51 protein-coding genes, 1 tRNA gene and 1 riboswitch (2 of these 53 cut by a window edge) are annotated in these 57,476 nt (G+C 67.9%); of the genes, 24 read left to right on the top strand and 28 right to left on the bottom strand.

Features of this window, described 5'->3' with window-relative positions:
* Positions 1-1,119: the 5' portion of a phosphoenolpyruvate--protein phosphotransferase gene (gene ptsP / locus ACYVDN_RS00505; RefSeq protein ID WP_460567370.1), read on the bottom strand. It extends 531 nt beyond the left edge of the window; only the first 1,119 of its 1,650 coding nucleotides appear in the window; the start codon lies at positions 1,117-1,119; the stop codon falls past the left edge of the window.
* A gap of 247 nt (positions 1,120-1,366) precedes the next feature.
* On the opposite strand from ptsP, the gene ACYVDN_RS00500 reads away from it, so the two are divergent.
* The 5 genes from ACYVDN_RS00500 to ACYVDN_RS00480 all read left to right on the top strand — a co-directional run bounded on the left by ACYVDN_RS00500 (position 1,367) and on the right by ACYVDN_RS00480 (position 6,056).
* Entirely contained in the window at positions 1,367-2,755 is a 1,389-nt protein-coding gene (locus ACYVDN_RS00500) for a YihY/virulence factor BrkB family protein (RefSeq protein ID WP_460567368.1), read from the top strand.
* Positions 2,756-2,829: 74 nt separating this feature from the next.
* Positions 2,830-3,669, top strand: a complete 840-nt coding sequence (locus ACYVDN_RS00495; RefSeq protein ID WP_460567366.1) for an exonuclease/endonuclease/phosphatase family protein — start codon at positions 2,830-2,832, stop codon at positions 3,667-3,669.
* A gap of 57 nt (positions 3,670-3,726) precedes the next feature.
* Positions 3,727-4,737: a tryptophan--tRNA ligase gene (trpS, locus tag ACYVDN_RS00490; RefSeq protein WP_460567364.1), complete on the top strand. Its 1,011-nt coding sequence runs from the start codon at positions 3,727-3,729 to the stop codon at positions 4,735-4,737.
* A 9-nt stretch (positions 4,738-4,746) separates the two neighbouring features.
* Positions 4,747-5,328: a GNAT family N-acetyltransferase gene (locus tag ACYVDN_RS00485; RefSeq protein WP_460567362.1), complete on the top strand. Its 582-nt coding sequence runs from the start codon at positions 4,747-4,749 to the stop codon at positions 5,326-5,328.
* Positions 5,325-6,056, top strand: a complete 732-nt coding sequence (locus ACYVDN_RS00480) for an HAD family hydrolase (protein WP_460567360.1) — start codon at positions 5,325-5,327, stop codon at positions 6,054-6,056. Before ACYVDN_RS00485 ends, ACYVDN_RS00480 begins: the two co-directional genes overlap by 4 nt.
* Positions 6,057-6,305: 249 nt before the next feature.
* Here the strand turns inward: ACYVDN_RS00480 and ACYVDN_RS00475 are convergent, their stop codons facing one another.
* Positions 6,306-7,178 (bottom strand): DUF559 domain-containing protein, encoded by an 873-nt coding sequence (locus ACYVDN_RS00475; RefSeq protein WP_460567358.1) that lies wholly within the window; start codon positions 7,176-7,178, stop codon positions 6,306-6,308.
* A gap of 299 nt (positions 7,179-7,477) precedes the next feature.
* Positions 7,478-7,647: riboswitch (FMN riboswitch) on the top strand.
* 102 nt (positions 7,648-7,749) lie between these two features.
* Between ACYVDN_RS00475 and ribD the strand changes: the two genes are divergently transcribed.
* The 13 genes from ribD (at position 7,750) to ACYVDN_RS00410 (ending at position 20,388) form a co-directional block, all read left to right on the top strand.
* Positions 7,750-8,844 (top strand): bifunctional diaminohydroxyphosphoribosylaminopyrimidine deaminase/5-amino-6-(5-phosphoribosylamino)uracil reductase RibD, encoded by a 1,095-nt coding sequence (gene ribD, locus ACYVDN_RS00470; protein WP_460567356.1) that lies wholly within the window; start codon positions 7,750-7,752, stop codon positions 8,842-8,844.
* A 2-nt stretch (positions 8,845-8,846) separates the two neighbouring features.
* Positions 8,847-9,518: a riboflavin synthase gene (locus ACYVDN_RS00465; RefSeq protein WP_460567354.1), complete on the top strand. Its 672-nt coding sequence runs from the start codon at positions 8,847-8,849 to the stop codon at positions 9,516-9,518.
* Complete coding sequence (gene ribA / locus ACYVDN_RS00460; protein WP_460567352.1) at positions 9,515-10,927, top strand: bifunctional 3,4-dihydroxy-2-butanone-4-phosphate synthase/GTP cyclohydrolase II; 1,413 nt, start codon at positions 9,515-9,517, stop codon at positions 10,925-10,927. Before ACYVDN_RS00465 ends, ribA begins: the two co-directional genes overlap by 4 nt.
* Positions 10,924-11,403 carry a 6,7-dimethyl-8-ribityllumazine synthase gene (gene ribH, locus ACYVDN_RS00455; RefSeq protein WP_460567350.1) on the top strand — a complete coding sequence of 160 codons (480 nt, stop codon included), beginning with the start codon at positions 10,924-10,926 and terminating at the stop codon, positions 11,401-11,403. Before ribA ends, ribH begins: the two co-directional genes overlap by 4 nt.
* Positions 11,404-11,483: 80 nt before the next feature.
* Entirely contained in the window at positions 11,484-12,389 is a 906-nt protein-coding gene (locus ACYVDN_RS00450; RefSeq protein ID WP_460567348.1) for a MurR/RpiR family transcriptional regulator, read from the top strand.
* Positions 12,390-12,627: 238 nt separating this feature from the next.
* A complete protein-coding gene (locus ACYVDN_RS00445; protein ID WP_460567346.1) occupies positions 12,628-13,758 on the top strand; it encodes an ABC transporter ATP-binding protein in 1,131 nt (376 codons plus the stop codon).
* A gap of 61 nt (positions 13,759-13,819) precedes the next feature.
* On the top strand, positions 13,820-15,190 hold the full coding sequence (locus ACYVDN_RS00440) for a type 2 periplasmic-binding domain-containing protein (protein WP_460567344.1): 1,371 nt from the start codon (positions 13,820-13,822) through the stop codon (positions 15,188-15,190).
* A gap of 73 nt (positions 15,191-15,263) precedes the next feature.
* Entirely contained in the window at positions 15,264-16,004 is a 741-nt protein-coding gene (locus tag ACYVDN_RS00435; RefSeq protein WP_460567342.1) for a tyrosine-protein phosphatase, read from the top strand.
* Between the two features lie 46 nt (positions 16,005-16,050).
* Positions 16,051-16,953: a phosphodiesterase gene (locus ACYVDN_RS00430; protein ID WP_460567340.1), complete on the top strand. Its 903-nt coding sequence runs from the start codon at positions 16,051-16,053 to the stop codon at positions 16,951-16,953.
* Between the two features lie 21 nt (positions 16,954-16,974).
* Positions 16,975-17,922, top strand: coding sequence for a carbohydrate ABC transporter permease (locus ACYVDN_RS00425; RefSeq protein WP_460567338.1), 948 nt, complete (start codon positions 16,975-16,977; stop codon positions 17,920-17,922).
* Between the two features lie 137 nt (positions 17,923-18,059).
* On the top strand, positions 18,060-18,857 hold the full coding sequence (locus tag ACYVDN_RS00420) for a carbohydrate ABC transporter permease (RefSeq protein WP_460567336.1): 798 nt from the start codon (positions 18,060-18,062) through the stop codon (positions 18,855-18,857).
* Between the two features lie 33 nt (positions 18,858-18,890).
* Positions 18,891-19,742 carry a metallophosphoesterase family protein gene (locus ACYVDN_RS00415; RefSeq protein WP_460567334.1) on the top strand — a complete coding sequence of 284 codons (852 nt, stop codon included), beginning with the start codon at positions 18,891-18,893 and terminating at the stop codon, positions 19,740-19,742.
* A 139-nt stretch (positions 19,743-19,881) separates the two neighbouring features.
* A complete protein-coding gene (locus tag ACYVDN_RS00410) occupies positions 19,882-20,388 on the top strand; it encodes a hypothetical protein (protein WP_460567332.1) in 507 nt (168 codons plus the stop codon).
* Here ACYVDN_RS00410 and ACYVDN_RS00405 read toward each other — a convergent pair.
* From ACYVDN_RS00405 to ACYVDN_RS00390, 4 genes are all read right to left on the bottom strand, one after another.
* Complete coding sequence (locus tag ACYVDN_RS00405; RefSeq protein ID WP_460567330.1) at positions 20,307-20,792, bottom strand: DUF2269 family protein; 486 nt, start codon at positions 20,790-20,792, stop codon at positions 20,307-20,309. The two genes, ACYVDN_RS00410 and ACYVDN_RS00405, sit on opposite strands and share 82 nt — an antisense overlap.
* Before the next feature lie 385 nt (positions 20,793-21,177).
* Entirely contained in the window at positions 21,178-22,011 is an 834-nt protein-coding gene (locus tag ACYVDN_RS00400) for an ABC transporter permease (protein ID WP_460567328.1), read from the bottom strand.
* On the bottom strand, positions 22,008-22,847 hold the full coding sequence (locus ACYVDN_RS00395; protein WP_460567326.1) for an ABC transporter permease: 840 nt from the start codon (positions 22,845-22,847) through the stop codon (positions 22,008-22,010). Before ACYVDN_RS00395 ends, ACYVDN_RS00400 begins: the two co-directional genes overlap by 4 nt.
* A complete protein-coding gene (locus tag ACYVDN_RS00390) occupies positions 22,844-23,770 on the bottom strand; it encodes an ABC transporter ATP-binding protein (RefSeq protein ID WP_460567324.1) in 927 nt (308 codons plus the stop codon). The genes ACYVDN_RS00395 and ACYVDN_RS00390 overlap by 4 nt, the downstream gene beginning before the upstream one ends.
* Positions 23,771-24,106: 336 nt before the next feature.
* On the opposite strand from ACYVDN_RS00390, the gene ACYVDN_RS00385 reads away from it, so the two are divergent.
* Positions 24,107-26,179, top strand: coding sequence for an ABC transporter ATP-binding protein (locus ACYVDN_RS00385; protein ID WP_460567322.1), 2,073 nt, complete (start codon positions 24,107-24,109; stop codon positions 26,177-26,179).
* 117 nt (positions 26,180-26,296) lie between these two features.
* Here ACYVDN_RS00385 and ACYVDN_RS00380 read toward each other — a convergent pair whose 3' ends face one another.
* Entirely contained in the window at positions 26,297-28,330 is a 2,034-nt protein-coding gene (locus tag ACYVDN_RS00380; protein WP_460567320.1) for a phosphoenolpyruvate carboxykinase (GTP), read from the bottom strand.
* 82 nt (positions 28,331-28,412) lie between these two features.
* On the opposite strand from ACYVDN_RS00380, the gene ACYVDN_RS00375 reads away from it, so the two are divergent.
* Positions 28,413-29,864 (top strand): helix-turn-helix domain-containing protein, encoded by a 1,452-nt coding sequence (locus tag ACYVDN_RS00375; protein ID WP_460567318.1) that lies wholly within the window; start codon positions 28,413-28,415, stop codon positions 29,862-29,864.
* Between the two features lie 465 nt (positions 29,865-30,329).
* On the opposite strand, the gene ACYVDN_RS00370 is transcribed toward ACYVDN_RS00375, so the two are convergent.
* Together ACYVDN_RS00370 and ACYVDN_RS00365 are read right to left on the bottom strand one after the other, a co-directional pair.
* Positions 30,330-31,115 carry a 3-hydroxyacyl-CoA dehydrogenase gene (locus tag ACYVDN_RS00370; RefSeq protein WP_460567316.1) on the bottom strand — a complete coding sequence of 262 codons (786 nt, stop codon included), beginning with the start codon at positions 31,113-31,115 and terminating at the stop codon, positions 30,330-30,332.
* A 42-nt stretch (positions 31,116-31,157) separates the two neighbouring features.
* Positions 31,158-32,354 carry a thiolase family protein gene (locus tag ACYVDN_RS00365; RefSeq protein ID WP_460567314.1) on the bottom strand — a complete coding sequence of 399 codons (1,197 nt, stop codon included), beginning with the start codon at positions 32,352-32,354 and terminating at the stop codon, positions 31,158-31,160.
* Between the two features lie 155 nt (positions 32,355-32,509).
* Here ACYVDN_RS00365 and ACYVDN_RS00360 point away from each other — a divergent pair, with 155 nt between their 5' ends.
* A complete protein-coding gene (locus ACYVDN_RS00360) occupies positions 32,510-33,586 on the top strand; it encodes an LPXTG cell wall anchor domain-containing protein (RefSeq protein WP_460567312.1) in 1,077 nt (358 codons plus the stop codon).
* 61 nt (positions 33,587-33,647) lie between these two features.
* Here the strand turns inward: ACYVDN_RS00360 and ACYVDN_RS00355 are convergent, their stop codons facing one another.
* The 12 genes from ACYVDN_RS00355 to topA form a co-directional block, all read right to left on the bottom strand.
* Complete coding sequence (locus ACYVDN_RS00355) at positions 33,648-34,514, bottom strand: CHAD domain-containing protein (protein ID WP_460567310.1); 867 nt, start codon at positions 34,512-34,514, stop codon at positions 33,648-33,650.
* A gap of 46 nt (positions 34,515-34,560) precedes the next feature.
* Complete coding sequence (locus ACYVDN_RS00350) at positions 34,561-35,814, bottom strand: RNA polymerase sigma factor (protein ID WP_460567308.1); 1,254 nt, start codon at positions 35,812-35,814, stop codon at positions 34,561-34,563.
* 10 nt (positions 35,815-35,824) lie between these two features.
* A complete protein-coding gene (locus ACYVDN_RS00345) occupies positions 35,825-36,202 on the bottom strand; it encodes a YciI family protein (protein ID WP_460567306.1) in 378 nt (125 codons plus the stop codon).
* A gap of 162 nt (positions 36,203-36,364) precedes the next feature.
* On the bottom strand, positions 36,365-38,560 hold the full coding sequence (locus tag ACYVDN_RS00340; protein ID WP_460567304.1) for an MMPL family transporter: 2,196 nt from the start codon (positions 38,558-38,560) through the stop codon (positions 36,365-36,367).
* Positions 38,561-38,738: 178 nt separating this feature from the next.
* The gene (locus ACYVDN_RS00335) at positions 38,739-41,015 is read right to left on the bottom strand and encodes a D-alanyl-D-alanine carboxypeptidase/D-alanyl-D-alanine-endopeptidase (protein ID WP_460567302.1); all 2,277 of its coding nucleotides are present in this window, start codon (positions 41,013-41,015) and stop codon (positions 38,739-38,741) included.
* Positions 41,016-41,075: 60 nt separating this feature from the next.
* On the bottom strand, positions 41,076-42,065 hold the full coding sequence (locus ACYVDN_RS00330; protein ID WP_460567300.1) for a Gfo/Idh/MocA family protein: 990 nt from the start codon (positions 42,063-42,065) through the stop codon (positions 41,076-41,078).
* 85 nt (positions 42,066-42,150) lie between these two features.
* A tRNA-Thr gene (locus ACYVDN_RS00325) sits at positions 42,151-42,226 on the bottom strand.
* A gap of 158 nt (positions 42,227-42,384) precedes the next feature.
* Complete coding sequence (locus tag ACYVDN_RS00320) at positions 42,385-43,038, bottom strand: TetR/AcrR family transcriptional regulator (protein WP_460567298.1); 654 nt, start codon at positions 43,036-43,038, stop codon at positions 42,385-42,387.
* Between the two features lie 54 nt (positions 43,039-43,092).
* On the bottom strand, positions 43,093-44,625 hold the full coding sequence (locus ACYVDN_RS00315) for an alpha/beta hydrolase (protein ID WP_460567296.1): 1,533 nt from the start codon (positions 44,623-44,625) through the stop codon (positions 43,093-43,095).
* A complete protein-coding gene (locus ACYVDN_RS00310; protein ID WP_460567294.1) occupies positions 44,622-45,812 on the bottom strand; it encodes a DNA polymerase III subunit delta' in 1,191 nt (396 codons plus the stop codon). The genes ACYVDN_RS00315 and ACYVDN_RS00310 overlap by 4 nt, the downstream gene beginning before the upstream one ends.
* 9 nt (positions 45,813-45,821) lie before the next feature.
* Entirely contained in the window at positions 45,822-46,520 is a 699-nt protein-coding gene (gene tmk / locus ACYVDN_RS00305; protein WP_460567292.1) for a dTMP kinase, read from the bottom strand.
* Positions 46,517-49,573, bottom strand: coding sequence for a type I DNA topoisomerase (gene topA / locus ACYVDN_RS00300; protein WP_460567290.1), 3,057 nt, complete (start codon positions 49,571-49,573; stop codon positions 46,517-46,519). Before topA ends, tmk begins: the two co-directional genes overlap by 4 nt.
* A 310-nt stretch (positions 49,574-49,883) precedes the next feature.
* Between topA and ACYVDN_RS00295 the strand changes: the two genes are divergently transcribed.
* Positions 49,884-50,129: a hypothetical protein gene (locus ACYVDN_RS00295; RefSeq protein ID WP_460567288.1), complete on the top strand. Its 246-nt coding sequence runs from the start codon at positions 49,884-49,886 to the stop codon at positions 50,127-50,129.
* On the opposite strand, the gene ACYVDN_RS00290 is transcribed toward ACYVDN_RS00295, so the two are convergent.
* From ACYVDN_RS00290 to ACYVDN_RS00270, 5 genes are all read right to left on the bottom strand, one after another.
* A complete protein-coding gene (locus tag ACYVDN_RS00290) occupies positions 50,099-50,476 on the bottom strand; it encodes an Rv3654c family TadE-like protein (RefSeq protein WP_460567286.1) in 378 nt (125 codons plus the stop codon). The genes ACYVDN_RS00295 and ACYVDN_RS00290 overlap by 31 nt on opposite strands.
* On the bottom strand, positions 50,473-50,814 hold the full coding sequence (locus tag ACYVDN_RS00285; RefSeq protein ID WP_460567284.1) for a TadE family type IV pilus minor pilin: 342 nt from the start codon (positions 50,812-50,814) through the stop codon (positions 50,473-50,475). The genes ACYVDN_RS00290 and ACYVDN_RS00285 overlap by 4 nt, the downstream gene beginning before the upstream one ends.
* 37 nt (positions 50,815-50,851) lie before the next feature.
* On the bottom strand, positions 50,852-51,064 hold the full coding sequence (locus tag ACYVDN_RS00280; protein WP_460567282.1) for a DUF4244 domain-containing protein: 213 nt from the start codon (positions 51,062-51,064) through the stop codon (positions 50,852-50,854).
* Positions 51,065-51,167: 103 nt separating this feature from the next.
* A complete protein-coding gene (locus ACYVDN_RS00275; protein ID WP_460567280.1) occupies positions 51,168-52,211 on the bottom strand; it encodes a type II secretion system F family protein in 1,044 nt (347 codons plus the stop codon).
* The gene (locus ACYVDN_RS00270; RefSeq protein ID WP_460567278.1) at positions 52,208-53,326 is read right to left on the bottom strand and encodes a P-loop NTPase family protein; all 1,119 of its coding nucleotides are present in this window, start codon (positions 53,324-53,326) and stop codon (positions 52,208-52,210) included. Before ACYVDN_RS00270 ends, ACYVDN_RS00275 begins: the two co-directional genes overlap by 4 nt.
* 673 nt (positions 53,327-53,999) lie before the next feature.
* Between ACYVDN_RS00270 and acs the strand changes: the two genes are divergently transcribed.
* A complete protein-coding gene (acs, locus tag ACYVDN_RS00265) occupies positions 54,000-55,973 on the top strand; it encodes an acetate--CoA ligase (RefSeq protein WP_460567276.1) in 1,974 nt (657 codons plus the stop codon).
* Between the two features lie 59 nt (positions 55,974-56,032).
* On the opposite strand, the gene ACYVDN_RS00260 is transcribed toward acs, so the two are convergent.
* Together ACYVDN_RS00260 and ACYVDN_RS00255 are read right to left on the bottom strand one after the other, a co-directional pair.
* On the bottom strand, positions 56,033-56,500 hold the full coding sequence (locus tag ACYVDN_RS00260) for a RidA family protein (protein ID WP_460567274.1): 468 nt from the start codon (positions 56,498-56,500) through the stop codon (positions 56,033-56,035).
* Entirely contained in the window at positions 56,500-56,658 is a 159-nt protein-coding gene (locus ACYVDN_RS00255; protein ID WP_460567272.1) for a DUF4177 domain-containing protein, read from the bottom strand. Before ACYVDN_RS00255 ends, ACYVDN_RS00260 begins: the two co-directional genes overlap by 1 nt.
* Positions 56,659-56,878: 220 nt before the next feature.
* Between ACYVDN_RS00255 and ACYVDN_RS00250 the strand changes: the two genes are divergently transcribed.
* Positions 56,879-57,476, top strand: partial view of a transglycosylase domain-containing protein gene (locus ACYVDN_RS00250; protein ID WP_460567270.1) — the beginning only. It continues 2,108 nt past the right edge of the window; only the first 598 of its 2,706 coding nucleotides appear in the window; it begins with the start codon at positions 56,879-56,881; the stop codon falls past the right edge of the window.

Below are 57,476 nucleotides of genomic sequence, written 5' to 3'. Positions count from 1 at the left end.
GGTGTCCTCCTGTGCGCCGACGAGTGCGCTGAGCTGATCGCGGAGCACGCCCTCGTGTTCGCGGAGTGCACGGATGCCGCGACGGCCGAGGGCCGGGTTCTCTTCGTGAGTGTGTCCGAGGAACGCGAGCTGTTTGTCTGCGCCCGCGTCCAGCGCGCGAACGACCACCTTGCGGCCGGAGAAAGCGGTCATCAGATCGCGATAGCGGGAGCGTTGGAACTCGACGGATGGTGCGGTGCGGGCATCCAGGTACAGGAACTCGGTGCGGAACAGGCCGACGCCCTCTGCGCCCTGAGCCACCGCCGGCACCGCGTCCTCAGGAGAGCCGACGTTGGCGAGGAGCGGCACGGGCGTTCCGTCCGCGAGCGCGCCAGGGGTGAGCGGACGCGCCGCGACGACCCGTCCGCCGCGCTCGGCGGTCGCGGCCAGCATCGCCGCATCCGGGTCGGTGATCACGTTGCCGGATTCTGCGTCCACGATGACGGTCTGGCCGTTCACGATCGCATCGCAGCCCGCGGCCCCGACGACCGCGACGAGGTCTTTGTTGCGAGCAAGGATGGCCGTGTGCGAGGAATTGCTCCCGTCGCGCGTGACGATCGCGAGCACCTTCGACAGGTCGAGCGTTGCGGTGTCCGCGGGAGCGAGGTCGTAGGCGACGAGCACGAACGGCGACTCAGCATCCGGCACCGTGGGCAGCTCGACGCCGAGCAGGCGCGCGATGACGCGACGTGCGACATCCCGCACATCGGCTCCGCGTGCGGCAGGGTTGTCGCCGAGCCCCTCGAGCACTCGTGCGTAGCCCTCGTAGGCCTCGTACACGGCGCGCTCGGCGGTCTTGCCGTCGCCGACCCGCTGGCGGATGTCGTCGACGACCGCCGGGTCCTGCACCATCAGCGACTGCGCCTCGAGGATGTCCTCGGCATCGCCGCCTGCGCGACGTCCGAGCTCGACGAGCTCGACGGTCACAGCGGCCAGCGCGTCATCGACACGCCGGTACTCGTCGAGCGCCTCCGCCTGCGATTCGACGTCGGGCGGCTCGCCGATCGGGTCGGGCATGCGCAGCGCAGGACCCACGGCAATGCCGTGGCCGACGCCGATGCCGGTGATCTGGGTCGACACGGGCACCAGCCTATGCCGCTGAACGCATGCCTTCGCACACGAAGAGGCGCAGCCTCCTCGATCGCGTCCATCGCCAATATCGCGGCGCCGCCACTCACAGGCTCAATCGGCTCGGCCATGCGAGCAAGCTCGCACGGCTCTCGCCTCAATCGCCTCTATCGCGGCGCCGCCACTCAGAGGCTCAATCGGCTCGGCCATGCGAGCAAGCTCGCACGGCTCTCGCCTCAATCGCCTCTAGGCTGATGCCGTGGCGCGGCGGAACGTGAAGTCGGCGGATGCCTCGTCGGAGGCGAGTGCGCCGGAGACCGCCGTCGGGACGACACCCGACGGCGGCGCACATCACGACCAGAGCGCGCGCGAAGCGCAGAGTCCGCACGACAACCATCGGATCGAGCAGCTCAAGACGGAGGCGGCGCGGGAACGCGGGCAGCTCGCCGAGCGGTTCGAGGAGATAGCGGACCCACTGCGCGATCGACTGCGCGGACCGGTCAGGCGGGTCAGCGGGTGGTGGCAGTGGGTGACCCGGCTCAAGCCCTACCGGGTCTGGATCCAGTTCTCCTACAACGACGGCAACCTGCGCACGGCCGGAATGTCGTATCAGTCGCTGTTCGCCGTCTTCGCCGCGCTGTGGGTGGGGTTCTCCGTTGCCGGGATCTGGCTCACCAGCAATCCGAACCTGATGAACGCCCTGGTCGGCATCATCAACGACGCCGTCCCCGGCCTGATCGGCACGGACAGCGAGCATCCAGGAGTGGTCAGCGAAGACGCGCTGCGCTCCCTCAGTACCACCTTCGGGTGGACGAGCCTCATCGCCATCGTCGGCCTGCTCTGGACCGCCATCGCCTGGCTGTACTACACGCGCCAGGCGGTGCGTGCCATGTTCGACCTCGCACGTGACTCCCGAAACTACGCGCTGCAGAAGGTCACCGACCTCGGGCTCTCCATCCTCTTCGGGGTGCTCCTCGTCGCGTCGGCGACGGTGACTGTGATCACGACGGAGGCGCTCAGCACCTTTCTGGACTTCATCGGCATCAGTTCCGACTCACCATGGACCAGCGTCTCGGGCTACATCATCGGTTTCGCGGTGTCGATCGGGCTGAACTTCATCACGCTCGCGGCCATGTACCGCGTGCTGTCGAGGGTGGTCATCCCGTGGCGATCGCTCGTCGTCGGCTCCCTGATCGGCGCTGTCGCACTGAGCGCGTTGAGCGCGATCAGCAGCCTCATCATCGGCGGCGCGAGCAAGAACCCACTGCTCGCGACCTTCGCCGTGTTCGTCGGATTGCTTCTCTGGTTCAACTTCATCTGCCGCATCATCCTTCTTGCCGCCGCCTGGATCGCGGTCGGGATGTTCGACCGGGGTCTCGAGCCGCGCAAGCTCAGCCCGGAGCAGGTCGCATACGAGCGGGCCGTGGCCCAGCGCGAAGCGCGCCTGCTGATCGCCAGGACGCGGTTGCAGGATGAGCGAGCGCACGCCGCGTCGGCGCGGTGGCTCTCCAAATGGTTCGCGAACCGTCGCGTGCGGGATGCCGCAGACGAGCTGCGCCGCATCGAGGCCGAGCCGCCGCCCGCACTGCCCGGCAAGCGCAAATGGTGGACCGACAGCGGTCCATATGACCCGGGGCAAGCCCGGTAGAACGCTTCGGCCGGGGTGGTCGCGTGCCCGAGCGACGCGGCGGAAGCGTCGGGGGTGCCGACTAAACTCGACCCATGCCATCTCGCCGTCCCCTGCGCATCGCGACCGTCAACGTCAACGGCATCCGTGCGGCTTACCGCCGCGGCATGGCGAGCTGGCTCGACGGGCGCGGGGTCGACATCCTGGCCCTTCAGGAGGTGCGAGCGTCGACGGACGACCTCACCGGGCTGCTCGGCGAGGAGTGGGACATCCTGCACGACGCCGCCACTGCGAAGGGACGCGCCGGCGTGGCCTTGGCGAGCCGCGGCAAGGCATCCATCCACCGCGTCGAGCTCGGCGAAGAAGACTTCGACACGGCCGGCCGCTGGCTCGAGGCCGACTACGAGGTGGACGGCACGATCGTCACCGTCGTGAGCGCATACGTTCCCTCCGGCGAGGCCGGCACAGAGAAGCAGGTCTACAAGTACCGGTTCCTCGATGCCATGGATGCCCGCATGAAGGCCCTCGCTAAACACGACGAGCTCGCCGTGGTGATGGGCGATCTGAACGTCGGGCACCGCACCCTCGACATCAAGAACTGGAAGGGCAACGTCAAGCGCGCAGGCTTCCTGCCGGAGGAGCGCGCCTACTTCGACAAGCTGATGGGCGCCGAAGACGACGAGCATTACAACGACGGAGCCGGGTACGGCTGGGTCGACATCGGCCGCAAGCGCGCGGGCGAGGTCGACGGGCCGTACACCTGGTGGACCTGGCGTGGACAGGCGTTCGACAACGACACCGGCTGGCGCATCGACTACCAGCTCGCCACGCCCAAGCTCGCCGCGAAGGTCGCCGACTATACAGTCGACAGGGCAGCGTCGTACGAGGAGCGGTTCTCCGACCACACGCCCGTCGTCGTCGACTACGCGATCTGAGACTGCTCGCGCAGCCTCACCCCCACTCTTCTTCCACCAGTATTCGAGAGATTTCCCATGACCAAGACACGCCTGTTCTCCGGCATCCAGCCGTCGAGCGATTCGCTGCACCTCGGCAACTACATCGGCGCGCTTCTCCAGTGGAGACAGCTGCAGGAAGACCACGATGCGTTCTTCTGCGTCGTCGACCTTCACGCCATCACCGTGGCGCAGGACCCGAAGGAGCTCGCAGAGAAGACCCGCGGACTCGCCGCCCAGTACATCGCCGCGGGCATCGATCCCGCCAAGTCGACGCTGTTCGTGCAGTCGCACGTGCCGGCGCACGCCGAGCTCGCCTGGGTGCTGAACACCATCACGGGCTTCGGCGAGGCCGGACGTATGACCCAGTTCAAGGACAAGTCGGCACGCTACGGCAGCGATGCGACCAGCGTGGGGTTGTTCACGTATCCGGTGCTGATGGCCGCGGACATCCTGCTCTACGACGCCGAGGTGGTGCCCGTTGGCGACGACCAGAGGCAGCATGTCGAGCTCACCCGTGACCTCGCCGAGCGGTTCAATTCACGCTTCGGGCAGACGTTCGTGGTACCGAGGGCGATCATCCAGAAGGACATCGCCCGCATCTACGATCTGCAGACGCCGACCGCGAAGATGTCGAAGTCGACGGACTCCCCTGCCGGGCTCATCCTGCTGCTCGACGAGCCGAGCGTGACGCGCAAGAAGGTCATGCGGGCCGTCACAGACACCGATGGCGTTGTGCGCTTCGACCGCGGCGAGAAGCCGGGCGTTTCGAACCTGCTGGCGATCTACTCGGCGCTGTCGGGCCAGTCGATCGAGACCATCGCGAACGAGTATGACGGCCGCGGCTACGGCGACCTCAAGAAGGGGCTGGCCGATGTGATCATCGGCGAGTTCGAGCCGGTGCGGGCAAGGGCCCTCGAGCTGCTCGCCGACCCGGCCGAGCTCGACAGGCTGCTGGGCGCGAGCGCCGATCGCGCGAACGAGGTCGCGGAGGCGACCTTGGCGAAGGCGTACGAGCGGGTCGGCCTGCTGCGCCGGGTACGGCTGTAGGGGCGCATCGTGCAACCGGTCACGCTTCGCACCGAACGCCTGGTGCTGTCGCCGCCGACCGAGGCGGATGTCGACACCATCGCCGTGCTCTGCCAAGACGAGGGCGTGCAGCGCTGGACGACCGTGCCCTCGCCCTACTCGCGCGACGACGCCGTCGGGTTCATCGGGATGATCGAGCGTGCCTGGGAGTCAGGCAGCGGGCACACCTGGGCGCTGCGATCGGGCGAGGACTCCACCGTGATGGGCATGATCGGGTTGGACGGCCACCGCGATGACGCCGCCGAGCTCGGCTTCTGGCTCGGATCGCAGCATCGCGGTGCCGGACTGATGACCGAGGCCGCTGAGGCTGTCTGCACGTTCGGATTCCGGGAGCTCGAGCTGAAGCGGATCGTCTGGCACGCCCTCCTGCCGAACGTGGACTCGGCGTCCGTGGCCAGGAAGCTCGGCTTCCGGTACGAAGGACTCGAACGTCTCGGCGGAGTGCAGCGCGGACGGCGCGTCGACCAGTGGCAGGCCTCGCTTCTTGCGGATGACCAGCGCGACGATTCCGGGGCCTGGCCAGAAGACGCCTACGGCGAGTCCACGTCGTGACCGACATCCGCGCGGTGCTGTTCGACCTGGATGACACCCTCTTCGCGCACCGTAGTGCGGTGGACGCCGGGATTCTGGCGCACGTGCGGGCGCTCGGGCATCCGTACGACGCCTCCGACGCCGCGGCCGAGGTGCTCGTGTGGCGCGGGCTGGAAGAGATGCACTACCACCGGTACCTGGCCGGGGAGATCAGCTTCGAGGACAACCGCCGCCTGCGCGCGCGGGACTACGCGGCAAGGCACGGCGTCGAACTCACCTCTCAGGAGGCCGGCACCTGGTTCGCCTCGTACTTCGAGCACTACGTCGAGAGCTGGCGGCTGCACGACGACGCGCTCCCCTGCCTCGACACGTTGCGCACCACGTTTCCCGGCGTGCGCTTCGGGCTCATCACCAACGGCGAGGAGGACTTCCAGCTGCGAAAGGTGGACGCCGTCGGGATCCGGGCGGAGTTCGACGACATCGTTGCATCCGGCTCTGTGGGTGTCACGAAGCCCGACGTCCGCATCTTCGAGCTGGCGTGCGAACGTCTCGACGTGCGGCCGGCCGACGCTGTCTACGTCGGAGATCGGCTCGGCACGGACGCCATCGGAGCAGCACGTGCCGGCCTCACCGGCGTATGGCTCGACCGGTACGCCGCGGCTGTCGCGGACGACGAACGCGCCGCAGCCGACGAGCTGGGCGTCATCCGCATCGCGTCCCTCGCCGACCTGCCGCCCGCGCTGGCGTAGCCCCTCCCCCGCGGTACCCGCACCCCGGCCGCCCCCGGCCCCGCACTCCGGCCCGCCCCGGGCCCCCGGCCCGCACTCCGACCGCCCCCGGGCCGCCCCTGCCGGACGACTCCCGACGTGCATAACTCCTGCAATTTCGACGGCTGCGCTCGGAAATCCGCCAGAACACGGGGACTCCATCCCGAGGTCCTTGCGGATTGCAGGAGTTATGAACCGTGGGGAAGGAGAGCCGGAACCTCTCAGCGTGACTCACCGAGTCAGGGCAGTGACCAAGGCGACGATGGACTGGGTCACCAGGTCGGGTTCATACATCGTGTGCTGGTACGCGGGACGTAGGGACGCGTAGCCCAGCTGAGCCGCGATGAGGTCACGGCGCCGATCCCGCACGTGGTGCTCCCAGCCGTCGTGGTGGGCGCGACTGTCCGCCTCGACCACGAGCACGTCCTCGACCACGAGGTCTACGCGGCCCAGTCCCGGCAGATTCTGCTGAATCTGATACCTGTAACCTGCAGCTTCGACAAGCAGCCGCAGTTCCGTTTCTTGCCCCGCCTCTGCCAATGGATTCAGCTTCGCCCGCATCCATCCGTACTTGTTCGGCAGGTGGGCGAAGATCGCTGAAACGTCATCGTCGTCGATGAGACCGAGGTGAAGGGCATTGTCGAGTGAGGCAATCGCGTGCCGTGGGTCTTGGCACATGACAGTGTGAGCCAGTGCGTCGCGCAGCCCGATCCGATGCTCATCGCCGCCATGTGGATCGACGAGCGGTGACCAGTGGAGCACCGTCGAGCCTCGGTTGACCTTGGTGAGAGGTGCCCGACGACTCTTGGGCGACCGTAGCCGGCTCGCTTCGCGGTCGACATGCACGTGGAGCGCCGAATTGTCGAACGCGAAGACGCCGTAGCTGCGAAGGGCGGTCACGCACGAGATTCGACCGCCCACCCGTACTGCTTCTCCAACCTGCGACTCGAGCGTGGGCAGGGCGTAATGGTCTCTTCGCAGGCGCTGGAGACCGCCGCCGCGGACGGCCAAGGTCAGAGATCGACCGGTTGCCCCCAGCCCCAGAAGTTCCGCTCTGCTCAAGACTGAACGCCCAGCAATCGCAAACGCCTCATCCCAGCTCACTCTCCAAACCTGTGTGTGAGCGGGCATCGCGGCGGTCGACTCGACGGATTCTGTGGACAACTCCCGTCGCAGCAAGCGTGTGGACAACAGCCTTTGTGCGCATAACTCCTGCAACTTGCCCGAGGGGGGCGGCGAGATCCGCGAGATCTCGCGGTCGCCCGCCCAGCAGTTGTCGAATCTGCAGGAGTTATGCACCGCGTCGGGGTGTGACGCGAGGTGACCCGGGGTGACGCGTGGGGCGTGCGGCGGTGTGTGACGGGGAATACGACGGCGGCGTGCGCGTTTCGCTAGGGTGTACGTAGTGCTCCGGGGTCGGTGAGAGTCCGAACCGGCGGTGAAAGTCCGCGAACTGAGACACGGCGGAGGCCGAAGTCGAGTCGAGGTTGAGCCGGTGGAATTCCGGCACCGACGGTGATGCCACGAACGGCGAAAGCCGTCCGTGGCAGAGTCCGGATGGGAGGCAGCACACGCACGGCCGCGTCAGCGTCCGTGCCGTCGGCGATATCCGACAACCCCGGGGTTCCGCCCCGCCGGCCACCAGGTCGGCAGGTTCTGAGAACGGAAGACCGGGATGACCGACACAGGCTATGAGGCGACGATGCACCGCGCCCTTCAGCTGGCTGCGCTCGGCCCCGCTCGTGGCGTGAACCCACGGGTCGGCTGCGTCATCCTCTCCCCCACCGGCGAGCTGCTCGCCGAGGGCTGGCACCGCGGCGCGGGCACCGCGCACGCCGAGGTCGACGCACTGTCGAAGCTGGCCCCGTCGGACACCGTCGGCGCGACCGCCGTCATCTCCCTCGAGCCGTGCAACCACACCGGTCGCACCGGCCCGTGCAGCGTCGCGCTCATCGAGGCCGGCATCGCGCGCGTCGTCTACGCCGTCGACGATCCAGGCCACGCATCACGCGGCGGTGCTCAGCGACTGCGCGACGCGGGAGTCGGGGTGATCGCGGGCGTCGAAGCGGATGCCGCCACTCGGTTCCTGCAGGACTGGCTCACTGCCGCCCGCCTCGGTCGTCCCTACGTCACGCTCAAGTGGGCGAGCAGCCTCGACGGGCGCATCGCGGCGGCCGACGGCACCAGCAGGTGGATCACCGGCACTGCGGCCAGGCAGCACGTGCACGAGCAGCGCGCGGCATCCGACGCCATCGTTGTCGGAACGGGAACGGTGCTCATCGATGACCCGAGCCTCACAGCGCGAGGGGATGCCGGCGAACTGCTCGAGCACCAGCCCGTGCCTGTGGTCCTCGGCGATCGGGTCGTGCCCGAGGATGCCGCCGTGCATAGGCATCCACAGCCGGCGATCTTCCTCCCCGGCCACGACCTCAGCGCAACTCTCGTGGAGCTGCGCGAGCGCGGCATCCGCAACGTCTACGTCGAGGCCGGGCCTGCCCTTGCGAGCGCGTTCGTTCGCGCCGGCCTCGTCGACGAGCTGCACGTCTACCTCGCGCCGACCCTCCTCGGCGGCCCGCGTACTGCGCTCGCCGACATCGGCGTCGCCACCATCTCCGACCAGCTCGCCCTCGACCTCGATCGGGTCGAGCGGCTCGGCAACGACGTTCTCGTCGTCGCACGCAATCCGTCAGCGAAGAGCCTCGACAACATCGCCGTCGACTCCGCGCGACAGACGACATCAAGCCCAGCATCCATCCGGCAAGGAGCGTGACTGTGTTCACCGGAATCATCGAAGAGCGCGGCGAGATCATCGCCGTCGACCGCAGCGCCGATGCGGCGCGCATCACCGTGCGGGGACCGCTCGCCGTCGAGGGGGCGAGGCACGGCGACTCCATCTCGGTGAGCGGAGTCTGCCTCACCGTCGTCGATCAGGGCGATGACTGGTTCACCGCCGACGTGATGGCGGAGACCCTCGCGGTGAGCACGCTCGACGCCGCGACGGTCGGCACGAACGTCAACCTGGAACGCGCCGCGCTTGTCGGCGACAGGCTCGGCGGACACATCGTGCAGGGCCACATCGACGGCACCGCCGCCCTGCTCGCCGTCACCCAGGGTGAGGCGTGGCGTGTGCTGCGGTTCAGCCTGCCCGCCGAGCTCGCCGCACTCGTCGTTCGCAAGGGGTCTGTCGCTGTCGACGGCGTCTCGCTGACCGTCTCGGCGGTGAGCGACGCGGATGCCCCGGCGCAGTGGTTCGAAGTCTCACTCATTCCGGAGACCCTCGCGGCCACCACCCTCGGCGAGCGCGCGGTCGGCGACCTCGTGAACGTCGAGACCGACATCCTCGCCCGCCATGTCGAGCGGATGCTCGCCATCGCGCACACCGCGCAGGATGGCGCCACCACGGCGACCCACGTACAGGCATCCGCAGAAGGGAGCGCGGTATGACGCTCGCAACCATCCCAGAGGCACTCGAGTCACTGCGCGCCGGCCGCCCGGTGCTGGTCGCAGACAACGAGAGCCGTGAGAACGAGGGCGACGTCATACTCGCCGCCGAGACCGCATCACAGGAGTGGTTGGCGTGGACCATTCGGCACACGTCGGGCTTCGTCTGCGCGCCGATGACGAACGAGCTCGCCGACAAGCTCGAGCTGCCCGTCATGGTTGTCGACAACGAGGACTCGCGCGGCACCAACTACACGATCACTGTGGATGCCGCCGACCGGCTCTCCACCGGAATCAGCGCTGCTGACAGGGCGCACACGCTGCGGGTTCTCGCCGACCCGTCCTCGACGCCCCGCAGCCTGCACCGGCCGGGACACATCGTTCCGCTGCGCGCCGTCGACGGCGGCGTTCGCGAGCGCGACGGTCACACCGAGGCGGCAGTGGACCTGCTCAAGCTGGCAGGCATGACGCCTGTCGGAGCCATCGCCGAGGTGGTCGCTGACGACGGCGAGATGATGCGTCTGCCCGAACTCATCGAGTTCGGCGCACGCGAAAACGTTCCCGTCATCACCATCGAGGCGCTGATCGCCTACCTGCAGGAGTTCCACTGCGACGCGCCTCTCGACCCGGTGGATCCCGTTCCCGAGTCGTCGCGGGTGATCTTCGAGGTGGAGACCACGGTTCCCACCACGCATGGCCCATTCAGGGTGCGCGCCTACCGCGACCGCACGACGGGCGCGGACCACGTGGCGATCATCGCCGGCGACATCCGCGAGTCGGGCGTGCTCGTCCGCGTGCACTCCGAGTGCCTGACCGGCGAGGCCTTCGGGTCGCTGAAGTGCGAGTGCGGACCGCAACTGGATGCCGCACTCGACACCATCCAGCGCGACGGCGGCGTCGTCATCTACCTGCGCGGCCACGAGGGCAGGGGCATCGGCCTGATCAACAAGCTGCGCGCCTACCGCCTGCAGGAGGAGGGACTCGACACGCTCGACGCCAACCTCGCGCTCGGTCTGCCCATCGACGCGCGGGACTACGGAGCGGCATCCGCGATTCTCGCCGATCTCGGCATCCGCTCGGTACGGCTGCTGACGAACAATCCCGACAAGGTGAAGCAGCTCAAGGAGCACGGCGTCACGATCGAAGAGCGCGTTCCGCTCGTCGTGGGCCTCGGCGCGCTCAACGAGCGCTACCTGGCCACGAAGCGCGACCGGCTCGGGCACCTTCTGCCCGTCGCGGACTCCGAGCTGTCCGAACTGGACGACGACTTCGAGCGGGATGCCGCCGCCACCGCGGACGACGAGCTGCTCGCCCACCACGTCGCCGCGCGCGCAGCGGCCACCGATCGCCGGAACACGGACCACCGGAATACCGACCACCACAACATCGACGAGAAAGGCACCACCCGATGAGCGGAGCTGGCTCACCCGAGAACGAGCGACTTGACGCGACAGGACTGAAGATCGTGGTCGTCGCCGGCACTTGGCACACTGCCATCACCGACGGCCTCATCGCCGGAGCCGAGCGGGAGCTGACGGCATCCGGTGCGACGTGGTCGCTCGTGCGCGTCCCTGGCAGCTTCGAGCTCCCCGTCGTGAGCAAGGCCGCGCTGGATGCCGGAGCCGACGCCGTCGTCGCGTTGGGCGTGATCATCCGAGGTGGAACCCCGCACTTCGAGTACGTGTCGTCGGCCGCAACCGACGGGCTGACCAGGGTCGCGCTGGACACCGGGAAGCCGGTCGGCTTCGGCGTGCTCACGCTGGACGACGAGCAGCAGGGGCTCGATCGGGCGGGACTCGCCGACTCCAAGGAGGACAAGGGCGCCGAGGCCGCCCATGCCGCGATCGCGACGGCGATCGCCCTGCGCGAGGTGCGGGCCGCCGCGTAGCGAAGTGGTGCGCCGCCAAGGCGGGCTCACGTCTGGCTGCGCGAACACTCCCGTCGCCTGCTCGTGGTAGACACGGGTTTATGATCGATCGCCAGCGCGCCGACCCGCCGGTCGGCGGGACGCTCAGCTACATCGAATCCGTGATCCCTGCGCTCGTGCCGAGCGAGCAGCGCGTGGCTCGCGAGGCGATCGAGCACCCGGAAGACGTCGCGATGATGTCCGCCGCAGATCTGGCCACGCGCACCGGAACGTCGGCTGCCACGGTGATCCGCGCCTGCCAGAGCCTTGGGTTCAAGGGGTTCCAGCACCTGCGGCTGCTGCTCTTGCGCGATCTGCCCTCCCGCCGGGAGGCCGCGGTCGTCGATGGCGATGGTGCGCCGCGAGACTGGGTCCCCGCCATGTTCCGTTCCGCCGGCGAAGACCTGGCGAACGCGCTCGCTCCACTCGACTTCGACGAGTTCGATCGAGCAGTGTCCGCGATCGCGAAGGCGTCGCGCCTGCTCATCGTCGGCAACGGCGGATCGGCACCGATCGCTCAATTGGCGTCGCTCGGATTCATGATCTCGAGCCGTCCCGGCGAGGCGCCTGCCGACGCCGTCGTGCAGCAGTTGTCAGCCAGGGGACTCACCGAGGGCGATGTCTGCATCTGTATCAGCGGAAGCGGATCCAACAGCGTCACACTGCGCGCCGCCGAGGCCGCAGTCGAGGCCGGCGCAACAGTCATCGGCGTCACCAGCTACCAGCGCTCGCGTTTGCACGAGCTCTCCGACATCACGCTGGTCTGCGGCGCCTCGATCTCACAGTGGTCGACCGGACTCATCACCGGCAACGTCGCCCATGTGCTCCTCTTCTCAGCCCTCGAGCTCGCTCTGTCGGCGGCCGCCGGACGCCCAGCCTCCGACCCGGATGTCATGGACGAGGTCATGATCGTGGTCGGGCGCGACACCACCGACGACAACGAAGACGCCTCCGGCGACCTCGCCTGAGACTCTCACGGCGTCCGGGCAGGGCGGCCTGGTGGCCCCTGCACGCTGTCCTGATCTCAGAGACCTCGCACGCGCATCACAGGCGCACCGCTGCCGTGCTCCGCGTTGTCGAAATCGGCGATGCGGCTTCCCCTCGCCTTTGCGCGCCGTTCACCTTCGACTCGCACCATGCTCAAGTAACGAATATTCCTGAACAAAGCTGTTGACGGAATTCCATTACTTCGTATGAGGAGCAGCCGTGAGCCGCATCGAGATCCAGGGATTGACCCAGCAGTTCAAGGGCCACCGAGCCGTCGACGAGGTCGACCTGACGATCGAGGATGGCGACTTCGTCGTTCTGCTCGGACCGAGTGGGTGCGGCAAGACCACCTTGCTGCGCATGATCGCCGGCCTGCTCGACCCGACCTCCGGACGCATCATGATCGACGGCCAGGACGTGACCTCCCTGCCGTCGAAGAAGCGCAACCTCGCGATGGTCTTCCAGAGCTACGCGCTCTACCCGCACCTCAGCGTGGAGAAGAACCTCGCCTTCCCGCTCGCAGTTCTGCGGATGCCGAAGGAGGAGCGCGCCCGCCGCGTGCGCGAGGTCGCGGCCGCGCTCGGCCTCGGCGAACTGCTTCGACGCAAGCCGCGCGAGCTCTCCGGCGGACAGCGCCAACGAGTCGCCGTCGGTCGTGCCCTGGTTCGCGAGCCCAGCGCCTACCTGATGGATGAGCCCCCATCGAACCTCGACGCAAAATTGCGCACGGCAACGCGACAGGAGCTCAGCGAGCTGCACGATCGGCTGTCGGCGACCTTCGTCTACGTCACGCACGATCAGGTCGAGGCGATGACGATGGCCACGAAGATCGTCGTGCTGAACGCCGGGCGAATCGAGCAGATCGGCGCGCCCGAGGAGGTCTACGACCGACCGGCGTCCGTCTTCGTCGCCGGCTTCGTCGGTGGTCCTCCGATGAACCTCGTCGACGGCATCGTCGACTCGCTCGCCGGCGTCATCACGGCGACTGCTCCCGGCATCGAAGCCCTGCTTTGGAAGGGCGAGACCGACGAGCGCAACGTGGTGATCGGCGTTCGACCCGAGCACCTGCGAGCAGAGGACCATTCCACCGCCGCACTTCGCGTCGAGGGCGTGATCGAGCGCGTTGAGAATCTCGGCAACGAGCAGCTGATCTACCTGCGTGCCGGCGAGCGACTCCTCACCGCCCGCGGCGGTCGTCAGACCGACTACCTCCGCGGCGAGCGCATCACCCTTGGAGCTCCGCTCGAGCGCGTGCACCTGTTCGACCGTACGACCGGCCGTCGCCTCGAATGGGTGCCCGACCCGGATGCCGTCGCACAGGAGCAGCCGCGCGTCGCGGTTCCCGCCTGACCTTTTCCCCTACTCGCACCTTCCTCCCCCATTCGATCTCCCCCGAAGGAGCACTACCACCATGCGCATTCCCTCTCGCGTGATCGCCATCGCGGCGGTCACGGCCGTTGCCGCCGTCGCTCTGAGCGGCTGTGTCAGCACCGGTGCAACGGGCACCAGCCAGACCGCCGCCTCAACAGCAACCATCCCCACCCTCGGACCGAACCAGAAGGTCTCCATCACGTTCGAGAGCTACAACCTCGCCCAGGCGGGCGCCTGGACCGACACGATCCAGGGCCTGATCAAGGAGTTCGAGAAGGAGCACCCCAACATCACGGTGACGGGCCAGGCGCCGACCGCCGCGGCGGGCGCGAACACCTCCTACGTCTCGAGCGTGCAGACCGAGATGCTCGCCGGAAAGGCTCCGGATGTCGCGCAGCTCACCTTCGACGCTCTCGACTACATCGCCAACGACCTCGGCGCACAGCCGATCTCGAAACTGGTCGGCACAAAGGCGGTCAAGGATGCCTTCGGCGGCACGTATCCGATGAACCCGAAGGCGACCAGCCTGGGCGACTGGAACGGCGTCACCTACGGGATTCCTTACGTCTTCTCGACCCCCGTGCTCTGGTACAACGCGACTGCGCTCGCGAAGGCCGGCATCACCAATCCGGACTTCTCCACCTGGGATGGCGTCGAGAAGGTGGCGCAGCAGCTCAAGGCCAAGACGGGCAAGCCTCCGCTGACGATCTCGTGCACGGTAACCGGCGGCGACTGGTGCATGCAGGGCATCATCAAGTCGGATGGCGGCAAGATCGTCAGCTCGGATCACAAGACCATCGAGTTCGGCGACTCCGGCTCGGTCGGGGCCGTCGAGGAGATGCGCAAGCTGAACGATGAGGGTCTGCTGCAGAACCTCGACTCCACCAGCATGTACAACGCCTTCGCCTCCGGGCAGTCGCTGATCCAGGTGCAGACCTCGGCGCTTCAGAGCATGTTCATGGCCGGGGCAAAGGCCGGCGGCTGGGACCTGAAGAACACGACCCTGCCCGCCTTCGGCAACCAGCCGGTCGCTCCGACGAACTCCGGTTCAGCCCTGTTCATCATGTCGAAGGACCCCGCCAAACAGGCCGCGGCATGGGAGTTCATCAAGTTCATGACCAGCCCGACCGCGTACGAGCAGATCTCGACCAAGATCGGCTACCTGCCGCTGCGCGACACGATGACCCAGGGCAACGGACCGCTGGCGGCGTGGGCGAAGTCGAACCCGCTCGTCGCGCCGAACATCGCCCAGCTGCAGCACCTGCAGCCGTGGGAATCGTACCCGGGCACGAACTACAGCCAGATCAGCACGATCTTCAGCAAGGCCGTCGAGGACTCCGTCTACTACGGCAAGGACCCGAAGACCACGATGCAGGCCGCGCAGCAACAGGCACAAGCACTGGTCAAGTAGTCCGGCTTGCCAGGGCACGACGCCCGATTCACGACAACACCACGATTCACGACGACAAGAGACGAGAACGACCATGACCGACACCACCGTGGGCCCGCTGCCCATCGAGGGCACATACAACCTGCGGGAGGTCGGCGGCTACCGAGCCGGTCACACCACCGTTCGCTCCGGCAAGCTCTACCGGTCAGATGCCCTCAACGGCCTGACGGAGAGCGGCAGGCAAGCCTTGGTCGACCTGGGCATCCGCCGCATCGTCGATCTGCGCACAGACGACGAGGTCGCCGCCGGCCCGACCAGGCTCGATGCGGACGTGGAGATCGTTCACGCGCCGATCTTCACCGCCTCGCATCAGCCGGTCGAGCTGGCGGGAGACGACCTGACGCTCGAGGCCGTCTACGACGTCATGGTCGACGGTCACGGCCGGCAGTTGACCGATGCCGTGCGGCTCATCGCCTCGTCCGGCGACGACGCGGTGCTGGTGCATTGCACTGCCGGCAAGGACCGCACAGGCCTGGTCGTCGCCCTCGCACTCCTCGCCGCCGGGGTTGACCGCGAGGAGGTCGTGGCCGATTACGCACAGACGTCGGCCAACCTCTCCGGGGAATGGGCCACCCGCATGCTGGACAAGATGCAGCTCGCGGGCGGCCCCGTCAGCCCGGCCGTTCACGAGATCGTCACCGCGAGCCCGGCCTCCGAGCTGACGCGGGTCATCTCCCGGTGGGACTCCGAATGGGGATCCCCCGCCGACTACCTCCGCGCTCACGGCATCACCGACGAGGAGCTCACCGCCCTCTCGACGATGCTCCTCGTGTGAAGCCCGATCACCAGCACCGACACCAGCACCGACGAAAGAAAGCGACATGCCCGACTACAGCGAGTACCCCACCCCCGACCATTTCGTGCTTCACATCAGCGACACCCACTTCGTGCAGAACCGTGAGCCCCTGCACGAGATCGTCGACAGCGACGCGAATCTCCAGGAGCTGTTCGAGGGCTTCGAGAAGTCCAACACCCGCCCTGAGGCGATCGTGTTCACAGGGGACATCGCGGACACGGGAGCTCCCGACGCCTACGAGCGCATCCGTGCCCTCGTCGAGCCGATCGCCGAGCGCTACGGCGCCGAGCTGATCTGGGTCATGGGCAATCACGACGAGCGCGCGGCCTTCCGTGCAGGCCTGCTCGGCGAGGACGGCACGACCGAGCCATACGACAAGGTCTACGACGTGAACGGGTTGCGCATCATCGCGCTCGATTCGACGATCCCGGGCCAGCATTGGGGTGAGATCACGGAGGAGCAGCTTGCCTGGCTTGCACACGAGCTGAGCACTCCGGCGCCTGACGGTACCCTGCTCGCTCTGCACCACCCGCCGGTGCCCAGCCACCTGGGCCTGATCAGGCTTTTCGAGCTCCACGACCAGCCGAGGCTGGCCGACGTCATCCGCGGCACCGATGTGCGAGGCATCCTCGGCGGCCACCTTCACTACTCGACGACCGACACGTTCGCCGGCATTCCGGTCTCCGTCGCCTCTGCGACCTGCTACACCCAGGACCTCGTCATGCCCTATCCGGCTGCGCGAGGCCAGGCCGGCGCCCAGTCGTACAACCTCATTCACGTCTACGGCGACCACGTGCAACACTCCGTCGTGCCGATCGGACAGTTCCCGACCACGTACGAGATGTCGGGTGAATCGTTGGCGAGGTTCCTCGCGATGACTCCCGAGGATCAGCTGGCAGCTGTGCAGGCATCCGTCTCTGCCGAGTGATCAACTGAAGAGGATCCCGCCATGTTCGTGCTCGACACGCAGCCTGTCCGGGTCGCGGATGCCACGAGCGGCCGACAGCGCCGCAAACGACGTCGCATACCGATCGCACCGTACCTCTACGTGCTGCCTGCGCTCCTGCTCCTCGGCGTGTGGGTCTACCGGCCGCTGATTCAGACCTTCGAGCTGTCGTTCTACAACTGGAATCTGCTGCCGACTCAACCGCTCACACCTGCCGGCGTGAGCAACTACACCTCGATCGTGACCTCTCCTGAGTTGCGCCAAGCCGTCATCAACACCCTGATCTACATCGGAGCCTTCCTGGTGTTCTCGGTGGTGCTTCCGATCGCTGTCGCGCTGCTCTCGCGTCAGGTCGGCGGACGGGCGAAGACGATCTACCAGGCGATCATCTTCGTGCCGTTCCTCGTCACGCCGGTGGCGGCGGCCGCGGTCTGGCGCTGGCTGCTGTCGTCGTCGGGAGGCGCGATCCCCACGGTGCTCCAGCACTTCGGCGTCAACATCGGCGACGTCCTCCGGAGCCCGAGCGGCGCCATCTGGGCGATCATCGTCATCGTCGGCTGGCAGATGCTCGGTTTCGGGGTGCTCGTGGTGTCAGCGGGAATCGCGGGGATCAACCCGGACTACGCCCACGCGGCATCCGTCGACGGTGCGCACGGCTGGACCATTCTGCGCCGCATCACGCTGCCGCTGCTGTCGCCGACGATCGTCTTCCTCCTGCTCATGACGATCCTGCTGGCCGCGCAGTGGACCTACCCGATGATCGACATCCTGACGCAGGGCGGCCCGAGCGATTCGACGACCAACGTGTACTACCTGCTCTATCAGATCGGGTTCCAGAACTTCGATGCCGGCACGGCCGGGGCCGCCGGCACGCTGTTCTTCATCGTCTTCGGTCTCATCGCGCTCGGCCTCGTGACACTGTCTGATCGCCTCTCCTTCTACGACAACTAGGAGCCATCATGGCCTTCGTCTCCGTACCCGACGCGGCGATACCATCGCGTCCGTCCCCGGCTTCGCACACTCTTCGCTCCGCGTCGCCCGCTGCAGACAGTCGCGCTCATGCCGCCCGGCATGCTCGAGCCCTGACGATGCGCATCGTCGGGCACGTCGTACTGGCGGTCGTGGCACTAGCGGCCATCCTTCCGGTGTATTGGATGTTCGCCACCGCGTTCCGCAGGCCCGTCGACGCCACGGCGCAGACTCCGTTCCCGTGGCCGCTCTCGCTGGACAACTTCACAACCGTCTGGCACGAGATCCCGATCCTCAGCATGATCGGAAACACGTTCATGATGTCGTTGGCGGTCGCCGCCTGCCAGCTGGTGATCGCCGTTCTCGCCGCCTACGGCTTCGCGATGTGGCAGTTCCCGGGCCGAAACGTGCTGTTCCTGTTGTTCATCGGCTCGTGGCTCGTGCCGTTCCAGGTCACGATGATCCCGAACTACGTGCTCATCTCGCAGTTGGGCCTGCTCGGCACGATCGGCGGTGTCATCGTGCCCAACCTGTGCTCGGCGTTCGGGGTCATGCTGCTGCGTCAGCACATGCAGGCCTTCCCCAGAGAGCTGATCGATGCGGCGCACATGGACGGTCGCAACAACTGGAGCATCCTGATCCAGGTCGTGCTGCCGAACATGCGCGCAGGGCTCGCGGCGCTCGGCATCATGCTCTTCATCGAGGCGTGGAACAACTATCTGTGGCCGTCCTTGATCTTCCAGCACCAGTCGAACGCCCTCATCCAGATCGGCATCCGCAGCTTCCTTGGCGCAGAGGGCGACAACTGGGGCGCTGTGATGGCCGCCGCCGGGCTGGCCTGCCTCCCGATCTTCCTCATCTACATCCTTCTGCAGCGCCACATCGTCGATGCGTTCGTGCGATCCGGCCTGCGCTGAACCCTCCATCCACCCATCCAGAGAGGAATCCCCATGAAGATCATCCAGCTCTCCGACACCCACATCTCGCGCCTGGGTGGCGCGACATCCGAGAACCTTCAGAAGTTCGTGTCCCTCATCAACGAGATCGATCCGACGTTCGTCGTGCACAGTGGCGATGTCGCGATCCTCGACCCCGATGACGCCGATGACCGCGCCGCGGCCGCCGCGCTGCTCTCGGGCATTCAGGCTCCGCTGCGTGTCCTCCCCGGCAACCACGACGTGGGAGAGCGCCCGGAGAACGCCTGGGCCGGCCTCACGGTGACGAGCGAGCGCGTCGCGGCGTTCAGCGCGGTGTTCGGTCCTGACCACTGGCTCGAGCTCGCCGGCGACTGGGCATTCGTCGGTTTCAACAGCGAGATCATGGGCAGCGGGCTCCCCGAGGAAGCCGCGCAATGGGCATGGCTCGAGACTCTTCCGGGGCAGATCGGAGACCGCCCGACGATCGTGTTCTGTCACAAGCCCGTGTGGAATCCCCACCCCGAGATGACCGAGCACAACATCGCCATCCCTGATGAGTCCAGGGAGCGTCTGCTCGATGCACTGTCAGGGGTGCATCTCGCAGCGTTCGGCAGCGGCCACCTGCACCGCTACGCTCTCGACTCCGAGACGGTCGAAGGACGCAGCGTGCTGACCGTCTCGGCCCCGTCGACGGGATTCGCCCACGCCGGACTCGGCGGAGCGACACTCGAGCAGCAGGGAATCGTCGAGTTCGTGCTGGGCGAGGGCGGCGACCCCGCTTCGGTGCGCCCGTTCTACCGCAACCTGGCCACGCTCATCGAGGTTCCGCCGACGGAGATCCCGGAATTCAATGCCGCCCTCGACGCACTCGGCGTCACCCTCTAGTCCCACGCATCATTCGAGAGGCCCCGCCGTTGATCGGCGGGGCCTCTCGCGTGGGTCCGGCGCCGCGCGGCGCACCAGGCACGACACCACTGCGGCGGCCCAGCGCGACGCGATAGCGCCTGGGCCATAGGGTGACGGTGTGAACAAGTCGCGGGCGATCGCCTTCTGGACGGGAGGCATCGTCGTCGTGGCCGCGTTCGCCGTCGCCGCGATCATCGTGGTCTCTCGCCCCTGGGCGTGGAACGGCACGCTCAAGGCCGTCGAGTACAGCCAGTCACAGGCCGTGCCCGATTTCGACGATTCGACTCACCGTGTGACATCCGTTGCCGATCTGAAGGTGCTGCAGCAGGTGCTGCGCGACGACGGATGGCACCCTGGCGCCACGGTGAGTTCGAAGCCAGGCTGTGTCGGCGGCATCGCCACGAAGCTGAAGCTGACCCTCTCCGATGGCTCGACATCGAAGCTGGACACCTACCTGTGCGGCGCCGACAACGACGCCCTGACGAAGGACGTCACGAAGACCGTGTCAGCCTGGCGCACGGGTGAAGGAGCAACCGCCGGCGCCTACGGCTTCCAGACCATCAGCACGACGACGGCGACCAGCAGCAGGCTGGCGATGCCGCTCGTGCCGGCGATCGCACTGTAGCCGGCGGCCTTCGCCGGCGCCTCGCCCACAGCGGCCGGATCCTCGGCCTCGACAGCGGCCTCACCGTCGAGCGCGTTCGCTGCGCGGCGCATCGCGGGGACCACGACGAACAGCGTGAGGCCGAGTGCGACGACGTATAAGACGAGCGACAGCCAGATCCACGTCGAGGCGATCGTGATGTGGTACTTCGGGTCGGCGAATCCCATCGCGCCGAATCCGAGGATGACCACAAGCAGCGACAGCAGGCTGAAGATGTTCGTCGACGTCGCGAGCGTGCGCACCTGGCCTGTCGCGCCTGACCGGATGGCGCGCATGGCCGTCATCGGAAGGATGGCCATCGGCCCGACGATGAAGACGGCCGCCGCGACGTGCAGGATGTCGAAGATCACTTGCCCAGCGTTCATACAGCCAGCCTAGGGCACCCGAAAAGGGGGCGGTGGCGGCGTGGTGGGCGGCGAGGCCGGGGGTTCGACGGCTGGGGCAGGGGCTGCCCGGCTCAACTGGCGGCACACCGGCCCGGGGGTGGTGCGCATAACTCCTGCAATTCGTGCGGCGCTGTCGACAAAACCCCGGATTCCCGGGGCCGCCCGCGACCGCTGCGGACGAATTGCAGGAGTTATGCGCACCTGTGCGAGGGGATGTACACCGCATCGACGCCGATCTGGTGGGCAAACGGTCGATCTGCACGACGCAACACGCTCCACGAGGCGGCGGCGTCGACGGCGACGGACCCAACCATGCGGCCGGTCAACCGCGGTGCGCCGGGCGGGGACCGGCGCACAGGACGACTCAGTGCAGGAACAAGGCGCGCAGTCGCCGAGTCGTGAGGATGACGCCGAGCATCGCCATCACCGCGAGGTACAGCACATGCCACAGGATGCCGAGGGTCACCGCTCCCGTGGTGAGGGAGCGCACCAGCTCGACGCTCTGCCACAGCGGCAGCGCCTGGATGACCACTTGGACGCCCGGCGGGTACACCGACAGCGGATAGAACGTCGCCGACAGCAGGAACATCGGCAGCATCACGAAGTTGATGATGTCCATCTGCTGGAAGGACTTCATGTAGCTGGTGATCCCCATGCCGAAGCTGGCGAACGCGAACGCGACGAGCAGCACGGCGGGCAGAGCGAGCAAGGCCCACCACGACAGGTTCAGCCCGATCACCTGCATGACGATCAGGAACGCGATCGCGTACGCCGCTCCGCGCAGAAGCGCCAGCGAGATCTCACCGATGGCGATGTCGAGGGTGCCGAGCGAGGTGGCGAGCATCCCTTCATAGAGCCGGTTGAACCGCAGCTTGAAGAAGACGTTCCAGGTGGAGTCGTAGATGGCGCCGTTCATGGCGGCCGTCGCCAGCAGCGCGGGTGCGATGAACGCCGCGTACGAGATCTGCTGCCCGTTGCTCGCTGTGACGGTTCCGACGAACGAACCGAGACCGACGCCAAGTGAGAGCAGGTAGAAGATCGGCTCGAACACGCCGGAGACGACCACCAGCCAGTTGGTCGACTTGGTGGCGAGCCATCCGCGGTACATCACCGAGCGCGCGTTGCCCGCGTAGAGCGAACCAAGCGGACGACGCCGCGTGGATGTCTGCACCTCGGTCTCGAGCCCCACCCCGGTCATGTCGCGAGCCTCTTTCGTGCAGTTCGCCGTGCGAGCACCCAGCCGACGACCGTGAGTGCGACCAGGTAGACGATGTGCACGACGATGAGCCAGACGGGCTCCACCGCGCCGTACGAGACGGTGCGCGCGAGCTGGGTGCCGTGCCAGATCGGTGAGAGCCAGCCGATCCATTGCAGGTAGACCGGCATCGCCGACAGCGGGAAGAACGTGCCGGAGAACAGGGTGAGGGGCAGCAGCACGAACCGCATGAGCATCGCGATCTGCCCGGTGTCACGCTGCAGGGTGGCGACGTAGGCCATCACGGGGGTGCCGAACGCCAGACCGACGAGGGTGGCGATCAGTACCGAGAGCGCGGCCGTTCCGGCGGGCGAGGCGCCGAACAGCAGCATGAACACCCAGTACAGAAGACTCGTCGCCATGAGACGGATGATCACCGAGACCACGACGCCGTCGATGATCTGGCCCGGCGAGATCGGCGAGGAGCTGATGCCGACGAAGGTCGGGTTCCACTTGAACCCGAGCATGATCGGATAGGTGAACTCCTCCGACGCCACGGTGACGGCGGACGAGCAGAGCAGCGCAGGCGCGACGAACTGCAGGTAGCTCACCCCGTCGACGGCCTGCGGGCCGAGGTTCGAGCTGACCAGCGCGCCCAGCCCGACGCCCATCGCGTAGAGGTAGAGCAGCGGCGTGCCGACCGCTCCGACGAGCACGGTGGAGACGTAGGAGCGCATCACACGCAGCCGGTGCTCGGCCACGTACCAGGCGCCGAGACGCCGCGGCTTCGCTGCGACACGCTTCAGCGCGTCGCTCTCGGGGATCTCGATCGCGGTCATTCGATCAAAGACCTTCCCGTCAGGCGTAGAAACACGTCTTCAAGGCTCGAGCGTCGTACCAGCGACGTGAGCGGCCTGATTCCGTTCTCCGTGAGGGCGGCGAGCTCCGCCTCGCCGTCCGCCGTGTAGATAAGCACACGATCGGGAAGCGCCTCGACACGATCGCCGACGTGGCTGAGCCTCTCCGCCATCGCGGCGTTGTTGTCGGCGCCGAAACGCAGCTCCAGCACTTCCCGAGTCGAGTACTCCCTGATCAGCGACGCCGGCGTGCCCTCGGCCATGATCGTGCCCTTGTCGACGACGATCAGCCGATCGCAGAGCTGCTCCGCCTCATCCATGTAGTGCGTCGTGAGCACGAGAGTCGTGCCCTGCTCCTTGAGCCGGAACAGCCTGTCCCACAGGATGTGTCTTGCCTGCGGATCGAGCCCCGTCGTCGGCTCGTCGAGCAACAGGATGCGCGGGTCGTTCATCAACCCTCGTGCGATCGTCAGCCTGCGTTTCATGCCGCCGGAGAGGTCGGTGACCTTCGCCTTCGCCTTGTCCTCCAGCTGCGCGAAGGCCAGCAGGTCATCCGCCTTGCTGCGAACGTGTCCGGCGGGAAGCCCGAAATACCTGCCGTAGACGATGAGGTTCTCGCGAACGCGCAGCTCCTCGTCGAGGTTGTCGGCCTGCGGCACAACGCCGAGCTGCGAGCGGATCTCCGGCCCGTACCGCTCGGGGTCGAGACCAAGGATCTCGAGAGACCCGCTCGTGCGCGTCGACACCGCGCCGACCATCCGCATCGTCGTCGACTTTCCAGCGCCGTTCGGTCCGAGCAGACCGAACGACTCGCCGGGGGCGACCTCGAACGAGATGCCACCGACCGCCGTCACGTCGCCGTACTTCTTGACGAGGTCGGTTGCCACGATCACCGGGGAAGACACGTTGCCCAACGTAACCCACACGGGCGACAGTGTTCTCTTCCGCGCCCGTCCTCACCGGGCGCGCCGCCGTCGGCTGGGCGCATGGTTGCGTCCGACACCGTACATACCGCCGCCTCGCGGAGCGTGTCACGTCCTCGGCTCCTCTGCCCCTACGAAGCGCACGTTCCACCGTGGGTTGAGGAGCACGCGAAGCGCGCGTCTCGAAACCAGCCCACGCAGGCATCGGGTTTCGAGACGCGCGCGGCCACGCCGCGAGCTCCTCCGCCAGCGCGGGCGCCCGAGCCCCTTCCAGGGGACGTTGATAGCCTTCCGTGGCCACCCCCGACTGGAGTTCCCATGAGTTCCGCGACATCCACGCGCCGTTCCTTCAGGCCGCGAAAGGATGACGGCCCCCGCGCCACCTTCCGCCAGCTGCTGCCCTACATCCTCGAGCACAAGGGAGCTATGTCGCTGGTCGTCGTGCTCAGTGTGCTCGGCGCCGCCGCCAGCCTCGCCCAACCGCTTCTGGTGGGCCAGGTGATCAACCTGGTGCAGAACGGGGAAGCCCTCAACGGGCTGGTCTGGGCGCTCGTCGCCCTCGTCGTCGTGTCCGGGCTCATCTCCGGCTACCAGCACTACCTGCTGCAGCGCACGGGCGAGAGCGTCGTGCTCTCCTCGCGCAAGCGACTCGTCGCGCGCATGCTCAACCTGCCCATCAGCGAGTTCGACGCCCGCCGCACCGGCGACCTGGTCTCCCGCGTCGGCAGCGACACCACTCTGCTCCGCGCTGTGCTCACTCAGGGTCTCGTCGAGGCGATCGGCGGCTCGCTCACCTTCATCGGCGCGCTCATCGCGATGCTCATCATCGACCCCGTGCTGCTCGGCCTCACCGTGCTCGTCATCGCCGTGTCGATCGTGACGGTCGTGCTTCTCTCCGGGCGTATCAGGGTCGCCAGCCTCAAGGCACAGCAGAAGGTCGGCGACCTCGCGGCGGCCGTCGAACGGGCGATCAGCTCCGTGCGCACCATCCGTGCGGCCGGCGCCACCTCGCGCGAGATCGAGAACGTCGAGAAGGATGCCACCGGCGCCTACCGCATGGGTGTGAAGGTCGCCAAGATCTCGGCACTCGTCGTTCCGGTGGCAGGCATCGCGATGCAGGTCTCGTTCCTCGTGGTGCTCGGCGTCGGCGGTTTCCGCGTCGCCAGCGGCGCCATCACGGTGGCGAACCTCGTCACGTTCATCCTGTTCCTGTTCATGATGATCCTTCCGCTCGGGCAGGCGTTCGGCGCCTTCACGTCTGTCAACTCGGCTCTCGGCGCGCTCGGGCGCATTCAGGAGATCATCGAGCTGCCCAGCGAGGACGCCATCGACCCGCCTGCCGAGCAGCGCGCGGTCATCGTCGGGCCGGCGAACGCGGCAGTCAACCCGGATGCTCCTGCCATCGCCTTCGCCGACGTCCGGTTCTCCTACCCAGACTCCGTGATCGCGGCTCGCGCGGTGCTCGATGTCGAGTCCGAGCCTGCTGCGTCCGAGACAGCAGTGGCCGAGCGGTCCGGATCCGAGGACGCAGGCCGACCCGCCGAGGTGCCGATCCGCACGGGCGCGCACGCCGCGATCCCCGCGTCTGCGGCAGCCGAAGCGCTCGAGGCGTTCGAAGGCCACGACGTCGTCGCCGAGGCCGAAGCGGCGGCGGGCCTGCCGCGTGAGGTCTCCGTGACCGGGCTGACGGCATCCGACTCGGCACCTGAGGAGGGCGTGCTTCACGGCGTGAGCTTCGCAGCACACCGCGGCAAGCGCACCGCACTCGTCGGTCCGTCGGGTGCTGGCAAGAGCACGATCCTCGCACTGATCGAGCGGTTCTACGACCCCACCTCCGGGTCGATCTCGATGGGCGGGCTGGACATCCGTTCGGTCGACCGCGAGAAGCTTCGCGCCCAGATCGGCTATGTGGAGCAGGATGCCCCCGTGTTGGCCGGCTCGATCCGCGACAACCTCACCCTGGCGGCCCCTTACGCCACAGATGAGCAGTGCGTCGAGGTACTGCACGCGGTCAACCTCACCGACGTGCTCGATCGCAGTCCGCTCGGGCTGAACGCGCCGGTCGGCGAGGACGGCGTGATGCTCTCCGGCGGCGAGCGCCAGCGCCTCGCGATCGGTCGGGCGCTGCTCGCAGCTCCCCCGATCCTGCTGCTCGACGAGTCGACATCGAGCCTCGACGGACGCAACGAGCAGCTCATGCGCGAGGCGATCGACGCGGTCGCCGAGAACCGCACGCTCATCGTCATCGCGCACCGTCTCTCGACAGTGGTCGACTCCGACCAGATCGTGGTGATCGAGAAGGGCCGCGTGATCGGAACGGGCACCCACTCCGAACTCGTGGTGACGACCCCGCTCTACCGCGACCTGGCGAAGCACCAGCTGCTGGTGTAGCCCGGCGGGACGGCTGGCTCACCCCTACCCCCAACACCACCTTCCCGCCGAACCACCACCTTCCCGTCGACCGGGCGGCGCGGGCACTGCGCCTGGCGGGCGCGGTGCGTGGCGTGGTCAGGCGCGCAGGCGGTAGCGCAGGGAGTCCAGCTCCGCGGCGAGTGCCCGCGGGACGCGGTCGCCGAACTGGGCGAAGAACTCCTCCGTGAGGTCGCACTCGGCCAGCCACGCTGCCGGGTCGATCTCGAAGAGGCGGTCGACGGCATCCCGGTTGAGATCGAGACCTTCGAGGTCGAGGGATGCCCGCGACGGCACCCTCCCGATCGGAGTCTCCACCGCGGTCGCACCGCCGCCGGGCGTGTTGTCGAGGCGCTCGACGATCCAGGCGACGACGCGCAGGTTCTCGGCGAACCCCGGCCAGAGGAAGGAGCCGTCCGCGCCCTTGCGGAACCAGTTCACCTGGAAGATCGCCGGCGCGTGAGCACCGAGCCGCTCCCCCACCGACAGCCAGTGCGCCCAGTGATCTGCCATGTTGTAGCCGCAGAACGGCAGCATGGCGAACGGATCGCGACGCAGTTCGCCGACCTCCCCCTCCGCCGCCGCGGTGCGCTCGGAGGCGATCGTCGCACCGAGGAAGACCCCATGCCGCCAGTCCCTGGCCTGCAGAACGAGCGGAACGTTGGTCGCGCGCCGTCCCCCGAAGACGATCGCGTCGATCGGAACGCCGGCTGGGTCATCCCACTCGTCCGCGATCGTCGGGCACTGCTCGGCCGCGACCGTGAAACGCGAATTCGGATGAGCTGCAGGGCGCCCCGAGCCGGGAGTCCAGTCCTTTCCCTGCCAGTCGGTGAGGTGCGCCGGCGGCGTGTCGGTGAGGCCCTCCCACCAGACATCGCCGTCGTCGCGCAAGGCGACGTTGGTGAAGATGGTGTTGCCCCAGAGCGTCTCGACGGCGGAGCGGTTGGTGGACTCCCCCGTGCCTGGAGCCACCCCGAAGAAGCCGCGCTCCGGGTTGATCGCGCGAAGGCGGCCCTCGGCATCCTGCTTCATCCAGGCGATGTCGTCACCGATGGTCTCCACGCGCCATCCGGGCAGCCGAGAGCGCAGCATTGCGAGGTTGGTCTTGCCGCACGCCGACGGGAACGCCGCAGCGATGTGGCGCACCTTTCCGGCCGGCGACGTCACCTTGATGATGAGCATGTGCTCGGCGAGCCAGCCCTCCTCGCGAGCGATCTGCGAGGCGATGCGCAGCGCGAAGCACTTCTTACCGAGCAGGGCGTTGCCGCCGTAACCAGAGCCATACGACCAGATCTCGCGGTCCTGCGGAAAGTGCACGATGTACTTCGTGTCGTTGCACGGCCATGCGACGTCGTCGCGGCGCACCCCTGAGTCGTCGACGAGTGGGAAGCCCACGCTGTGCACCGTGCGTACCCAGGGACGTCCCTGCTCGATCTGATCGAGTGCGCCGCGACCCATGCGGGTCATGATGCCCATCGAGACGACGACGTACGGGGAGTCCGTCAACTCGACGCCGAGCTGGGAGATCGGGCCACCGAGAGGCCCCATCGAAAAGGGCACGACGTACATCGTGCGGCCGCGCATGCTGCCGGCGAAGACGTCGCCGAGCTCCTGTCGCATCTCCCGCGGCGCACGCCAGTTGTTCGTCGGCCCCGCGTCGTCCTCCCGTTCGGAGCAGATGAACGTGCGCTCCTCGACGCGTGCCACATCGGCGGGATCGGTGCGGGCGAGGTAGCTGCCTGGCCGCCACTCGGGGTTCAGCTTGATCAGCTGGCCGCTGGCCACCTGCAGCTTGAACAGGCGGTCGGCCTCCGCGAGCGATCCGTCGCACCAGACGACCTCGTCGGGCTGCGTGAGCTCCGCGATCTCCGCGACCCAGGCGGCGAGCGCCGCGTCGGTGATGCCGGATGCCCACTCCCGCTGTTCGGCCGGCGCGTCCGCGGCTTGCGGCGGTTCCGCTCGACGAACCGGAGTGACGGGTGCGGGGGCGACGGGTGCGGGGGCGATGGGCACGGAGGTGGCGGGTACGGGAGGGAAGGAGGAAGCCGGGCGAGAGCCGGTGCCCTCGGCATCCGCCCGGCTGGTCTGTTGGGTACTGCTGTGCGTCGTGCGTGATCTCTGCAGGATCGTCATGACTTCACTCTCACGCCACTTGGGTCATCCAGAACCACAAATCACACGTGAAGAATCATCATTCTTTTGCTAGCGTGAACGAATGGATGCCGACACCGCCGATATCGCCACCATCGGTCATCGAATCAGGCACTTTCGCACCGGAAAGGGACTGACGCTCGAGCAGGTCAGCACCCGGGTCGGAATGTCGCAGAGCCAGCTCTCGATGATCGAGAACGGCAAGCGCGAGCCCAAGCTCACGACGCTGCAGTCGATCGCGTCGGCGATCGGCGTCGACCTGGCATCCCTGCTCGTCGCGGAGCCCCCTGACGAGCGAACCGCCTACGAGATCGAGCTCGGCAAGGCGCAGCGCTCTGCGCTTTACACGACCCTCGGGCTGCCGATGGTGCGGCCGACGAAGGGCACGCCGACCGAGACGCTCGCCGCCCTCGTCGGTCTGCACCGTGAGCTCGCCAGGCAGGCGAGCAAGGCGATCGCCACGCCGGAGGAGGCCAGGCGTGCGAACACCGAGCTGCGCGAGTGGATGCGCGGGCGCAACAACTACCTGCCAGAGATCGAGCGGCTGGCCGAGGAGCACGTGAAGGCGTCTGGCCATGTCACGGGAGCGCTCACGCACCGTGAGGTGAGTGTCATGGCCAAGCGGCTCGGCTTCCAGCTGATCTACGTGGATGACCTGCCGATCTCCACCCGCTCCATCACCGACCTCGAGCACGGCCGCATCTACCTGCCCCCCGCGTCGATCCCCGGTGGACACGGCCTGCGCTCGATGGCGCTGCAAGCGCTCGCGCACCGTGTGCTCGAGCACGAGCGGCCGACGAGCTATGCGGAGTTCCTGCGACAACGGTTGGAGATCAACTACTTCGCGGCGTGCTGCCTGATGCCGGAGAGCGCCGCAGTGGCCTTTCTGCAGAACGCCAAGAAGGAGAAGGACCTGGCCGTCGAGGACTTCCGCGACGCGTTCGGCGTGACGCACGAGACGGCATCCCTGCGCATGAGCAACCTCGTGACCGTGCACCTGGGCATCCGCATGCACTTCCTGCGGGTCGGCGAGGATGGCGCCCTGTACAAGGGCTACGAGAACGACGGTCTTCCGCTGCCCACCGACGTGACGGGTGCGATCGAAGGTCAGCTGGTGTGCACGAAGTGGAGCGCGCGCAGCGCGTTCGCGCAGACCAACCGCACGACCGAGCTCTACCAGTACACCGACACGCCTGCCGGCACCTACTGGTGCGCGACGCAGACCGGGCGGGCGGATTCCGGCAGCTTCACCATCACCGTCGGCGTGCCGTTCGGCGACGCCAAGTGGTTCCGCGGTCGGGAGACCACCGTGCGTGCAGAGTCGAGCTGCCCGGATCCCTCGTGCTGCAGAACTCCGGACGCCGCACTCGAGACCGCGTGGGCCGACAAGTCGTGGCCGAGCGCACGGCTGCACGCGCACATCCTCTCGCCGCTGCCGACCGGCGCCTTCCCCGGTGTCGACGACGCGGAGCTGTACGCCTTCCTCGACGCCCACGCCGGCCCACTCGGGGAGTAGCCGCCGGCCTCGGCCCGCTCCGTCATCCCGGCCGGCTCCGTCGCCCCCGGCCGGCTCCGTGACCCCCGGGCCATCCCGACGAAGCACCACGCCGCGTGCGCATAACTCCTGCAATCCGGCCGGGCTCCCCCGTATTCGTCTGGGCAGGCCGCGCCCAAGCCCAGTATCTGCAGGAGTTATGCACGAGGGCGGTCCGACGCGATCCGCGCCGTCGGCGCTGGGCTACCACTCCGGCGGAGCACCCGCCGGGCGCCGAGCCACCGCCCCGTGAGCGACCACCCGACCGTCGAGCCACCACCCGACCGCCGAGCCACCACCCGGGCGCCGAGCCACCACTTTGTCTGCGTGGTTACGGTGGTGGCTCGGCGATTCGGGTGGTGGCTCGACGGTGGGGTGTCGACTCGGCGCGGCTGCAGCTGGGGCTGGGGCTGGGGCTGGGGCTGGGGGCTGGGGCTGGAGCTGGGCCTACTTCGGCTGCATGCGGATGGCGCCGTCGAGCCGGATCACCTCGCCGTTCAGCAGCGGGTTCTCCACGATGTGCCGTACGAGAGCCGCGTACTCCCCGGGAGTCCCCATGCGGGACGGATGCGGGATCTGCTCCTCCAGCGAGCGTTGTACGTCCTCGGGCATCCCGGCCATCATCGGCGTCTGCATGATGCCCGGCGCGATCGTCATCACCCTGATCAGCAGTTTCGACAGGTCGCGTGCGATGGGCAGCGTCATGGCAGCGACTCCGCCCTTCGACGCGGAGTAGGCGGCCTGGCCGATCTGACCGTCGTACGCTGCGACCGATGCCGTGCTGACGATGACCCCGCGCTCCTTCGTCGGCGGCACACCGGGCAGCGACTGCTCCTCGACCGGCTCGTTCGTCGACATCGCCGTCGCCGCCAGCCGGATGACGTTGAACGTGCCGATCAGGTTGATGCGGATGGTTCGCTCGAACGCCGCCAGGTCGAGAGGTCCTTCCCTCCCGACGGTGCGACCCGCCGTGGCGATGCCCGCGCAGTTGACGACGACGCGAAGGGGCGCGAGGGACTGCGCCGCATCAACGGCGGACTGCACCTGCGCGGCATCCGTCACGTCGGTCGGCACGAAGACGCCACCCAGTTCCGCCGCGACCTGCTCACCTGGCGACGACGGCAGGTCGACGATCACCACCCGTGCTCCCGCCGAGGCCAGCACCGTCGCGGCGCCCTTGCCGAGGCCGGATGCCCCGCCCGTGACCAGCGCACTGCATTCCTGAATCTGCATATGTTCCTCCGGGTGTCGTCTCCGCGCTCTGCGAAGGGAAGGTCAAAGCCTCTCGATGACGGTGGCGTTGGCCATGCCGCCACCTTCGCACATCGTCTGCAGGCCATACCGGCCGCCCGTGTGCTCGAGCCGCGCCAGAAGCGTGCCGAGCAGCCTGGTGCCGCTCGCCCCCAGCGGATGCCCGAGCGCGATCGCACCGCCGTCGGCGTTCAGCCGCTCGGGATCGGCGTCGAACTCCCGCAGCCACGCCAGGGGAACGGGGGCGAACGCCTCGTTCACCTCGTAGGCGTCGATCTCGTCGAGGTTCAGGCCGGTCTGTTTCAGGATGCGCGCCGTCGCCGGCATCACGCCTGTCAGCATGTACAGGGGGTCGCTTCCGGTCACCACGAACGAGTGGAACCGGGCGCGGGGTGTCAGCCCCAGCTGCTCCGCCCGCCTCGAACTCATGATGAGGGCAGCCGACGCACCGTCGGTGAGCGGCGAGGAGTTGCCCGGCGTGATCTTCCAGTCGATCTCGGGGAAGCGACGTGCGAGGTCATCCGTACGGAACGACGGGTTCAGGCCGGCAAGACCCTCGACCGTCGTGCCTGGCCGCACCGTCTCGTCGACGGCGACCACTCGCGTGCCGTCCTCCGTCGGGACGGCGACGGGAACGAGCTCGCGGTCGAACTCCCCCGCCTCGGCGGCCTCCGCAGCACGGAGGTGCGAGCGAGCGCTGAACTCGTCCAGCTCGTCGCGGCCGAAGCCGTACCGCTGTGCGATCAGCTCGGCCGAAACCCCCTGGCCGACGAGCCCGTCCGGATAGCGCGCGGCGATCGCCTCTCCATACGGGTCGCGACCGACGGTGGATGACCCGATGGGCACTGCACTCATCGACTCGACACCGCAGGCGATGACGACGTCCTGCACGCCCGCCATGATGGCCTGCGCGGCGAAGTGCACCGCCTGCTGGCTCGATCCGCACTGCCGGTCGATGGTCGTGCCGGGAACGTGCTCGGGAAATCCCGCGGCGAGCACCGCGTTGCGCCCGACGTTGAAGGTCTGCTGCCCGACCTGGCCGACGCACCCCGCGATCACATCGTCGACGGCTCCGGGGTCCAGGTCGTTACGCCTGACCAGTTCGGCGAGCAGGCCGCCGAGCAGGTCGACGGAGTGGATGCCGCTCAACGCTCCGCCCGGCTTGCCCCGCCCGCTCGGCGTGCGGACGACATCCACGATCACGGCCTCTTCGACGCTCATGCGCCAAGCCTACGTTCGCCGCCCCCTCCCCAAATGTGGGCCACGACAGACGCCTGCCGGATTGCTATCTTGAGGGATGCCGTGGGTTGCTCGGGTCGGCCGTGGGCGTCATCCCTCATCACGCGGTCATGCCGCGGAGCATTCAAGGAGCCACGGTGGCCGCACGCCGATTCGTCTTTGGAGCGGTCGCCGTTCTCGCCATCGCTGGTGGAAGCGCGTTCACCCTCGGTGCAGCACCGGCGATGGCCGACTCCCTTCCGGCGGCCGGCTGCCGCACGAACTGCGTCGCCACGTTCGACACGACGGGTACCCACGACCTCACCCTTCCGACCGGGCTGTCGTCGCTCACGGTCACGGTCGCCGGCTCTGCCGGTGCAGCCCTTTCACCCGACGTCACGAACCAGCCGTCCGTCGGCGGTACGGGAGGCGTCACGACGGTGACCCTCGACCCCGCCACCTACGGCGGCGCGGCGCTCCAGGCGGGCGTCGGCGGAACGGGTGAGGGCAGCTTCCTCGCCACCTCCGGCGGGGCCGCCCTTCTCGCCGCAGCGGGCGGCGGTGGCGCGGCCGGCTATGCCGCCTACCTCGACCTCCCTGGCGAGATCCTCGCCGTGTACCCGGGCGGCGCTGGCGGCGCGCCGAGCGCCACGGGTGTCGCGCCGGGAGCCGACGCGACGGCGTTCGGCCCGCTCGCCGCGAACGGCAAGGGCGGAACCGCGACAGGCGGGGCCGGTGGGGTCGGAACCACGGGAAACGGCGGCGACGGCGGCTCGACCACGACGACAGCGCCCGTCGTGCTGGCCCCGGGCGGCACGGGCGGCACGTTCAGCCTGGGAGAGCAGACCATCACGGCCGGTGCCGGCGGCGGCGGATTCACCGGAGGTGGCGGCGGTGCCGTCGAGCGCAACGTCGACAACGGCGACACGCCTGTGGACGTGATCGCGCCGGGCGGCGGCGGCTCAGGCTTCCTCGCGGACTCGCTGACCGCAGTCGCAGGTGCGGGCAACACCGGCACAGGCTTCGTCACCTTCACGTGGTCGCTCCCGCCCGTGCCCACCACGCCGACGCCCACCCCGCCTGCGACACCTGCAGCAACCGTGACGACAGCGACAGCGTCGCCGGCGCTCGCCGACACAGGTTCGGACGTGACGCTGCCGATCGTGCTGGGTGGCGCACTGCTCGCGGGCGGACTCGCCCTCGTCGTCGTGATGCGCAGGCGCGCGAGTCGCTGAGTCCGGGGCTGACGCCGGTCGACCGCGGGAGGCGATGCCGGTCGGGCGGACGCCCGCACGGTCATCCGACCCGTTCGACCGCCTCGTCAATGGCCGGAACCAACGTGTCGAGTTCGCGGAGTCTGACCTCGGCCTCCCGCTCGAGCGTCTCCGCGAGAGAGTGCATCGTGCCGGTCGGCGCGTCGTGCGCGCGAACCGCCCACGCTCGCAGCTCGTCGGCGAGCAGCATGGCGTCCCGATGGTCACCGAGCGCGTCTTGCACGGCTTCGGCGGCCGCCGCGAGGTCGGATGCCCCGGCCACGTCCTGCTGCACGGCATCGGCCGCATAGCGAACACGCCGTGCGGCCTTGCGCGTCGCGTGCAGGTGCTCGAGGTCGCCATCGGATGACGCTGCCTCCGCAGCTCTGTCGACCTTGCGGCACGCCTTCCGAAGGGAGCGCCGAGCGACGGCGGTGACGCGTCTGTCGGCATCCGGTCCCTCGAAGGCGTGCCCGACGAACGCCCGCAGGTCGGCGAGCAGAGCGCGGTGAGCCGGGGAGTCCAGCACAGCGACCGCGTCGGCGTGCGACTCGGCCTCGGTCTCGGAGGCGCCCGTGACGAGGCGCAGCAGAGCGATCCTGGTGGCGTCGTCGCCCGCTGCCTGCCATCGCTTGCGCAGAGCGTCGGTGCGCACCTCGTCGTCGCGCGCCGAACCGAGCAGCTCCCCCAGGTCGGCGAGCTGAGCACGCAGGTCACGACGAGCGCTGGGGTCGAAGACCCGCGGATAGACGGAGAGGATGCTCCGCATGCGCCGCACCCGCGTACGCGCCTGATGCAGCGCATCGTCGGCGTTGACGCGAATCCCGCTCTCGAAGCCCTCGAGTTCCACGACGGCCGCCGTCATGGCACCCGAGAGCGCGGCACGCGCCGTCACACGCTTTCCTGGCACCCTCGCCCCTTCCTGCTCGCGTCGGAGCGCGACCAGCGGAGCAAGCCTACTTCTCGGGTTGCGTGCGGCGTCGCTCCAGATGGGCTCTCAGCACCGGGTCGGTCGTGAGAGCGATGGCCTGCAGGTATGCGGCATCCGCGTCGTCGCCACGTCCCAGCAACGCGAACAGATGTGCCCTGGTGGCCCATGCGGGCTGGAAGCGCGACACCGCGGGGTCGTCGATCGCCTCGAGCGCCACGAGACCGGCATCCGGTCCCTCCGCTTCGCCGATCGTGGCCGCGAGCGCCACCCTGGCGCCCAGGGTGGGACGGATGCCGACCAAAGCTTCGTGCAGCCGACGCAGCGCGACGGGGTCCACATCGATGCCGCGCACCCGCGCGTCGTGGGCTGACTGGATGGCCGCCTCGAGCTGGAACCGACCGACGATGCCGGACCGGCTCGCTCGAAGCAGCAGCTCCTCTCCGCGGCGGATGAGGGCGACATCCCACCTTGCCGTGTCCTGCTCGTCGAGCGGCACGAACCGACCCAGGTCGTCGAGTGCTGCGCCCTGTCGCGCTGCTGAGAGGTGCAGCAGGGCATCGAGGCCGAGCACCTCGGGCTCTCGCGGCAGCAGCTCAGCGAGCAGTTCAGCCAGGGCGAGCGACTCCGCGGTCAGTGACCCGCGCTCGATCGGCCCGGCGATGGGCCGCCACTCGATCGCATACGCACCGTAGACCGCTTCGAGCACAGCCTGAAGCCGTGCGGGCAACGCGCGGCGATCCGGAACGGAGAACGGGATGCCCGCCGCCCGAATCTTGCGTTTGGCGCGCACCAGCCGCCCCGTCATCGTCGGCTCCGGCACGGCGAACGCAACGGCGATGCGCCGCGCATCCAGACCGAGCACGGTCTGCAGCATCAACGGCGTGCGCACCGCGGGGTCGATCGCCGGGTGTGCGCACACGAACAGCAGCGCGAGCCGTTTGTCAGGGATCTCGTCAGGCTCCGGCGACCCGTCCCCGTCGGTGTTCGCCGCGGCGAGAACACCGACGTGCACGTCGTTCGAGTCGTCGGGAAGCGGTATCGACGTACGGAAGGCCGCGGACCGGTAGAGATCCTTGAGCCGGTTGCGCGCGACGGTGAGCAACCAGGCCAGCGGATTCGACGGGATGCCTGAGGCCGGCCAGTTGCTCAGAGCACGCTCGTAAGCATCCGCCAGCGCGTCTTCCGCGGCAGCGATGTCGCGGGTCTCGGCCGCGAGCACGGCGAGCAGCCGCGAGTGGTCGCGCGCGACGACGTCGGCGAGGCGATCGGCAGCAGGCATCCCGTGCACGTCAGGCGTCGGCGACCCAGGAGTCGCCGGCCGTGTGGATGCCGACCGGTCGCACCTCCAGCACGCCGTAGGTCGCCCCAGGGCACTTCTCCGCCCACGCGAGCGCGGCGTCCAGGTCGGGCACGTCCAGCACGAAGACGCCGGCGAGCTTGTCCTTGGTGTCGGCGAACGGGCCGTCCTGCACCTCGAGCGATCCGTTCCGCAGAGTCACCGTTGTCGCGGTGGTGCTGGGTTGAAGGATCTCGCCCGCGATCAGCACGCCTGCGTCATCCAGTGCCTTGACGTACTCGCCGAACGCTACCCTCATGGCGTCGACCGCCTCATCCGACACCTCGACCTCGCCGAGCTCCGGGTTGTTGAGCACGAGTGCGTAACGCATCTCGCTCTCCTCTCGTTCTGCGCCACCCGTTGCGGCGCGTTCACCTGGATGACGATCGAGCACACGCCCGACCGACCGCCACGAGGAAGATTCTCGTGCACCCGCTGGTCGAGGAGCGTCGGCAACAGGACGACGCATGACCAGGGGAGTTCGCAGCCCGCCTCAAGCCCCGTCGCCGACGGCCTCTCGCTCTCGAGGTTCGTCCGTGTCGGATGCCACGGTGGCGGCATCCTTGCGCCACAGCTTCGACGGCCACCAGATCGCCGGGCCGATGTCGTACGAGAGCGCTGGGATGAGCAGCGACCGCACGATGATCGTGTCGACGAGCACGCCGAACGCGACGATGAACGCGATCTGCACGAGGAACAGGATCGGGATGACGCTGAGCGCCGCGAACGTCGACGCGAGCACGAGACCGGCCGAGGTGATGACCCCTCCCGTGACGGCGAGTCCCCGCAGGATGCCCTGCCGCGTGCCGTGCACCAGGGTCTCCTCGCGCACCCTGGTCATCAGGAAGATGTTGTAATCGATGCCCAATGCCACCAGGAACACGAATCCGTAGAGGGGCACGGCGGGGTCGGCGCCGGGGAACCCGAATACGTCGTTGAAGACGAACGCGGCGACGCCGAGTGATGCCGCGAACGAGACGACGACCGACAGCACGAGCAGCACGGGTGCCAGCACTGCCCGAAGCAGAAGCATCAGGATCAGCAGGATCACCACGAGCACGATCGGGATGATCGTGTTGCGGTCATGCAGCGAGGCATCGTTCGAGTCGATGGCGACCGCGGTGACGCCGCCGACCAAGACCCTGTCACCGACATTGGTCAGCGACTCGCGCAGGTCCCGCACTGTCTGCTCAGCTGCGTCGGAGTCGGCGGGATGCTTCAGCGTGGCCTGGAGCATCACGTCGCCGTTCACGACGGTCGGGTTGGGCGCCGGTGAACCGGGCGCGCCGAACGACTGGATGCCGTCTTTGGTCACCGGAGCAGCGCCGCTGGGGGCGTCCTTCGCGACGACCGCGACAGACGAGACGCCAGGGCTGTCGAGCAGAGTGTCGGTCATCCGCTGCAGGTCATTCTGCGGCCCGACCACGAGCGCCGGGCTGCCCGAGCCGCCTGGGAAGTGGTCGGCGAGCACGTTCTGACCGTCACGCGCCTCCGAGTGGCCGAGGATGAGGTCGCTCTGCGGCACGCCGTCGGCCTTCAACTGCAAGAGGCCGGTCGCGCCGGCCAGGAGCGCGATGGTGCAGACGATCCAGATGATGCGCGGTGCACGGCGGATCCAGCCGGCGACGCGCGCCCACAGCCCACGGGCATCAGGCCCGACCAGCTGCGGATGCGCAGAACCGTACTTCGGACGCACCGGCCAGAACGCGACGCGCCCGAAAGCGAGCAGCAACGACGGCAACAGCGTCATCGCGGCGAGGAATGCGAAGACGATGCCGATCGCGGCGACCGGGCCGAGCGCCTTGTTCGAGTTGAGGTCGCTGAACAGCAGGCAGAGCAGTCCGACGATGACGGTTCCCGCTGAGGCGGCGATCGGGCCGATCGAGCCGCGCAACGCCGTCCAGGTGGCGGGCCAACGCCGCTCCTGGTCGCGCAGAGCCTCTCGATACCGCGAGACGTAGAGCAGTGAATAGTCGGTCGCCGCCCCGATCACGAGGATGAACAGGATGCCCTGCACCTGCCCGCTCAGCTGCACCACACCCCACTTCGCGAGCCACCACACCACGAGCAGCGCGACGCAGAGAGCGAACATCGAGGTCGCCAGCACCAGGATCGGCAGCAGCGGCGACCGGTACACGATGACCAGAATGATGAAGACGGCCAGAAGCGCGACGGCGAGGAGGATGCCGTCGATGCCGCCGAACGCCCCGACGAGATCCGCGGTGAATCCGGCCGGCCCCGTGACATAAACGTCGACCCCGTCGGGAGCGCTCTTCGCCAGGTGGTCGCGCAGCGCGGCGACGTTCGTGTCGAGAGCAGAGTCGTCGGCGATCGGCACGAACACCTCGACTGCGGTGCCGTCCTTCGAGGCGATGGGAGGCGAGACGTCGCCGTTCACGCCGTCGAGCTTCGCGAGCGACTTCGCATCCGAGGTGATGTCCGCGATGTCCTGGTCGGTCAGCCCGCCGTCACGATGGAAGACGACGATCGCGGGAACGTCGCTGCTGCCGCTGAACTTCGACTGCAGATCCGCCACCTTCGTGGCATCCGCACTCGCCGGCAGGTAGCTGGCCTGGTCGTTGCTCGACACCTCGTCGACGCGGCCGAAGTAGGGTCCGCCGATTCCTGCGAGGGTGAGCCACACGAGGATCAGCAGTGTGGGGAGGACGATCCTGATCCATCGCGGCATCCGTCCATTGTGCCTGCGCGCTGCCCCGCGCGGCACCCATTGACAGCAACCGCAGGTTGAGGAGCACGCCGGAGGCGCGCGTCCATCCGCTGGTTGAGGAGCACGCCGGAGGCGCGCGTGCCCCGCAGGTTGAGGAGCACGCCGGAGGCGCGCGTCTCGAAACCCGCGGCAGATGCCGCTAGTTGTTCGACAGGTTGTTGCCGCAGAGGTAGAACGCGGTGGTCAGGTCGTCGATCGCCGACAACGCGGCATCATCCCCTGGGAAGTTCAGGGCGTAGACCGCGAACGTGAGAGTCGTGCCGTCCTTCGCATGGATGACGCCCGCCAACGTCCGCGCCGTGTTGATCCATCCGGTCTTCGCGTTCACCTGCCCATCGGCCTGTGACGAGAAGGAGCCGTCGAACCGACCGTATCCGGGGCCCAGGGTTCCGGTCTGACCGGCGACGGGCATCCCGTCGTAGATCGCACCCAGGGAGCCCTGTCGGTCGACCACCTTCACGAGGAACCGGGTGAGATACGACGCGGGAACCTTGTTGTCAGCGCTGAGGCCGGAGCCGTCGGCGAAGTAGAGTCCGGTCTCGTCGATGCCGTAGGTCTGGAGCCCCTTGAGCACTCCGGCGTTGATGGCGGCGAAGCTGTTGCCTGCGCCGGTCTTGATCGCGACGAGGCGGGCGAGCTCCTCCATGATCGTGTTGTCCGAGTAGGTCAGCGCCTGTTCGGCGAGCGCCGAGACCGGCTGCGACAGCACCTGGCCGAGCTGCTGTGCTCCGGCCGGTGCGGTGCCCTGGCTCACCGAGATGTTGCCGCCGAGGTCGTTGACGAAGTCCTGCGCGGCGCGGCCGACCGGGTCGGTGCTGCGCGGCGACTCAACGGCGGTCGGGTCTGCCCTGTCACCGTCGACCATAAGCGCGGTCATGTACGGGGTCGAGCCCTCCACGACCCGCTCCTCGTTCTCGTCCCAGCTGGGCAGCCACACGGGACCGCTGAACAGTGAGGTGTCCACGACGACCGACGTGATGGGCTGCCCGCCGTTCGCCGGGTCGGCCGCCCACGCCTGCTTCACCTGCGCGGCGAGGGCATCGAGGTGCGGTGCTCCCGTGTAGAAGGGGTCCTGTCCGGTGGGCAGGCCGGACAGCGTCACGTCGCCGCCGCCGACGATGACGACTTGGCCGGGCTGCGAGCCCTTCACGACGGTGGTCGGCACACGGTAGTCCGGGCCGAGCACGCTGAAGGCGGCCGCGGCGACGAGCATCTTCTGCACGCTCGCTGCGGGCGCGGGGTTCGAGCCGTTGCGGTCGTACAGCACCTCGCCCGTCGAGGCGTTCATGACCTGCGCCTCGAGGGTGCCGAAGCCTGAGTTCGAGGCATAGGAGTCCACTGAGCAGGTGCGGAGCTTGCTCGGCGCGGCTGCTGGAGACGCCGTAGGACGCATGGTCGGCGTCGGGGTCGGTGTGGCCGTCGGCTTCGCGGACGTCGTCGCTGCCGCCAGCGCCTGGGCTTCGGCCGGCGACGCCGAAGCGGCGCCGATGCCGAACGAGATGCCGCTGAGCACGACGACACCAGCGGCGATCGCGGCCACGAGCCAGGCACGCGGGTGCTGCCGGATGAACATCAGGATGCCCGCGAGCGGACCATCCGACCCGCCGCGGCTTCCGCCGCCCGATCCGGACCCGCCAGAACCGCTGCCGCCGGATCCGTTGCCACCAGAGCCCGATCGACCGGCGCCGTTCCCGAAGGCGTCAGCGCCGGAGGCCGAGGTGCCGCTGAGTCCCAGCACCTCGGTCGCGTCAGCTGCTGATGCCGAGCCCCTTGCGGACACGGGCGCCGCATCAGGAAAAGAGTTCGCCGCTGGAATCGGATCGGAAGCCGGGCTCGGTGTCGTAGCCGAAAATGGGCCCGCATCCGAGGCGGTGTCCGCCGCAGGGGCGGGGTCCGTGCGGAAGGCAGCGTCTGCCGCGAAGATCGACGGGGCCACGAAGGCAGACGCTCCGTCCGTGCGTGCCGCATCGGCTCCCACTGCGTCCGATCCCATGGAGTCGAATGCCACTGTCGGCGTGTCGACGACAGGCTCCGCCGGCGTCACCCCGGGGAAGATCGCGGTCGGCGCCGGGTCCGCCTGCGTCGCTGGCACGGGGTCGGGCGTGCTCTCGAACCAGGAGAACGATGTCGGAGTCTCGGTCGGTGTCGTGGCAACCGGGGGCTGCGACGACGGAAGCTCCGCCGGCCACAGCGGGGCCGGTTCGGCCGTCGGCTGAGACGGGATGGTATCGGCGAAGGCCGGCTTCGCCGGCGTGACGGGAGCCGCTGTTGGGGCGGGCGTGTTGCCGTCGGCGACCACGGGATTCTCCTGCGTGGCGTCGCCGAACAGCGCGCTCAGGCCGAGCGCATCGAAGGCCGAATCTGCGTGGTCGTCGTCACGACCGTCACGGCGCGACCGGGGGGAGTCGTCGTGCATTCGGCCGAGTTTACTGAGCGCACCTGTGAAGGAACAGCGCTGCGGGCTCAGACCTCAGCTTCAGGCGCGTCGCTCGTGCGGGTACACCAGTCCGATGCGTTCACGCACGACATCCATGGTCCGCATGATCGACACCGACTCTTCGGGCGGCATGATCTCGCTCGCGATAAGGCCCGCCTCGATCAGCCGCTCAGCCTCGCGAGCCTGGAACTGCGTGCCACGGCCCGTGATGCGGGACTTGTACGCCTCGGTGACCTCACCGTCGCGCATGATGACTCTGAAGCTCGTGGGGGTGTGCCACACGGAATCGATTTCGATGCAGGCATCGGTTCCGAGAATCGTCGCGGTGTTGGTTCCGCGCAGGTCGCTCGCACAGCGGGTGACGGCGAGCCCGCGCTCACCGTAGCCGAAGACCGTGGCGGTGGCGAGGTCCGCACCCGTCGGGCCGAATCGGGCCGACGCCTGCACCGTCTCGGGCTCGCCGAAGAGCATCGACGCGAACGAGATCGGATACACGCCAAGATCGAGCAACGCTCCCCCACCCAGTTCCAGGGCGTTGATGCGGTGGTGCGGGTCGCTCGGGAGCAGCTGATGGTGGTCGGCTGCGAACTCGCGCAGCTGGCCGAGCGTGCCCTCGGCGATGAGCTCGCGGACGCGCCTGACGTGAGGCAGGAACCTGGTCCACATCGCCTCGAGCACGAGCAATCCCCTGCTCGCGGCGAGTTCGACGACGCGACTCGCCTCTGCCGCATTGAGGGTGAAGGGCTTCTCGACGAGCACGTGCTTGCCCGCGTTGAGCGCGAGCTCGGCGTTCGGCGCGTGCTGCGGATGCGGCGTCGCGATATAGACGATGTCCACGTTGTCGTCGGCGACGAGTTCCTGATACGAGCCGTACGCGGTCGGAATGTCGTACTCGTCGGCGAATGCCTCGGCGCGACCGTGGGTGCGCGACCCGACTGCGGCGACGATGTGCCCGTCGTCGACCAGGTCCTTCGTGAACGTGTGGGCGATGCCGCCGGTGCCCAGGATGCCCCATCTGACGTCGCTCATCGTCCCCCGATCGTCGAGCCGATCGCCATCACGGCGACCACGCACGGGGCCTGTCGAAAGGCCCTCTGAGGACCATCATTGCGTTTGGAGCCGCCTAAGGGAATCGAACCCTTGACCTATTCATTACGAGTGAATCGCTCTGCCGACTGAGCTAAGGCGGCGTGACACGGTTGCCCGCGCACACAGCAAGCTAGCTTACCGGATTCGTGGAGCGCATCCGACCACGCTGACGCCGCAGATGTCTCGAGCCACGCGGCCGGCGACTTCAACCGTGCCCTCGACGGTTCTGGGGCAGTGGCTTTGAATCAAAGGTTCCGGATCAGTGGCTCTGAATCAGCGACTCGAGCTCGCTGAACGTGTCGCCGAGGCGCTCACCGAGGGGGCCGCGACCACCGTGCTCCGCCCAGCATGACCACGCGTGCTTGATGGCCGCGAAGGCCAGGAACGCCACGAGCCGCGCACGCGAGTGCAGTCGCTCCGGGTCGTGGCCCAGCATCGGGTCATCCCGAACGAGCCGTTGCTCCGCGATGTCGACGAGCTGCTGCTCGAGCTGGCGCATGCTCGCCATCCGCAGTGTGAAGAGGTGAGGATGCTCGCGCAAGAGTTTGCGACGCATCGTCTCGATGTCGGCGTCTGCCAGGTCGGGTGAGTCGATCACCGACGAGAGGAGCAGATCGCGGATGCCGTCGAGGAGCGACTGGTTCGATCCCGCGTGGACGAACCTCTCCACGGCGGCTTCGGTCGGCGCAGCGGGAACATCGCCGATCACGGCGGCCTCTTTGGTCGGGAAGTAGTTGAAGAACGTACGAGGCGAGACCCCCGCCTCGTGGCTGATCTCCTCTACCGTGACACCGTCGAATCCGCGCTCCAGTGCGAGGGTCAGCACAGCGCGCTGGATGGCGTTGCGTGTCGCGATCCGTTTACGCTCACGCACTCCGCCCTGCACTGTGTCGGCCGGACTCGTGATGGTCACCACTCCAGTATCGCAGTCAGTGCAAAGCGTCGTCTAAGACACCGTCACACGGCGTCAGCACTGCGGATCCTTGGCCGGCACCGTACCGTTCACGAAGAAGCCGTCGACGGCGTCGTTCACGCACGAGTTCGACTTGTTGTACGCGGTGTGTCCGTGTCCGTGGTACGTGATGAGGTGCCCGCTGTCGAGCTGGCTCGCGAGGCTCTTCGCCCACGGATACGGCGTCGCGGGGTCGCCCGTCGTTCCCACGACGAGGATCGGGGGCGCGCCCGCCGCGTGGATCGGCGCCTCGGTTCGCGTCGGCGAGTATGGCCACTGGGCGCATCCGATGTCGCCGTACGACATGTACGGTCCGATCACCGGCGCGGCCTTCACCAGCTCCGCGGCCTGCGCGCGCATGCTCGCGGGGTCGGCGTCGACCGAGTAGTCGAGGCAGTTGATGGCGGTGAACGCCTCCGTCGAGTTGTCGGAATAGGTGCCATCCGAGGACCGGTCGTAGTACGCATCCGCGAGGATGAACGCCACCCGCGCGCTGCCGGCCATCACATCGTCGAACAACTTGTCGAGAGCGCTCCACGCCGTCGAGTCGTACAGCGGGTAGATGATCGCGGTGACCATGGTGTCAGCGCCGAGCTCACGGCCGTCCGAGTTGCGGATCGGACTGGCGTCGAGAGTGGACAGGATCTTGGAGATGGTGCCGAGCGCGTCGTCGACGGAGCCCGAGAACGGGCATCCCTTGCGCGTCAGGCAATCGGTCACGTAGGCGCGCAGTTCTTGCTCGAATCCCTTGGCCTGCCCGAGGTTCACGTCGAAGTTGGTCGACGACGGGTCGAGTGCGCCGTCGAGCACCATGCGTCCGACGTTCTTCGGGTACAGCCCCGCGTACGTCGCACCCAGCAGGGTGCCATACGAGTAGCCGAGGTAGTTGAGCTTGGCGTCGCCGAGCACCGCGCGCATCAGGTCGAGGTCTTTCGCGGCGCTGGTCGTTCCCACTTTGCCGAGCAGGGCGCCGGTGTTCTGCTTGCACGCCGCGGCGAAGCTGGCCGCCTCGCGCGTTGAGGCGGCGATCCACTGATCGGATCCGCGCGTGCCCGGTGTGATGCCGAACAGATAGTCGTCCATCTGCTTCGGGTCATAGCACTTCACAGCGGTCGACAGGCCGACACCGCGCGGGTCGAACCCGACGATGTCGTAGTGCTCCTGGAGGTTCTTGTCGACGGCGTAGTTCAGTGAGTCGCGCACGAAGTCGACACCGGATCCGCCGGGCCCGCCCGGGTTGACCAGGAGCGAGCCGAGCCGCTTGCCCGTCGCGTAATGCCTGATCAGCGCGAGCTTGACGCTTCCGGCACTCGGGTCATCCCAGTTAAGCGGCGCCTTGATGTCTGCGCACTGGAACGACCCGCAGTTGCTCCACTCGATGTGCTGTTCGTAGAACGGCGCAAGCGCCGCCGAGACCTTGTCGGGATGTGGCGTCGACGTCGACGGGAGTCGCGACGTCGAAAAGCATCCGCTCAGCGTCGCACAGAGCACCACGACGATCGCGGCGACCGCACCCGTGCGCCAGTGAGCCAGCCTTCTGGCCGTCATCGAATCTCCCTTTCGGCTCCGTCGAGAACTCTCGGCCGTCGCGCGACGACGAGCATGGCCTCGAGCGCGAGGGCTGGCGCCACGTTGCCGTCGATACGTTCGCGGGCCTCCTGGATGGCATCCATGGTCGCCAGCGTCTTGGCGGCAGAGGATGACCTCGCGGATGCCCTCAGCCGCTCCCCCAGCTCCAGGTTCACCAGCTCGGTGCCCGCCCCGAGCTGCACGACGAGGATGTCCCGGTACAGCGACAGCAGGTCGGTGAGGATGCGATCGATCCCGTCGCGCAGGCTGCGCGTCGCGCGGCGCTTCTGGTCCTCTTCGAGCTGGCGCAGCTGTCCTCTGAGCTGCATGGGAACGGCGCCGCCCTCCTGCACCCCGAGGGACTGCAGGGCGTGCGCCCGCTCCTCCGCGTCGCGCTCCTCGGTGATCGCCTTCGCGTCGGCTCCTGCGATCTCGAGCAACCTTGCCGCTCCAGCGACGACATCGGCCACCGACCGGACCCCGAGGGCGATCTCGAGGGTCTCCTCACGCCTGCTGCGAGCCTCGTCGTTGGTGGCGAGCCGATGCGCCATGCCGATGTGGCTCTGAGCGTGTCGTGCCGCCCGCTCGGCGACGTCGGCCGGAACCCCGTCGCGTCGCTCGATGAGCTCGGCGACGTCGGATACCGAAGGGACTCGCAAGCGCACAGTGCGCACTCGGGACCGAACCGTCGGCAGAAGATCGGCGTCGCTGGGGGCGCACAGAATCCAGACGGTGCGCTCCGGCGGCTCTTCGAGCGCTTTGAGCAGCACGTTCGACGTGCGTTCCGACATGCGGTCGGCGTCTTCGATGACCATCACCCGGTAGTGGCTGACGGATGGCGAGAACTGTGAACTCGAGACCAGCGTGCGCACCTCGTCGATCGAGATGATGACACGCTCGGTGCTCAGCACCGTGAGGTCGGGATGCGTTCGCGCCTGTACCTCGCGCGTCGTGCCCTCGTCACCGTCGGGCCCGTCGGAACTGAGCAGCGCTGCGGCGAACGCGAATGCCAGGTTGGAGCGCCCCGACCCGGGAGGGCCCGTGATCAGCCAGGCATGGGTCATGGCAGAGGATGCCGCCGAGCCTGCCGCGGCACGCAGCGTCTCGATCGCCTCGGGTTGCCCGGTCAGGTCGTCCCATACCGAGGTCGAGGTCTGCGTTGGCATGCTTCGACGCTACAGGGAGCCGCTGTCAACGGCGTGTGCCGCTGCTGGGCTTGCGATGAGCGCGTCGACGTGGGCTGCGATCCGTGCTGCGAGCGCCTCGACGGGCTCGCTGCCGTCTACGACGAAGAACCGTTCCTTCTCCACCTCGGCCAGGGCGAGGAACGCCGTTCGCACCCTGGCGTGGAACTCTGCGCCCTGCGCCTCCAGCCGGTCGAAGCGCTTGTTCGCGGCGTCGAGTCGCCCCCTGGCATCCGCCTCGTCGATGTCGAGGAGCACTGTCAGGTCGGGCAGCAGGTTCTGCGTCGCCCACAGCGACAGCTCGCGCACCTCGACGGGATCGAGCTCACGCCCGACGCCCTGATAGGCGACCGACGAGTCGAGGTAGCGGTCCTGCACGACGATCGTCCCGGCTTCCAGCGCGGGTCGGACCACCGTCGCGATGTGATGTGCGCGGTCCGCCGCGTACAGGAGCGCCTCGGCGCGGGGAACGATGTCACCGCGATGGTGCAGGACGAGCTCGCGGATTTCGTGACCGACCTCCGTGCCCCCCGGTTCCCTGGTGTGCAGGGCGGCCCGGCCCGACTCGACGAGGTGCTCGTACAACAGGGATGCCTGCGTGGACTTGCCAGAGCCGTCACCGCCCTCGAACGTGATGAACAGACCGCGACCGGTGGTACTGCTGCCCGCCTCTGCGGTCGCGTCGGTCACGAGTCGGCGCCGGTCGATCCGGCGGTCTTCCGGGCGGTCGTCGTGCGTCTTGTCGCCGTCGTGGACTTCGTCGCCGCCGACGAGGTCGTCTTCGCCGTGGTGGACTTCGCAGTCGCCGACGTCGCAGGCGTCGACTTCGCCGCCGTGGACCGCGCGGTCGACTTGGCAGCCGTGGACCTCGTGCCCGTGGCCTTGGCCGCGGAGGTCTTGGTCGCAGCCGTCTTGGTCGCGGTCGTCTTGGTCGCAGCCGTCTTTGTCGCGGTCGACTTCGCAGCAGTCGTCTTGGCCGCGGTCGTCTTGGCCGCGGCCTTGGTCGCCGCGGTCCGCCGTCCACCGGTGGCGCGCTTGGCCGGGCCTTTTGCACGCTTGTCGGCGAGCAGCTGCACTGCGCGCTCGAAGTCGATCTCCTCGACGGAGTCGCCACGCGGAATCGTCGCGTTCGTCTCGCCGTCGGTCACGTATGGGCCGAAACGACCGTCCTTCACCCGGATCGGCTTGCCACTGACGGGGTCGGCCTCGAACTCCTTCAACGCGCTGGAGGCGCGGCGTGCACCGTACTTGGGCTGAGCGAAGAGTTCGAGCGCTCCAGCGAGGTCGATATCGAAGATCGCGTCCTCGCCGGTCAGCGACCTGGTGTCGGCACCCTTCTTGAGGTAAGCGCCGTACCGGCCGTTCTGGGCCAGGATCGGCTCGCCGCTCTCCGGATCCTCTCCGACGGTGCGAGGAAGGCCGAGCAGCTTCAGCGCGGTGTCGAGATCGATGGTGGCCGGATCCATGCTCTTGAAGAGGGATGCCGTTCGAGGCTTCTCGACGGCCTTGGAGGTCTTGGCTTTCGTGGCCTTCTTCTTCGCCGGCACGACCTCGCCGGTCTCGAGGTCGACGACCTCGTCGACGGCATCCGTGATGTCGATGGCAGCACCGACCGGAGCGAGTTCGGCTTCGAGCTCGGTGACGTACGGCCCGAACCGGCCGTCTTTCACGACGACCAGCTTTCCGTTGTCGGGGTTGACGCCGAGCTCACGGTCGGACTGCACGGGTGCTTCGATGAGCTCCCGCGCCTTGGTCACGGTGAGCTCGTCGGGCGCGAGCTCCTGCGGGATGTTCACGCGACGCGGAGTCGCATCGGCTGCCGCGTCGGGGTCGATCACCTCGAGGTACGGGCCGTACCGACCGATGCGCAGCGTGATGTCGTCGGCGATGCGCACGGAGTTGATCTCTCTGGCATCGATCTCACCGAGGTTGTCGACAACGGTACGCAGCCCGCGGTGGCTGTCGCTGCCGAAGTAGAAGCCCTTCAGCCAGGTGGCGCGCGTCTCCTCGCCGTCGGCGATGCGGTCGAGGTCGTCTTCGAGCTCCGCTGTGAAGTCGTACTCGACGAGGTCGCCGAAGTGGTCTTCGAGCAGTCGGACGACGGCGAAGGCGATCCAGTTCGGAACGAGGGCCTGACCCTGCGCCGACACGTATCCGCGGTCGACGATGGTGGAGATGATCGCCGCGTAGGTCGATGGGCGTCCGACCCCGAGCTCCTCGAGCCGCTTCACCAGGCTCGCCTCGGTGTAACGCGGCGGAGGCGTGGTCTCGTGCCCCTTCGCCTCGACGTCACCGACGACGAGGGTCTGGCCTTCCTTCAGCGGCGGCAGCTTCGCGTCGGTTGCCGCAGCATCCGCGTTGCGCTCCTCATCGCGTCCTTCTTCATAGGCCTGCAGGAACCCGCGGAACGTGATGACGGTGCCGCTCGCGGTGAACTCGGCGATCGTGCCGTCGAGAGCACCCTCGTGCACGGTCGCCTCGATCGTGACGGACGCCGTCTGGCCCTTGGCGTCGGCCATCTGCGACGCGACGGTGCGCTTCCAGATCAGCTCGTACAGCCGAAGGTCGTTGCCGCGCAGTGTGGACGCCATGGCCGCCGGTGTACGCCAGTCCTCGCCCGCTGGGCGAATCGCTTCGTGGGCCTCCTGGGCGTTCTTGCTCTTGCCCGTGTACACGCGAGGCTTGTCGGGAAGCGAGTCGGCGCCATAGAGAGCTGTCGCCTGAGCTCGTGCGGCATTGATCGCCTGAGTGGAGAGCGACGGCGAGTCGGTGCGCATGTAGGTGATGTGCCCGTTCTCGTACAGCGACTGGGCAACGCTCATGGTCTGCCTGGCCGTGAAGCGAAGCTTACGAGCCGCCTCCTGCTGCAAGGTCGACGTGGTGAAGGGCGCTGCCGGCCGACGCGAGTACGGCTTGGTCTCGAGCTTCGAGACGGCAATGGCCGTCGTCGGCGCGGTGACGGCATCGGCGAGCGCACGCGCCGACGTCTCATCGAAGACGGTGGCCTGGCCGGTGAGTCGTCCGCGGTCGTCGAAGTCGCGCCCCGACGCAACGCGTTCGCCGTTCACCCGTGCCAGCCGCGACTCGAACGTCGACTCGTCGGCGGCAGGTGCGAACTGGGCGATCAGGTCCCAATACGACGCGGCGACGAACGCCATGCGCTCCCGCTCACGATCGACGATCAGCCTCGTTGCGGGCGACTGCACGCGACCCGCCGAAAGCCCTTGGCGCACCTTGCGCCACAGCACGGGCGACACCTCGTAGCCGTAGAGACGATCGAGGATCCGCCTGGTCTCCTGAGCATCCACCAGCGCCATGTCGAGGTCGCGGGTGTTCTCACGCGCTTTCTCGATGGCTTCCTTGGTGATCTCGTGAAACACCATGCGCTTGACGGGGACCTTCGGCTTGAGCTCTTCGAGAAGGTGCCACGCGATGGCCTCACCCTCGCGGTCTTCATCAGTGGCGAGCAGGAGCTCGTCGGCACCCTTGAGTGCCCGCTTCAGGTTCGCAACGGTCTTTCGGGCTCGATCGGACACCACGTAATAGGGCTCGAAGTCGTTGTCGATGTCGACGCCGAACTGGCCGAAGGCGCCACGCTTCTTCTCGGCCGGAATGTCCTTCGGCTCGATGAGGTCGCGGATGTGGCCGACCGAGGCCTCCACCGTGTAGCCGTCGCCCAAGTACTTCTTGATCGAAGTGACCTTGGTCGGCGACTCGACGATGACCAGCTTGTTTCCTGGCACCTTTCTCCCTATTCCTCTGCTGAGTCCTGTTGTTCCCGTGCTGAATGCTGTCGGACCTGCGATGCAGGTCGGTTGAGGTCGACTGGCGCTTCAGACCGAATGCGGCGTCGTCGCACCTGCCGATCGCCCCCGCTTTCGCCCCTGATGTGGGCCTGCCGCTCGCTCTTCAGCTGAGCAGCGCCGCTCATCAGGCACACCATACACACGTTCTCCGCTCGACTGCCTAATCATGGATCGCGCCTCGCGGCAATCACGGATTCCACCTCGCACCTGGGGTTGACCCCCGCACCAGCGAGGGGACAATGGCGATATGGGTACATCATCTGGCGGCGCTTACACCGCGAAGCTGACCGACGGCCCGCTCGAGGGAAAGACCGTCACCACAGATTTCCTCGATTCCGGAGAGCCGCAGCCGAGGCTCGAGATCCCCGCCGGCGGCGGCCAGAAGCGATACGTGTACACGCGGTCGGGAGGTCTCGAGTACGCGTCGGACTCCGGCGCGTCGGATCGCCCCTCGGCCGTGGACTACCGATTCATCGAGGCGGTCTTCGACTGATCTCTTGAGGGTCCGGCCCGCGCCCAGACCGTGATCGGCACACCGGCGACCGTAGCGCCTGCGCTCACGACGACGACGAGGCCGTCGACCTGACATGACAGTAGGGATGCTCCGTTGAGTCCTGCTGCCCTTCCTGCACGGTCGCATGGATATCCCTCGACGCGCCCGCTCGCGGCATCCGCCGCAGCCAGTGCCGCGGCATCGGCGGCGGCCGAGACGTGTTGCTTCGTCGCGAGAAGCCCGCACACGCCGACTGCTGCGACGCTGACAGCTAACAGGGCTGCGAGCAGACCGATCACAGCTACGCTTGCCGAGCCTCTCTCGCCCGCGAGCGCCCCCCTGCTCATCCGTCGACTCCCCCGCTCGCGCCCGTCTCGTCATCACCAAGGGCGCATCCCTTTCCGCTCACGCTCAACCCGGTCAACGCCGCCGGGCCGGCTGCCTGCTGGCTCGCGGTGACGCAGACGTAGTCGCCCGCGCGATCGACAGCGACCGAAGCGCTGCCCACCGCCCCGCGCACGTTCGCATCGGCCGTACTCACCCCGTCGCCGCGAGCGATGGCTCTCGCGCCGTCGGCCGCGGCATCCGTGAGCCTGGACTGCTGTACGACCACCTGCACCGCTCCGAGGCAGAAGGCGAGCACCAGCAAAAGGGCGGGCACGACGGCGGCGAACTCCGCGGTCACGCTGCCCGCCTCGCTCCGGATGACGTTGGCGCGCATCTCAGCCCGCCACCGTCAGTGCGCGCCTGATGAGGTCGGTGAGGATGCCCCGCACCTCGTCTCCGCGCAGGATCAGCACCAGCAGCCCTGCGAACCCGACTGCCGCCATCGTGGCGACGGCGTACTCGGCAGTCGCCGACCCGCTGTCATCCTTCCAAGCGCGTCGCAGTAGGGATACCGCCCTCTCCGCAGCGGTCAATCGCGATGTGGACATGTGCTTCTCCTTTGTCGTGGATGCTCTGGTGGCTCGAACTGACTCGAGCCTGCTCGTCGCGCGGCGGTCACGGGATCGCGTTGGACGTTTCGGTGCGCAGCCATCAGAGGCCTCCGAGTGTGGACGACAGGATGGACATCACGAGCGGGGCGACCGAGAGCAACATGAACGCTGGCAGCACGCACACCGCCAGCGGTGCCATCAGTCGCACGGCGAGCGAGGCCGAGGCCTCTTGGGCGCTGCTGCGTGCGTCGCGTCTGAGCTGCTCCGCCTCGGCGCGTAACAGCTCGACGGCGCCGACTCCGGCCCGCTCGGCGAGGGTGAGCACCGGGCGCACCGCGTCATCCGACGGCGGATCCAGCCCGAAGTCGACGCACGCGTCTGTCGCTCGGGTCACGGCTGCCGGCACGGAGCCACCGCCGCCCATTGCCATGGCGACGAGCTCGAGCGCCAGGCCGGGCATGCTCTCGCGAGGCGTGGCGCGCCTCACGAGGGCACGATTCCAGAGGTGGGCGAGCAGCATGAGAACGACGCCGACGATGAGACACCCGATGCCGGCCGCCGTAGCGAAGAGGATGTGCAGCGTGTCGAACCCGAGTCCCGCGCCGAAGAGCAGCCCGACGACGGGGAGCGCGATGACCGTGCGCGCCGTCGCCCCGGGACCTGCGAGCGCCACGGCACGATCACGTTGGGTCTGACCCACATCGCGGAGGGCTCCCGCGAGCACGCGAAGAGCCTCCGCCATCGGAGTTCCCGACTCGGTGGCGACCCGGAGCGCGGCGGCCAGTCCGGACCACGCGCTCCGCACGGCGGACTGGTCGTCCCGACGGGATCTCGCACGGTCGCCGGCGGGGCGATCCACGGACGACGAGATCGACCTCGCCACGTCTCCGCCGCGCGACGCCGTGACGGCGGCCGCGGCGATGATCTCCCTAGTCGTCACCACGGCACCGGTCCCGACGGTGCGACCATCGTCACGACGCTTGGCGGTCGCCTCTGAGGCGGCCGACTCGGAGAGGAACTGCCACGCCGCAGTCGGCGACACACCGGCCGCAAGCAGTACAGCAAGGCGCTGTGCGACATCCGCTACGGACTCGACCGGAGGGCGCTTCCTTCGTCGCCTGAGGCCGTCCGGCTGTCCACTCACGGATCGACCTCGCGCACGATCAGTCGTCCAACGGGGTCGCACGCCAGGGTCGCGCATCCCGAGACGGTGCGCACGCCTCGCTCGCGTTGCAGATGAACGACGAGATCGAAGGCGCTCACGGCCTGGCGTGCGAGAGCCGAGGCGTCCATCCCTGCGAGCGCACCGAGGGCTTCGAGCCGGGCAGGAACGTCGTTCATCGAATTGGCGTGCAGCGTTCCGGCACCGCCGTCGTGGCCCGTGTTGAGCGCGGACATGAGCTCTCGAACCTCCGCACCCCGGCACTCACCGACCACCAGGCGGTCGGGTCGCATGCGCAGAGCTTCCCGCACGAGCCGATCTAGCCCGATTCCGCCCGCGCCCTCGAGGTTGGCCTGTCTCGCCTCGAGGGCGACGACGTGCGGATGCCGCACGTGAAGTTCGGCCACATCCTCGATGCAGACGATGCGCTCATGTTCGGGAGCCGTGGCGAGCAGCGCGGACAGCAGGGTGGTCTTGCCCGTCCCGCCCGCGCCAGTGATGAGCAGGTTGGCGCGGTCGAGCACTGCCCGCTCGATGCGAGGTCGGTGCGGTCCCAGCATGCCTGCGGCGTCCAACTGCTCGAGCGTGAACCTGACCTGGCGCGGCACTCGGATCGAGACCAGTGTGCCTGTCGTGGAGACCGGGGGAAGCACCACGTGAATGCGGATGCCCCCAGCAAGCCGCACGTCGACGCATGGGTTCGCCTCGTCGACGTGCCGTCCTCCGAGCGCCACAAGCCGAACGGCGAGCGCGCGCAGCGACCGTTCGTCGCACGACCACGACGGATGGCGAACCGCGCCGGAACCCGCATCGACCCAGAGGCCCGCCTGGCCGTTCACGAAGACATCGGTGACGCCGTCGCCCGCCACGAAGGGGGCAAGCGGTCCGAATGCGGTCCAGTCCGGCCCTCCGACGCCCCCCGTCCTGCTCGGGTCGTCGGTGGATGACCCGCCGTCCCCTGCTGAGGGAATCGTGTGCATCTGGCGCACACCTACGGGCGGCCCCGCGTCGTCGCTCAGCGGTGCGGCGTCCCCGGCATCCTCGGGCGCGGGCACGAACGGCACAGGAGCGGGGCGGGTGCTGGAGGAGGCCGGCATGCGGCGACGCTATGTTCCGGGGTGGCGTGTCGGGGGCGCCGTCGGCCGATGCGTGGAGTACCTACGACCGTGCCCAGTTGGGGAGGACAAGTCGTCCTTACGCCAGCAGCCTCCTACGCTGTCCGCCGCTCAGCATCCGCCCTCTCGCCACCGTCTCAGAAACAGCAGATGTCGCCTAGAACAGCAGACATCCTGCTGTTGTCGGCGCGAGAGCGCGACCACTGCTGTTTTCGCGCCGCGCTGGCCGGGGAGGCCGGATGGCCGAGTTGCCGAGCCGGCCGGATGGCCGAGCTGCCGAGCTGCCGAGCCGGCCGGATAGCCGAGCTGCTGAGGCGGCCAGATAGCCGAGCTGCTGAGGCGCCCAGATGGTGGCGACAGAGGCGCCAGTTAAAGCAAGGGGCGGCACCTATTGGGGGGAACAGGTGCCGCCTCAGCGACGAGGGATTGGGGGGAACCGCGCTCGCCGCACGCCAGAATTATCATTCGGCCGATCGATAGTGTACGCCATTAGGGGGGTTGCGCAAGAGGGTTTTTTCACACCGCGGTTAAAGGTCTGAACGACAGGTGTGCGTCTCGTGTGACGCTGGCCGTCGCACGGGCGGGCGGCCAACCGGTATCGTCGGATGCGTTGTGCCAGCCGCCCCTTGACACACCTCGCGAAGGAGCGAATTCCATGTCTTCAGACACGATCGACAACCTGTTGCACGAGTCGCGCCGTTTCGCGCCCGACCCGGAGTTCGTCGCGAACGCCGTCGCCGACGCCGAGCTCTACGAGGAGGCCGCGAAGGATCGGCTCGCGTTCTGGGCGAACCAGTCTCGCGAGCTGCTGCACTGGCACAAGCCGTTCACCCGCACGCTCGACTGGTCGAACCCGCCCTTCGCGAAGTGGTTCGACGACGGCGAGCTGAACGTCGCATACAACTGCCTCGACCGCCATGTGCTCGCGGGCAACGGCGACCGGGTTGCGATCCACTGGGAGGGTGAGCCCGGTGACACCCGCACCATCACCTACGCCGAGCTGACAGCGGACGTCAAGCGCGCCGCGAACCTGCTCACCAGCCTCGGCGTGCGCGAGGGCGACCGTGTGGCCGTCTACATGCCGATGATCCCCGAGGCCGTCGTGGCGATGCTCGCGATCGCGCGCATCGGCGCCATCCACTCCGTCGTCTTCGGCGGCTTCAGCGCAGAGAGCCTGCGCCAGCGCATCGACGACGCCAACGCGAAGCTGGTCATCACGGCAGACGGCGGCTACCGCAAGGGATCGGTCTTCCCGCTCAAGAACGCGGTGGATGCCGCGCTCGCCGACGGCGGCACGAACGTCGAGAGGGTGCTCGTCGTGCGCCGCGGCGGCAACGACGTCGAGTGGGTCGACGGCCGTGACCTGTGGTGGCACGAGGAGATGCCGCTGGTGGATGCCGACCACGAGGCGAAGCCGTTCGCAGCAGAGCACCCGCTGTACATCCTCTACACGAGCGGCACGACCGGTAAGCCGAAGGGCATCGTGCACACCTCGGGCGGATACCTCACCCAGTCCGCCTACACGCACAAGAACGTCTTCGACCTGCACCCCGAGACCGATGTCTACTGGTGCTCGGCCGACATCGGCTGGGTCACCGGACACACCTACGTGGTCTACGGCCCGCTCGCCAACGGTGCTACCCAGGTGCTCTACGAAGGCACCCCTGAGTTCCCGAAGCCCGGACGCTGGTGGGAGCTCATCGAGAAGTACAAGGTCAGCATCTTCTACACGGCTCCGACGGCCATCCGCTCGTTCATGAAGCAGGGCAGGCAGATTCCGCAGCAGTACGACCTGTCGTCGCTGCGCGTGCTCGGTTCGGTCGGCGAGCCCATCAACCCCGAGGCGTGGATCTGGTACCGCGAGGTCATCGGAAGCGACCGCACGCCTGTGGTCGACACGTGGTGGCAGACCGAGACCGGAAGCATCATGGTCTCGGCGCTGCCGGGCGTCACAACCCTCAAGCCGGGCAGCGCGCAGGTGCCGCTTCCGGGCATCTCGGTGGATGTCGTCACGGACTCCGGCGTGCCGGTCGGCGCCGACCAGGGTGGCCTGCTCGTCATCACCGAGCCGTGGCCGTCGATGCTGCGCGGCATCTGGGGCGACCCTGAGCGCTACAAGGAGACCTACTGGGCCAAGTTCGGCGACGTCTACTTCGCCGGCGACGGCGCACGTCGTGACATGGACGGCGAGATCTGGCTGATGGGCCGCGTCGACGACGTGATGAACGTGTCTGGGCACCGGTTGTCGACGGCGGAGATCGAGTCTGCGCTCGTCGCGCACCCCTTCGTCGCCGAATCGGCCGTCGTCGGCGCCTCAGACGAGACGACAGGGCAGGCCGTCGTGGCGTTCGTCATCATCAAGGGCAACCAGCGCGAGGCCGCGGCGGCCGTGGATGTCAACGCCGAGCTTCGCACGCACGTCTCGCAGCAGATCGGTGCGATCGCCCGTCCGCGCGACATCTACGTCGTCGAGGAGCTGCCGAAGACCCGCAGCGGCAAGATCATGCGCCGCCTGCTCCGGGATGTCGCGGAAGGGCGCCCCGTCGGCGACACGACGACACTCGCGGACACCACGGTGATGTCGATCATCACCGAGAAGCTCACGGGCTCGGCACCCTCCGAGGACTGAGTTGACCGCTGGTCGAGTAGCGCGCCGCAGGAACCCGCTACTCGACCTGCGGACTGTCGCTACTCGAACGCGACTATCAGCTCCACCTCGACGGGGGCATCCAGCGGCAGCACGGAGACCCCGACTGCCGACCTGGCGTGCTTGCCCGCGTCGCCGAAGACCTCGCCCAGCAACAGCGATGCTCCGTTGACGACACCCGGCTGCCCGGTGAACGACGGGTCGGATGCCACGAATCCGGTGACCTTGACGATCCGGGTCACCCGGTCGAGCGATCCGAGAACCGACTTCACGGCGGCCAGGGCGTTCAGCGTCGCCACGCGGGCGAGCTGCTGTGCGTCATCAGCAGGGACGAGCCCGTGGCCGTCGCCGACCTTGCCTGTGGCGGGCAGCGCACCGGAGACCATCGGCAGCTGACCGGCGGTGTATACGAGCGAGCCGTTCACAAGGGCGGGCACGTAGGCCGCGACGGGCGGCACCACATCCGGCAGGTCGATGCCGAGCTCCGCGAGCCGTGCCTCTGCGCCCATCAGTCGTCCTCCACCGGACGCTTGAGGTAGGCCACCAGCCCACCCTCCGGACCGGTGACGACCTGCACCAGCTCCCAGCCCTCGGAGCCCCAGTTGTTCAAGATCGCCGCCGTGTTATGCACGATCAGCGGCGTGGTCAGGTATTCCCAGCGACGCATCTGTTCCTCTTCTCTTGTGTCATCCTCGACGCCCTGCTGCGGGCCGCAGCGCTCGCACGACCGGTTGTCAGCACCCCGTGAGACGCATCCCCAATCCCATCACGGATGCTCCGCCGAGCCCACGTATCTTGTCGTCCCCAGGCGGCCACTGGCCGTGACTGTGTCGAAAGTGGGTACCGGCATGCGGGTTTTGCCAGGTTAGGCCGATAGCCTGGCCCGCATGTCTGCCCGAAAACCCACGGCTAGAGGTGCGCTCGGCGCCCTCGGCGCGTTCATTGGTATGAGCGTCGTCGCCGGCCTTCTTGTGACAGCAGCGGTGACCCCGGCGATCGCCGTCACCGGAATGGCCGCGAACGACAGCATCGGCGCGTTCGACGGCCTCCCCGAGTACTTGCAGATCGAAGCGCTCCCCCAGAACTCCACCATCTACGCCACCAAGGGCGGCAAAGAGGTCGCGATTGCGACCTTCTACTCGCAGAACCGCGTCGAGGTCGGCTGGGATGACATCGCTCAGGTGATGAAGGACGCGACGGTCGCCACGGAAGACCCGCGCTTCTACGAGCACGGCGGCATCGACCTCCAGGGCACAGCGAAGGCCATCGTGCTGACGGGCATCCTGCACAAGACCACTGCTGGTGGGTCATCCATCACGCAGCAGTACGTGAAGAACGTCAAGGTTCAGAAGTGCGAGAAGCTGAACATCGTCGTTCCGGCGCCGACGCTCAAGGGCGGCGGCACGCCGACCGCGGATCAGCAGAAGCAGCTCGACGCCCTGCAGAAGAAGCAGCAGGACGCGCAAGACAAGAAGTACGAGAACT

The sequence above is a fragment of the Humibacter soli genome, from assembly GCF_054779035.1.
This window is presented reverse-complemented; position numbering and strand designations above follow the sequence as displayed.

Excerpts from the sequence above, each read along its gene's own strand:
- ACYVDN_RS00495 (WP_460567366.1), top strand. The coding sequence starts at position 2,830 with ATGCCATCTCGCCGTCCCCTGCGCATCGCGACCGTCAACGTCAACGGC.
- trpS (WP_460567364.1), top strand. The coding sequence starts at position 3,727 with ATGACCAAGACACGCCTGTTCTCCGGCATCCAGCCGTCGAGCGATTCG.
- ribD (WP_460567356.1), top strand. The coding sequence starts at position 7,750 with ATGACCGACACAGGCTATGAGGCGACGATGCACCGCGCCCTTCAGCTG.
- ribA (WP_460567352.1), top strand. The coding sequence starts at position 9,515 with ATGACGCTCGCAACCATCCCAGAGGCACTCGAGTCACTGCGCGCCGGC.
- ribH (WP_460567350.1), top strand. The coding sequence starts at position 10,924 with ATGAGCGGAGCTGGCTCACCCGAGAACGAGCGACTTGACGCGACAGGA.
- ACYVDN_RS00450 (WP_460567348.1), top strand. The coding sequence starts at position 11,484 with ATGATCGATCGCCAGCGCGCCGACCCGCCGGTCGGCGGGACGCTCAGC.
- ACYVDN_RS00440 (WP_460567344.1), top strand. The coding sequence starts at position 13,820 with ATGCGCATTCCCTCTCGCGTGATCGCCATCGCGGCGGTCACGGCCGTT.
- ACYVDN_RS00435 (WP_460567342.1), top strand. The coding sequence starts at position 15,264 with ATGACCGACACCACCGTGGGCCCGCTGCCCATCGAGGGCACATACAAC.
- ACYVDN_RS00430 (WP_460567340.1), top strand. The coding sequence starts at position 16,051 with ATGCCCGACTACAGCGAGTACCCCACCCCCGACCATTTCGTGCTTCAC.
- ACYVDN_RS00425 (WP_460567338.1), top strand. The coding sequence starts at position 16,975 with ATGTTCGTGCTCGACACGCAGCCTGTCCGGGTCGCGGATGCCACGAGC.
- ACYVDN_RS00420 (WP_460567336.1), top strand. The coding sequence starts at position 18,060 with ATGCGCATCGTCGGGCACGTCGTACTGGCGGTCGTGGCACTAGCGGCC.
- ACYVDN_RS00415 (WP_460567334.1), top strand. The coding sequence starts at position 18,891 with ATGAAGATCATCCAGCTCTCCGACACCCACATCTCGCGCCTGGGTGGC.
- ACYVDN_RS00405 (WP_460567330.1), bottom strand. The coding sequence starts at position 20,792 with ATGAACGCTGGGCAAGTGATCTTCGACATCCTGCACGTCGCGGCGGCC.
- ACYVDN_RS00400 (WP_460567328.1), bottom strand. The coding sequence starts at position 22,011 with ATGACCGGGGTGGGGCTCGAGACCGAGGTGCAGACATCCACGCGGCGT.
- ACYVDN_RS00395 (WP_460567326.1), bottom strand. The coding sequence starts at position 22,847 with ATGACCGCGATCGAGATCCCCGAGAGCGACGCGCTGAAGCGTGTCGCA.
- ACYVDN_RS00385 (WP_460567322.1), top strand. The coding sequence starts at position 24,107 with ATGAGTTCCGCGACATCCACGCGCCGTTCCTTCAGGCCGCGAAAGGAT.
- ACYVDN_RS00380 (WP_460567320.1), bottom strand. The coding sequence starts at position 28,330 with ATGACGATCCTGCAGAGATCACGCACGACGCACAGCAGTACCCAACAG.
- ACYVDN_RS00375 (WP_460567318.1), top strand. The coding sequence starts at position 28,413 with ATGGATGCCGACACCGCCGATATCGCCACCATCGGTCATCGAATCAGG.
- ACYVDN_RS00370 (WP_460567316.1), bottom strand. The coding sequence starts at position 31,115 with ATGCAGATTCAGGAATGCAGTGCGCTGGTCACGGGCGGGGCATCCGGC.
- ACYVDN_RS00365 (WP_460567314.1), bottom strand. The coding sequence starts at position 32,354 with ATGAGCGTCGAAGAGGCCGTGATCGTGGATGTCGTCCGCACGCCGAGC.
- ACYVDN_RS00350 (WP_460567308.1), bottom strand. The coding sequence starts at position 35,814 with ATGCCTGCTGCCGATCGCCTCGCCGACGTCGTCGCGCGCGACCACTCG.
- ACYVDN_RS00345 (WP_460567306.1), bottom strand. The coding sequence starts at position 36,202 with ATGCGTTACGCACTCGTGCTCAACAACCCGGAGCTCGGCGAGGTCGAG.
- ACYVDN_RS00340 (WP_460567304.1), bottom strand. The coding sequence starts at position 38,560 with ATGCCGCGATGGATCAGGATCGTCCTCCCCACACTGCTGATCCTCGTG.
- ACYVDN_RS00335 (WP_460567302.1), bottom strand. The coding sequence starts at position 41,015 with ATGCACGACGACTCCCCCCGGTCGCGCCGTGACGGTCGTGACGACGAC.
- ACYVDN_RS00330 (WP_460567300.1), bottom strand. The coding sequence starts at position 42,065 with ATGAGCGACGTCAGATGGGGCATCCTGGGCACCGGCGGCATCGCCCAC.
- ACYVDN_RS00315 (WP_460567296.1), bottom strand. The coding sequence starts at position 44,625 with ATGACGGCCAGAAGGCTGGCTCACTGGCGCACGGGTGCGGTCGCCGCG.
- ACYVDN_RS00310 (WP_460567294.1), bottom strand. The coding sequence starts at position 45,812 with ATGCCAACGCAGACCTCGACCTCGGTATGGGACGACCTGACCGGGCAA.
- ACYVDN_RS00295 (WP_460567288.1), top strand. The coding sequence starts at position 49,884 with ATGGGTACATCATCTGGCGGCGCTTACACCGCGAAGCTGACCGACGGC.
- ACYVDN_RS00290 (WP_460567286.1), bottom strand. The coding sequence starts at position 50,476 with ATGAGCAGGGGGGCGCTCGCGGGCGAGAGAGGCTCGGCAAGCGTAGCT.
- ACYVDN_RS00280 (WP_460567282.1), bottom strand. The coding sequence starts at position 51,064 with ATGTCCACATCGCGATTGACCGCTGCGGAGAGGGCGGTATCCCTACTG.
- ACYVDN_RS00270 (WP_460567278.1), bottom strand. The coding sequence starts at position 53,326 with ATGCCGGCCTCCTCCAGCACCCGCCCCGCTCCTGTGCCGTTCGTGCCC.
- acs (WP_460567276.1), top strand. The coding sequence starts at position 54,000 with ATGTCTTCAGACACGATCGACAACCTGTTGCACGAGTCGCGCCGTTTC.
- ACYVDN_RS00260 (WP_460567274.1), bottom strand. The coding sequence starts at position 56,500 with ATGGGCGCAGAGGCACGGCTCGCGGAGCTCGGCATCGACCTGCCGGAT.
- ACYVDN_RS00255 (WP_460567272.1), bottom strand. The coding sequence starts at position 56,658 with ATGCGTCGCTGGGAATACCTGACCACGCCGCTGATCGTGCATAACACG.